Consider the following 57,671-nt stretch of genomic DNA (forward strand, 5'->3'; position numbering starts at 1 on the left):
TTTTCGATCAGCGCCATGCCAGGGATGAGGCGACCGCCGATGATGTCGGCGCGGAGTTCGAGGGTGATTTGGTCGGCTAGGGAGAGATGGCTAGTCATGGAGGGCCTTGGATTGTTGAACAATCGATTGGCTTGGGTACATCACAATTCATGCCAATGTGTACGTCCAAGACTATGTCTGATACCTACAATTTTTATTGAAAAGCCTATTTCAAAACTCGTTAAACATCGCTCAAATAACACAGAACCAAAATTGAACGTTAATCAGCTCCGATCATAAATGAAACGAATATAATATTAGAAAGCTTGAAAGGCGACCATCTTAATAGCCCCTCAAGCTTCCTAGGTGCGGAAAACATTTTGCCTACCACTCGCCCGGCGCACATCCAAGGGTGCTGCTTCGAGAAGAACCGAAAAATGATGACAGTAAAATGAAAGAGATGTCAAAACAGCCCCCTCAATTTATCTGCGAGCCCTTCAGATCAGTTAATTTCACGATTCGTTGTTGGCTCGCTATTATCTCGCACCGAATTTATACGCTCAAAAACAAACTCATTGCAACCAAGCTTGCCCCCAACAGTTTTTAATTTAATTAATTGATAACCAAGCCCACGATAAAATTCAAAAATTTGCTCTGGAGTGGCAACCTCAAAGGGATACCCACCAAGCCAGTCAAGCAAATCGTACCAAATACTCATTCCACGATTATATTTGCGTCGGAAAGCGGCCCGAAGCAACAACCTCGGGAGAGTCGGATATATACCATGGATAAAAATAAAAACAGGGCGCATAAAGCTATACTTGGCATAAACACGCTTGACAAAAGACCAATAACGACTATAAAAGCCTTGCTCATTATAAATCGCAATAAAAATCTTACCTTCACTGGAAACGCTCAATTCCGCATTTCGCAGAGCGGTCCACATATCCCCGGTATGATGTAGAACGCCCCACGAATAAACAATATCGAAACTTCCCAAGCTACTTAAAAAGACAGCGTCAAGAACAGAGCCAGTCTTAATCTCCCAGTGTTCGTCGCCCTTAAAAAATCTACTACGCAGTTCATTGGTACAAGCAACTGACTGGGGATCGTAATCAAATGAAACGACGCTTGCTCCAAGACGTCTTGCCGCTAATGAAAACAGGCCGCTACCGCTACCGATATCAAGAAATCTCTTACCGTCAAGAGTTTCGACTCCAAGCATGTTTTTCAGACTATCAACGGCCTGCTGAATGCGATCTTCATTTAATACGGTTAAAAAATTAGACCAGTTTGCCCCAAAGGCAAAGCGCTCCCCCTTTGCCATTTCATCACTATGTGTTTTCTCTGCAATAGACTCACTCATCGACATCATCCTTGGATTAATTAACTCTCAGCATGGCAAACTCATTAGCTTGCGAACACGGTGAGTAGCTTTATATATTTTGCCTGAACTCGTCAGGGCCGTTGCTAAGGCTGGGCACCCTGATGCTATCTCACCTTTTGTCACAGCCTTTCCCATCACTGGTTATCAGTGACCAGCATTATCCGAAGCAGTTCCCACCAGCCATAACGCAAAAGGCCAGTCATCTCGACTGGCCCACTTTACAGTCACATCTCAGTTCACTTCCAGCTTGTCACGATTTTTATCCAGAATCGCCTTACCTATCCCTTTGACCTCCAGCAACTCGTCCACGGAGGCGAAAGCGCCATTACTGGTACGATATGCAACAATCGCCTCAGCTTTGGCCTTCCCTATTCCTACCAGCTCGCGCTGCAGCGTAGTGGCATCCGCCCCATTTAGATCTATCTTTGCGCTTTGCTGTTCTACCCGCTGTTCAATCTGCCCTCCTCCCGTAGCTTCAGATGGGATCGCAGGCGCAGCGATGACAGCGATCGAGGCGCTGGTGAGAAAAGCAAAAACTAGAGAATATAAATAGCCAGTACGCATAAGTGACGCTCCATGACATCATCAAAAGAGAAACAGCTTTTCCGAAGCTGCTCCTCAAAAATAGACGATGATGGGATGGCGTCAAAAACACGTTCGTTACAGTTTGTGTAACAATTAAGGCTCCAAACGTCGTTGCTGATAGATCCAATCGACTATCTCCCCATCCGGGGTGTAGCCACGGACTGTGTCGCGAAGCAATTGGCGAACCCTCGCGTAGTCATCACGCTCAATGGCCGCAAGCAATTCAGCCAGCCCAGCCTTGAGCACATCCCAGGGTAGGTGATCTTCATTGGCGCTCATTATCATCGGATGCTGAGTAGCCACCACGCTGTCACCGATCAGCAGCTCCTCGTAAAGCTTTTCGCCTGGACGCAGGCCAGTGAACTCAATGGAAATATCACCTTGAGGATTTTTTTCCGACCGAACGCTTAACCCGGATAAATGAATCATTTTTTCCGCCAATTCAATGATCTTCACCGGCTCCCCCATATCCAGCACGAACACATCACCTCCCAGCCCCATGGAACCCGCTTGGATCACCAACTGAGCAGCTTCAGGGATGGTCATAAAGTAACGTGTAATTTTGGGATGCGTAACAGTTAGCGGCCCGCCAGACTTGATCTGGTTATGAAATAACGGAATGACCGAGCCAGACGAACCCAGCACGTTGCCAAACCGGACCATGGTAAATCTGGTTTTATTGACACGTGAAATATTCGCTTGATCGCCGAACAATACCGGCGCCAACTCCCTACTAAGCGCCTGCAATATCAATTCAGCAAGCCGTTTGGTACTGCCCATTACGTTGGTGGGTCGCACAGCCTTGTCGGTAGAAATCAGGACAAAGTTTGAAACACCAGCTTGCAAAGCAGCTTGTGCGGTATTAAGCGTTCCAACTACGTTATTCAGAACTCCTTCGGCGATATTGTGCTCAACCATGGGCACATGCTTATAGGCAGCGGCGTGATAAACCGTGTCGACATTCCAAGTCTTCATCACATCCAGCAACTTTTCTTGATTGCGCACCGACCCCAAAATTGGCAATAACCGAACAGATAATGACTCTCGGGCAATACGCTGTTCCAGTTCGGACAAGATACTGTATAGGTTGAATTCGCTATGCTCGAAAAGCAGCAATGTAGTCGGCGTGAGCGTCAAAATCTGCCTACAAAGTTCTGAGCCAATCGAACCGCCGGCGCCAGTAACCAGCACCGACCGCCCCGTGATGCAATGCTCAAGCAAATCGGCTTGTGCCGGCACGGGATCACGCCCTAGGAGGTCGGCGATGTCAACCTCCTGGATATCATCAACCTTAACCCGACCACTGGCAAGATCCATAAAACCAGGGACGCTACGCACATGAAGTGGAAAACTTTCAAGCAGTGTCAAGATCTCCCGACGACGACCGCGTGATAGGGACGGGACGGCTAGCAGAATCTCTTGCGCGCCCGTGGCATTGATCATTTTTTGTATATGTTTAGGTTGGTAGACTTGTAATCCTGCAATCACACGATCAGCAATACTGTTGTCATCGTCGATGAACGCGACCGGCCGCATTACTCTTCCCATACGCAATGCCGCCACGAGTTGGTTACCCGCTGCCCCGGCACCATAAACGGCAACCTTGGGTAGACCATCGTCACGATTGGTAAATGGTACATGTTGAGCCGCGGTGAACCAGTCACCCAGAAAGTACTGGCGCATGAACAGCCGAAGCCCACCAATCATGATCAGGCTCAACCACCAATAGTTGAAAATAATAGAGCGTGGGACTACAGTTTTGTGGTTGCTGTACCAATACACAACCAAAGCCAATAGCAAGGCCGATAGACTGACTGCTTTACAAATGGTAATTAGCGCATCGTTGCCGAAATAACGCATAACAGCACGATACATACCGAAGCGAATGAAAATTGGGATAGCTATCAGCGGAGCAGATGCAAAAAGCCAAAGGTGGGTTTCGACAGGACTGGCCAGCGCCTCCAAACCTAGTCGAACGACAAACGCCAGCCACAGGGCAATCCAGACCAGACTGACATCAGTCGCCACTTGAATCGCGCGTTTGTGGCGTCTTGGCAACCCCAATAACACTGTTCTAAATTTACCCATGGGACCCTTCCCGCATCTTGGCCAGCTCATGAAAACCAATCCATTGCTAATAGAACGTCTCTACATTATCGTCCGTTGGACATCCGAAAAACGAAAAACGCGCTGTACCATGATATCAGCACTTTTCAAGCTCGCCGGCGCGGAACCGGATGGCAAGCAGTACCAACGGTACATAAGCCACGATTAACGCCAATGCCCCATCAACGTTCCACAACACGACACTTGCAGCCAAAGGCAACAGCCAGAATACGTTGATTGCGGCGACTGCCAACGTCACCGGCATGTGTCGCCCATAATGACGTGAGGCGAACTGATAAGCATGGCTACGATGTGCCTCGTAGACTTTGTCACCACGTAGCAGGCGGCGTAGCAAGGTGACAGTTGCGTCAACGATAAAAACACCGAGCAGGATGAGCCAAACCCATAACAGATTGGATGAGACCCAAGCCGCTTGCAGAGAAAGCACTCCCAGGGTGATGCCAAGAAAGCCGCTTCCTGCGTCCCCCATGAAGATACGAGCAGGCGGAAAATTCCAATACAGGAAACCTGCCACTGCCATTGCGAGTAACAGCGGAGCCACGATCAAGGTTTCATATCCGCCAAGCCAATAGAGCATACAAGCCCCCAGGCAAGCGCAAATCGCTTCAATGCTTGCGATACCGTCGATACCGTCCATGAAATTGTAGAGATTGAGCATCCAGACCAAATACAGTCCGGCGCAGACGTAACCTGTCCAACCAAAATCCACCGTCATGCCCATAAGGTTAATAATGGGCAATCCCCCTCCCAGCCAGAACAGTGCCCAGACAGCGGCACCGAAATGCCCTAAAAGCCGCCAGCGTGCGGCAATATGCCCATGATCATCGAGAAAACCCAGCACAGCGACCCCGGCGCCCGCCCCGAGTATTGCCAAGACAGCGTTCACAGATAACTCATCGCCTCTCCAAAGAGGCATAGCCACCAAAAAGCACAATACAATTGCTACCCCTCCGCCCCGGGGGGTCGGAATTGAATGAGAACTCCGGGCGTTAGGAATATCAATCAGGCTACGGCTTAACGCGTAACGTATTAAAAGCGACGTCAAAAGCAGCGAGCCAAAAGCAACTAGCAGCGTATAAAAAAGCAGAACCATTATCAGAACTCCAACCGCAAGCATCTTCTGCTAAGTGATAACCAACAACTAAACAGAATTTATTTAAAATCCCTGGCGGCCTTCCGGAGCCCATCATCCAGGCTCTCAGTGGGAGACCAGTTCAATAGTTCGCGTGTCTTTCCAATATCTACTTGGAGCGAACCGCTCAGTCTAATGACCATATCTTTACGCCCCAGCAAGGCAGCCCCAAGGTTCAACAGGGCTGGAGATATCGGAATAAGTATGGCCTTTTTTCCCAAAGCTTTCCCCATTCGCACCAATAGCTCAGTAGTAGATACGTCCTCACCGTCACTGACCATGAATATTTGATTCGCTGCTTTGGGGTGGTATAGACAAACCAAGATCAAGTCTACCAGATTATTCAGCGAGACCAGGCTTCGTTTATTTCTAATATCACCTAGCGGCAAAGGGAAGCCACGATTCAACCAAATCATCATGCTACGGAAGTTAGCCTTCACTCCTGGCCCGTATACCAAAACCGGGCGAATGATAACAACTTCCATTCCAGACTCTTCGGCGATGCGCTTTAATCCTGTCTCTGCTTCCATTTTTGAAATGCCATATGGATCCGTTGGCGCCGGAGTATCGTCCGCCTGGTAAGGGCAGCCGGGAATAGTGGCTTCACCATTAACTTTTACGGAGCTTAAAAAAACGAATCGTTTCACTCCGGCTGCAGCTGCCTTGTGCGCCAAGTCAAGAGTAAAATCCACGTTAATTCTACGAAAATCTGCCAGCGGATCATTCGAGCTATCATTCATGATATGAACACGTGCGGCACAATGCACAACCGACTGAACATCATGCATGATCGAACTGGAAATCGTACCGGTTTTAGGCAAAATAGCAGCACGCACCCCCGCTGGAAAATTTATATTATTATCCCGAACCAGCGCTACCACTTGTTTCGCATGGGATAACAATAATTCAATCAGTGCGGAGCCGATAAATCCATTAGCTCCAGTGACGAGAATTTTTTCACTCATCATTAGACGCTCGCTCTAACTTTGAATAAATATCCAAATGTTGTTGTACTATTTTATTTATATCAAACACCCTTTCCGCCAATGCCCGACCTTGGATTCCCATCCGCTGTCGAATATCGTCGTTTTGGATCAAACATTCTAAACTATTGGCCAAAGCCAGAGCATTTCGTACCGGGACCAGTAAACCCGTGACATTAGGATCTATGGCGTCACGACAACCAGGAACATCGGTGGTTACAACCGCACGGCCACACGCAGCAGCCTCTATCAGAACCTTAGGTAGCCCTTCACGGTAGGAGGGCAACGTTACAATATTGGCACCGGCGAACAACTCCTCTATGTTCTTACGGTAGCCTAATAACTCAACGAACCCTTCGTCCCGCCAAGTCGCAATCTCTGCTGGGGTAATGGTCGCAGGATTACCTGGATCGACGTCACCGATAATCTGAAACCGAGCAGCTATACCTTTTTGTTGAAGAATTTTCGCAGCTTCCACAAATTCAAATACCCCCTTGTCTCGCAACAAGCGGGCAGCGAAACAAATAACGGGGGGCTGAGCGATACTCTCTGGTACATACGAATACAGATTCAAGTCGACCCCAGACCCAGGGATCATCTCGACCTTGCTTATGTCGACTATCCCAAGACCTGTTAGAACAGCACAATCCTCCGGGTTCTGGAAAATTACGCGCAGTTTTTTCTTGCCCAGAGCTAACTTGTAGAAAACACTCACTATTTTACGAAATACAGTTGCCTTGATTCCTTGGGAAAGAAATACAAATCCGAGACCTGAAATCGCGGCCACAACTCCTTTTACAGGAGCTAAGCGTGCAGCAATTCCTCCGTAAATGACTGGTTTGATTGTGACCAAATGCAGGATGTTCGGCTTCACTTTCCAAAGCAGGCGCCAGATAGCAAATAAAGAAAACAACTCCCGAAGCGGGTTACTTCCGCTACGGGAGAGTGGTAATGAGTGATGAATAAATCCTTTTTCTTTAATATGGCGTACAGCTTCACCATCCATGGTTGCAATGTGCGTCTCATATCCCATCTTTTTTGCAGCTTCAGCAACTGCTACTCTGTGCGAAATAAAAAAAGCAGGATCGTTCACAATCATTAGCAGTTTATCTGTCATTACTGTATGTCCAGCTCGATTTCAGGCGGTGTAACTTTGAAAAAAAAGCAGCCAAGGATAGCTGAAAACGCCACATTTCGAAAAAAATCACAAGCATCATTTCCTTGGGCATATCTTGCTATAAGCCGCGCCGAACCGAGATTTAGCATAGCTCATTGTAAAATGCTCATGGATCCGAAGCTGGGCTTTTTGGCCAAGGTCAGAACGATAAGCATCTCCTGCCGAAATTAAAAATTTCAATCCGTCAGCTAAAGCACGGGGATTTCGGGGTTGAACCACTATACCTGTCTCACCGATCAGGAACGCGGCATCTCCTACATCAGTCGTCACACAGGGTAAGCCCATCGTCATCGCTTCGCCCAGTACGTTAGGAAACCCCTCAGTTCGCGAATGTAGACAGAAAATGTCCATAGCTTTCAAGCATGCGGGTACATCCTTACGTTCACCTAGCAACACGAAACGATCAAGGTATCCGGTCGAATGAACCAGTTTCATCAATGCTTCATTTTCTGAAGACAGATCACGACCAACAAGTAAAAACTTGATATTTTTATAATCGCCAAATAACAGCGAAGCCGCTGAAATAAAATTCTCGTGATCTTTCGCCAAATTATACCGACCGACACTACCTATAACTAAATCCTCTGGAGAAAAACCAGCAGCTAAACGTATAGCCTGCCGATCCTCCAGAGACGCTCTCAGCACATCTGGATCAAATCCATTGGAAATAACCATCATCTTCGCACTGTTGTAGCCGATTCGCTCATGTTCAATTCTGGACGCATTAGCAGCACAGACAATTATTTTAGGAACGAAATTTGACAAAAGTGCACAACACCGTCTAATCCATCCGGTGACTTTGCTAACTCCGCTATTTATATTAGTGGTTCTAATACCCCAAATAACATTGCGAACACCGGCTAATCTAGCAGCGATACCCCCAATCAAATCCGCATGATACATCCACGTTTGTACGATATCGGGTTCATTTTTTCGAAAAATTCTATACAGACTAAAAAATACCCTAGGTAGATCACATGCGCCTCGCATATTCAGCGCAGTAACATCGCGCCCTTTTGCTCGAAGCTCCGCTCCCAATTTACCAAAATCAGTTAATGAAATGATGGAATGATCTTGACCTACGTCATTATTAAACGACTCCGAGAGTCGCAGAAGCATAAGTTCAGCACCGCCGACATTCAATCCAATAATGACATGAATAACTTTCATGAACTCTGAGCCTCAAGCCAAGCCTGAAACATCAATATACCCCATAACTTGGTGGCGTTATTAGATTTGCCCGCTAGATGATCACTCCATGCTTTTCTAACCATTGCACAATTAAAATACCCCTCCCTTTCAAGACGTTTTTCCTGCAACAGTGTTTCAGCCCAATCTCTGAGGGGCCCTCGCAACCAAGATCCGATAGGTACCGAAAATCCTTTTTTGGGACGCTCTATCATTTTTCGAGGTACATGCCGATATAAAACCTCGCGGAGTATCCACTTACCTCTTCCATCACGTATCTTCATATTCAATGGCAAACGCCATGCAAGCTCTACAACCTGATGATCGAGCATTGGCACTCTAGTTTCCAAGCTGTTTGCCATCGCTGCCCGATCCACCTTCACCAGAATGTCGTCAGTCATATAAGTCTTGGCGTCCATTGCCATCATCCAATTTTGATAATTATCTACTGAAGGCCAAGAATTTTTGGAGTTTAATGAGGTGGCGGGTTCAAGCGCGCCCAAAATTAATTGGTTTGGACCTTGCCAATGGCTAAGTAGCCGGCGGTAAAACTCCTCGCGATCCGGCGCCCCCATAACTTCTGAAAGTTTTTGCACCTTACCAGAAATAGGAAACCTTTCCATAACAGATGCTGCGGCGTTCCGTAAGGGCAGAGGGAGATGTTCAAATACGCTCCACATACGCGGAGCAAATCGATAAGGATTATATCCCCCAAACAACTCATCGCCGCCGTCACCACTGAGGGCGACAGTCACATGTTGTCTGGCGAGATGACTCACGAGGTAGGTCGGAATTTGCGAGCTATCAGCAAAAGGTTCCGAATATATCTCCGGCATACGAGGAATAACATCCAAGGCATCACTGGATTGGATGTATAGTTCCGTGTGTTCCGTCCCCAGGTGCCTAGCCACTTCTAATGCGTGCTCGGCCTCATTGTAGCCTGACTCGTGGAAACCGATGGTGAACGTTTTGACCGGGCGCTTACTTTGCTTTTGCATCAGGGCGACAATTGTGCTGCTATCTATACCGCCGCTTAGAAAAGCACCAAGCGGTACATCAGCGAGCATTTGCCTACCAATACTCTGAGTAAGCTCCGACTCCAGCGCATCGATGGCCTGCGCCTCCGTGCCAATAAAAGGATTCGATATCCCTGTTTCGACCGCAACATTTATCTCCCAAAAAGGAGTGGGCTCACTTGCTCTGCTTATCTGGCTGGTCGAAAACTGTAAGTAATGACCTGGCAACAACTTTGCTATGCCAGCGTAAATACTAAACGGAGCCGGAATATAGTTATAACGCATTAAAAGGGCCAACGCATTACGACTAACTTGCGCGTTGAAGGCCGGATGCACCTTGAGGCATTTCAACTCAGAGCCGAACAAAAGCACACCGTCCTGCCACCCCCAATAAAGAGGTTTTTCACCCATACGGTCACGGGCCAGCGTCAAAACACGAGTCTCACGATCCCATAACGCAATAGCAAACATCCCCACCATCGCGCGAAGCGTGCTCTCTATACCCCAAGCTGAAAAACAGGCTAAGAGTGTTTCGGTATCGGAATGCCCAACCCAGCCAAAGCGATGCCCCTCATTAATCAGACGGGCTCGAAGATCCAAATGATTGTAAATCTCACCGTTAAACGCAATGATATATCGACCGCAGGCTGACGCCATCGGCTGATGCCCTGCGGCCGAAACGTCGATGATCGCTAGTCTACGGTGAGAAAAACCGATTCCCGCATTTTCGTCAAACCACTCGCCGTTATCATCAGGTCCCCTGTGATAAATAGCGTCGCCCATTTTTCGCAAGAGCCTTGCAGAATCGTCAAGATCCGCCTGTAACGTAAGAAAACCCGAAAAACCACACATTAGGTTCTTATCCTTAAAATCATCATGCGATGCATAATAAATTGCTCAATCCTTACATTGCAATAGTACTGCGTTAATCATCGCAATCCGACCAATTAAATGATCGAAAACTCACATCTAGCCTATAAAATTTTCTGCTCCCCAGCCAAAACCAGGCTGGTAAAATCTGGGAATCCACTGCATCATAAAATAGAATAACAGTAGCACCAAATAAGAATACAATCGCCAGGAAGTCAATCGAAGTCCAGAAATCAAGACGAGAAGGACAGCACTCTCGAAAATCCTTGCTGATATAGGTAGAAAAAAATATATAGCCAAATAAAAAACGAGCATTCCCATCTGAAAACTATTATCAGTTAAAAATTTTCTGCCTTGAAAAACAAATAATAAGGCAACCACAAACCAATAAACAAAACCCAAACCACTGATCTTTAAGCTACCCTCTCCATAAACCTCTGCTTGCCTTGCCCCTAGACTGGAAGCCAACCAAATAGCAACCAAAGCAGCACATAAACCGACAAGCATAAAAGTTATTACACGCAGCCCTGACGAGAATTTCAATCGGGCCAAAACCACACTACAATAATAGATCACCAAAACAAAGAAAAAAGAAGCATGGAGAAAAGGAGTTAGAAGCATAAACGAGTTACGAACCCATCTATTTTTTGAAAACCATCCAATTAGGAAAACAGTTATAGCCAGACCCTGTCGAAGATGAACAATATAGTTCTTCATTACCTGCGGCAGGAGTAAAAATGCCAACAAAATCAAAAAAAATCTGCGATCGACCTTAAGTGCCAAATACGCAGTTATGAATGAAGAAAAAAACACGATAACCCTAACAACTGCTTCATCACCAAGCACTAACGAAAGCGCAATATTCACCAATAGCCATAAAGGCTCATTTGTAAAAATATAAATCCAACCTTCGTTCTTCCCACGCTCGAGAATTTCCGCCGAACTTGAAGCATACGTAAGATAGTTCCCTCTATCCACAAAAGCATCGACCGGCAGCGAAGCAAGGCCCAACGAAAATATTAACGCCAATACAAAGCAGGCCAACGAGTATCGAGATATAACCATTGAAGAATAAATATTATTTCTCCTAGTCCTTGCTACCCAACAACATTCTGCCAATCATTCAACTGTACTCACTACCTGACTCAGCGTCCGCCCCTTAAGCTTTAACAAAAGCGAGTAAAAGAAAAAACTTCCCGTATAGAAAAGACGATACAGTAAGCGTGATTTCATAATCAAACCTGGACTCATGACTGGGTCCGGGCAAACTTTCTCAAAGTTCTCGACACATGCCTCAACAGAGAACATTTTCGACTTTTCCTTGTGCGCTTTACTTAATACCTGTTTCTCAACCTCTGAATAACCATTAAAATCAACAAGTATATCTAAAACATCTTTCTTAGAATATAGCCCGTCTTCATTATAAGAGAATCCAGGCAACTCACTCAGAAAGCCATATGTTGAAGGCTCATGGGTGTTCTCAATTCCGACCAGCGACGGGACGCCCAATCCAGCAGCTTCAACCAAAGCGGTTCCTGACCCCACAAAAACGTCAAATTGCGATACCACGTCAGCGAAAGCTGAATATTCAAGGCTTCCCTTAAGAAATACAATCTCCGCCAGATCCAACGCTTTGATCTTATCCAACATTTTTTTTTCTAAAGGTCCATACCCGTAAATATGATAACTGGCTTTAATCCCCAACTTCCGAAGATCGCTAACCACATCTAGCATCCAGAGATTATAGCCTTTAAATTCCACGAGACGGCCAACGGAACAAATGGTCAGTTCGCTATTGAATACTTTCGGTTTGGCATTTGCTGATTGATGCACCACTCCGAGAGGAAATAAGCTAACATCACTGAAGTCCTTTCCAGTGACGGTAGAATACCGCTCAACCATTTTTTCGTTAAAAAAGATCAAGCCATGTGCTTTATGTAAATGTGAAAATATTTGGCGATTATTTTCTTCAAAGAAAGGCAATGCTTTTAAGCTACCTCCCCAAGAAAACTCCATGGAATGGTAAAGACCTATTGAAACAGGTAGATTTGTTCTAACAATGGCGCTTAAACGTATAAATACATGGGCGCAAAATCCATTCGAAACATGCGCACTACTTATTCCGTCAAATATTTCTTTAAGTATGTTTTTTTGAAGAGGATAGAGCAATGAGAAATGGTAAAGAACTGCACATTTCGGCAAACGGGGGGAAAGTACTTCGTTCAGGAAATACACATCCGCGCATTCCCTGGCTCGACTAACAAGCTCAGCGTCACTTTTACCTTCCGGTGAAAGAATTAAAAATTTTGTTATTAATCCTTTCTTTTTTCTGCATTGAGCCATTCGCACATAGAATGTTTCAATCCCACCGATTGCTAAAGAACCATGAACAAATAACATTTAAAAGCGACCTTTCGCAAAAACATAAAATTGCTTTATCTGCACGACATAGCTAAAAATACAAATCATCAAAGTTACAAACCAGGCTATATATACCTCCTTATTATATTCATTCCCGTAGAGAGCACCAAAAACACTTAGCAATACGACGATAATTGAACATCCGTAGAATTTTATATTTGAATAAGTGACCCACAGAAAATTTGACATTTCGGTCTTAAGCACCAAATACAAAAAGAACGAAATGGCGGTAGCCGCTGATGCACCGCCGGCTCCAAATTGAGGGATCAGAAAATAATTCAAGCTAAAATTGGTAGCCATGCAAATAACGGTAATAACAGGAAGGAATTTTGTCTTCTGGGAAATACTAATACCTATACCGGAGACTTCCGTTACCATCATGCAGAGCGGCGGAACTAAGCAGGCTGGCAATAGAAATTGGACCGCTGCATATTCAATGGGAAGAAAATAACCAGTTAAGAAAGCGAACAGCGCGACAAGACAAATCAGCAATAATGAAAACACTTGGACCGCGTCAGCTACCCCCCGTACTTTTACTTTAGCTGAGTCTTCTGAAACCCATTTATAAACCACAGGATGCCACATAGTAGTGAAAATTTGTTGAAATAAAATTGCAGCTCCCGCCAAGGTAGATGCTACCGCATAAACCCCCAACTGAGCCAAGGAGGAAAGCTCCTTGAGCATAATTCTATCTATAAAGTTAAGCCCCCAAAAAGCAAGTCCACTTACCATCAGCGGAAAACCAAAGTTGATAAGCTCCCGGAGTCTTCGAGTTTCAAAGAAATCGGCTTTGAATGAGGCCCGTTTATCATTCAGAAAAAAGATCATGATGATTACAACCAAAGCCCAACAAATACCTTGCATACCAGACAGAGTGATAAAACTTTTCTGTTCTGGAAAAAAAAACAGACCTGTCACAAGAATCAAAAATAGTAACTTTGGGAAGATCCTTGTCATACTATAAGCAAATGACATCTCCTTCATTCGGATAAAGACGGAAAAAAAACGCTCCAAATACAACATAACCGCCGAGAAGCAAAGTATGATATAAAGCTTTAAATCTTTAATACCAAATACACGGAAGGAAATTTCCTCAGCATAAAAAAAAGCGATAACTATTGAAAATAATAGTAGCAACAGGCCTGGCGCGACACACGCTCTTGCCAATGCTCCCGTATCACTCACTTCATTGAACTTCCTTACATATGACTGATCAAGCCCAAAAGAGAAAAAAACTGCTATTAAGGACAACGACAATTGAAACAGTGCGACTCGCCCGATATCTTCTGAAGAAAACATCCAAGCGAGTATAGGTAAGGTGATAAGACTAAGTATTGCCCCGAAACCGATACCCGAGGCATACGTAAAAACTGTCCGTAAGTTCAACGAAAAAAACTCTGAACAGCGTCAATGACCTGAGCAATGTCTTTTTCAGAAATTCCATACCAAATAGGTAACCGAATGAGCTGTTCACTTCCGATCGTCGTCTGGATGTCCACACCATGGAAACGACTGTAGCGCTCCCCACATGCCGCGGAATGAAGAGGGACGTAGTGAAAAACAGCGTGAACATTTGCATCAGATAAGTGTTTCAACAATTTGGTTCTAACTTCTAAATTCGCCACTCTTAAATAAAACATATGAGCATTATGCTTACACTCGACGGGTAAAGTAGGGAGCGTAATATAGCCATCACTCTCCAGAGACTGGAGACCTTCGCTATATTTATTCCACGCAGTTATTCTTGCCTTCTTTATAGTATCCGCAACCTCCAACTGCCCCCAAAGATAGGCGGCCTGAAGGTCCGATGGTAAATAACTACTTCCAATATCTACCCAACTATACTTATCCACCATACCGCGAAAGAATTGACTACGATTAGTTCCTTTTTCACGAATGATCTCAGCTCGATTAACAAACTGAGAATCGTTAATTATTAAAAGCCCCCCTTCACCTCCACTCGTATAGTTCTTCGTTTCATGAAAACTATACGCCCCTAAATGTCCGATACTGCCCAATGCACGCCCTTTATAGCTCGCCCCCTGACCTTGTGCAGCATCTTCGATTACAAAAATATTATGACGCGCAGCAATAGCCATAATTGTATCCATCTCGCAGGACACTCCAGCGTAATGGACAGGAACGATAGCTTTGGTTTTCTTTGTGATAGCTTGCTCAATAAGACTTTCATCAATATTCATTGTATCCGATCTGATATCAACGAAAACGATGGTCGCTCCCCTTAAAGCAAAGGCATTAGCGGTACTAACAAAGGTATAGCTTGGCATTATTACTTCGTCGCCCGGCTGAATATCCACCAATATGGCAGCCATTTCTAAAGCATGCGTACAGGAGGGAGTCAATAAAGCTTTTTTACAAGCTAATTCTTTTTCGAACCATCGATGGCATAGTTCGCTAAAGTAACCATCGCCTGATATCTTATTACTGCGCATTGCAGCCAACACATGCTTTTCTTCGTTGCCAGTATAAGGTGGTTTATTAAACGGAATCATAGCTTTACCATCAATTCAGTTAGCGGACATTTAGTTTCATTACTTAGATATGTCCCAGGAGCCTAGAAATAACTTAATAACCGAGCTACAGTGTTTTTTGCCGAGAAGCGTAGGCCAAAAACTCGCTCTCCAGCGCCAGCAGATCTCTTTTCCTATCCCGGATGCGCCTCGCGGGGATACCCATATATATACCCCACGAATCGGTATCTTTAGTAACCAATGTCATGGCACCTACGGAGCTTCCCTCCTGGATAGTTACTCCAGGAAAAATAGTAGAATTTGCGCCTACAATTACATGTTTCTTCAGCACCACTGCGGCAAACTTCTCTTTTTTGAATTGCTTAGGGACTAATGAGTTTGTAAGTGTTTCGCCGCTATAGTCATCTGATTGGGCAAATATTTTTACTCCATACGCTAGCGTACAAAAATCCTCGAGTACGATTCCGGGGACTCCTCCCGCTACTAGGCACATAGGAGTAATGTGATTGTATTTTCCAATTTTAACCTTTCCGGAAATTATGCAAAAATCGTCGATACGAGAGTGATCTCCTATTTCGATTTTTTCAGCATCATAGATGCACGCCTTATCGCTTATTTTTACCTCTTCGCCGAGTTTTTTGAGGCCTAACGCCTTTAATTCGGTAGAATTTAAATAAGCCATTCTATGTCTCCAGGAATCAGCTAAGAAAATCAACATACCAAGGCATCGCACGAGCAATACCAAGTTCTATGTCAAACTGCGGATCGTAACCCAATAAATTTTGTATTTTACTAATATCCGCTTGGGAGTGCCTTACATCCCCTTCACGAAAATCGCGATAAATAACTTCTTTCTCATAGGAGACATGGTTTTTAGATAGCTCTTTTTTCAATATCGCAAAAAGCATATTCAGATCAGTGCGACCGCTTACCGCAACATTATAAACTTGATTCAATGCATTTTTATCAGTAGTAGTTGCAGCTAAGAGGTTAGCTTGTATCGTATTTTCTATATAACAAAAATCACGACTGGTTTGGCCATCACCATTTATAAATACACTTTCATCCTTAATCATGGACGAGGTCCATTTGGGGATCACCGCAGCGTAGGCGCCCTCAGGATCTTGACGCTTCCCAAAGACATTAAAATAGCGCAGACCAATGGTATTGAATCCATAACAGCGAGCAAAAACTTCCGCATACAACTCATTTACATATTTGGTAACTGCATAGGGCGATAATGGCTTCCCGATAATCTCCTCAACCTTTGGCAAACCAGGATGGTCGCCATAAGTCGAGCTACTTGCAGCATAGGTAAAACTTTTTACCGAGGCATTTCTCGCCGCCACCAACATATTCAAGAAACCGTCTATATTGGTGGAATTAGTGGTTATAGGATCATTTAACGATCGCGGGACCGATCCGAGAGCAGCTTGATGCAATACATAATCTACAGAAATACAAGCCTGCTCACAGGTTTCTAAACTACGTATATCCCCCTCCACAAATTTGAAACGCCGCCATTGTTCCTCAGTAACTTCTTTCCTGACTTCCTCAAGATTATGCTTATGCCCGGTTGAAAAATTATCCAGGCCAATGACATACTGATCAAGCTTGAGAAGAGTTTCGAGCAAATTTGATCCAATAAAGCCCGCCACGCCACTAACCAACCATTTCTTAGGGGATAATGGGAGCATTTTAATAAGGGTTTCGTAGCGAGTCATAAAATCTCAAATCTCTTCGTTTCCAATGCAAGGCGATGTGACGCTTGTCGTTTTTCCTACAGTCGAATATCCGATTCGGCAGCGGTCAACAAATACTTCAAATCGTACAAAACATGTTTGGCACGCCCAAACTTTCGAATATTTTCAGCTCCAAGCTCGCGAAACTCGTTATGTGCGACGGCAAGAACTATTCCATCGTAAAAGTCTGCTTGTGGCTCAACTATTGGCGTAATGCCATATTCATGTTCAGCCTCCGCAACGCTAACCCATGGATCATAAACATCTACAGCAATATTATATTCGGCCAGCTCATTAATGATATCGACGATACGGGTATTACGAAGGTCGGGGCAATTCTCCTTGAATGTTAAACCCATGATTAAAACACGAGCCCCATCAACATGGATGCGTCGTTTTAGCATGGCTTTAACAAGTTGAGAAACAACATAGGCGCCCATGCTGTCATTTAGGCGACGTCCCGCAAGAATAATTTCAGGGTGATAACCAATCGCTTGAGCTTTATGGGTCAAATAATATGGATCAACACCTATGCAATGCCCACCTACCAACCCTGGTCGAAAAGGTAAGAAATTCCATTTCGTGCCCGCCGCGTGTAAAACGGCTTCTGTATCAATCTCCATTCTATTGAAGATAATGGCCAGCTCATTTATCAAAGCAATATTCAGGTCACGTTGAGTATTTTCAATAACCTTTGCCGCCTCGGCTACTTTTATGCTACTTGCTTTATGAGTTCCGGCGATGATAATTTGCTTGTATAAAGCATCGACGAGATTCGCAGCCTCTGGGGTGGAACCTGAAGTCACTTTTTTTATTGTAGTAACGCGGTGCTCTTTGTCCCCTGGGTTGATACGCTCAGGACTGTAACCTACAAAAAAATCAATATTGTAAGTCAAACCGGAAACTCGCTCCAATACTGGAACGCACTCTTCCTCGGTAGCGCCTGGATAAACGGTCGACTCATAAATAACGATGTCGTTCTTTTTTAGGACTTTACCAATGGTTTCGGACGCCTTAATCAGTGGAGTAAGATCTGGCTGATTGTATCTATCTATCGGCGTTGGCACCGTGACAATAAAGGTGTTACATTGATCAAGCTCTTCCAAAGAGCAGCTATAAGTAATATATTTCGCTTCTTTTAACTCTGCATCGCTGACTTCAAGCGTGCCATCGTGTCCCGATTTGAGAGCATCGATACGAGGCTGATTAATATCAAATCCAATTACCGTGCGGTGCTTAGCAAACTCAACAGCTAGGGGAAGCCCCACATAACCAAGACCAATAATGGCGAGCTTCAGGTTCTTTAACTCATGCATAGTTGCAAATCCAATTCAATAAATTAATAAACTTCACGTAGCTCAACAAATAAATATTTAAAAAATCGCCTAGCTAACAACTGCTAACTTTTTTATTCGGTGGCTAGCTGCTAAGAGGAAAGTCGCGAAAAAACTTGTTGCGTTGTCTATGCTTAGAGTAGGACTCAGCCAATAGCCCTCTAATTTGCCTATAAAAATTTCTTTGCATGACAGAAGGATACGCCGACTTGCAGGAAGCTGCGATTGTATATTTTGTCTCGTCGTTTTTTTTTGTATGGACCCGCATAGCGCCAGACGTCGCCCCTCCGCCCGAAGAGATTTAGCTTCAATTTTTGTGTTGCCTATTTTCATGATCCATACCTAAACATAGATTCTTTCTCGCTCCGCCCTTACGAGGGTCATTCTGACGCTTGAGCATAGGCAAGAGTCTCGTATTACTCAGCGCAGCGATGAAAACAACGTATTAGAAACACAGATTATACGACCATCAGAGAAAAATCCGTAGCCGCAACAGCAATTAAGAATGATTTTTATTTGCTACTTGTCTAGGATCAAAACGGCCCTATGCACGGGAAGAGAGATATCTCTTGCTGGGAGAGGGCCTTCAGGGTTTCAGGGAAATCAGGAACCTCATAACCAATCACTACAAAGGCGATGACGCCAACTCACCAGAAGAAGAATTCCCGATATCCTCCCTTCCTAACGGGGAGCCGTACCCCCTCGCCTTCACCCTGAAAAAATACAACCCTACGCCGTTCGGATAGCATCATTTAGATGCTTCTCGGAAGGCTGAAACTTCAATCACCTTCAAGACGTTAAAAATCGAGCTAGCTTTAGCCCTTATAGCCGCTTAAAACAACCCTAATTAACGCTAGAAAACCACTTAATAGTAGGCCGCTGATAAATCCGACAAATAAGATTAAAGCCTTCCGTGGCTTAACCGGACTCTCCGGAACCTCAACACTACCATCCTGCCGATAAACCGAAATGAGCTCAGGATCAATATTCAACTTACGATAAAAGTTGTACCGCATTTGCAACGTCCGCAAATCCGATATAAACGCATCATCCGAAGCCCTGGACTCTAACATTTGAATTTCAGCCGCCAACGCCTTACTACCACGCTGGTAATCCATTTTATTACCCGTATCAACGGTAATATCCACAGCCGCAGACGAATTAATAGTAGGCGTAGTCAGACCAATCGCTTGAGCAATCTTCAGCGCTTCGCGTAACTGCTGAATCCGATCCTCACGCACCCGCTGCGCAGTCTCCCGTAAGCTGGTAATCCGCTGCTCCAGATTACGAGCTCTCACGGAAGCCTCAGCCGTGACGTTCTTGATCAGCTCTGACTCGGCCGCCTGACTTGCCCGTGCTACGTAGGCCTTGGCCCATTCGGTTGCCTTTACCGGATCACCGCTTTGAACCGTGACCGAGAAACGATCAGGGGTATCCTTGCCTGGCCCCTTGACCACCAGCTCTCGCGAGAACCGGTCATACAGGCGATCGAGAGCGCCCTTTCGCTGGGACTCATCGAGCGAGGGGAGATAGATTTCGTTAAAGAAGGTCTGGCGAAGGGATTCGCCTTGTAAGTTACGAGCAAACACTTCGTAAACATGTTTGATGGAATACGTTTCCAGCTCGGTACTTTTCCCACGCCCATAGTTCAACTCAGCGATCCCATTCTGAGTCGGCGGCATAATAAAAAGCTTTGCTTCATAGACAGGTTTGCTGAGAAACGCGTAAGCAGCGGCACCAGCAGTGACCAAAAGAGTTATGGAGATGATCAACCATTTTTGCGCCCAGAGCCCACGTGCAAGGGCAATCAGGTCGATTTCATCGTCGTCACGCACTGCAATACGATTATCTTGCATGGATAGCCTCGCTTCCTTTTTTTAGCTTTACGCTTGCGGACACACTGGACGCATTAAAAGGTAAGACGGGCAAGTCCCCGGCAGACACGGCGGTGTTTTTATTTAAATTAAACAAATGCAGCATACCCAAAGTCAGAAATTTGCGGCAGCGATCCTTACTCCAAGACTACAGGGTTCACATTCCATTATTTCAGCCGCCGACCTCTCCCGGCGATCCACGCCAAAAGGGGGCCAATCATCATTCCACAGAGAAGCGCTAGCAAGACAAAAACCGAAACAGGAAGTTGCGGTGCCGACCATCCGAGGAACAACAATGCGACAGGCTGATTGTTTTCAAGCACGAACAGTACGATAGCCGAAGCCACGAGCACCGCAAGTACGACAAGCGCCAGGCGCCTAAAGTTCCGCATGGGGACCTCTTTTTCTGGGGGCCGTTTCAGACGTCGTCATCCTCATCCTCATTCACCCGGTCTCGCAGCTCCTTGCCCGGCTTGAAGTGAGGTACAAATTTTCCATCGAGGCTGACCGATTGGCCGGTTTTTGGGTTGCGACCCACCCGCGGGGCGCGGTAATGCAGGGAAAAGCTGCCGAACCCACGGATTTCGATACGATCTCCGGTGGCCAGGCATTGGGACATTTGTTCGAGCATGGTCTTGATGGCCAGCTCCACATCCTTGGACGAGAGCAGCCCTTGATGGGTGACAATCCGTTCGATCAACTCCGACTTCGTCATGTTTTTCCCTTCTTTTTCAAGCAGCTAGGAAAATCGCTTCAAAGGTTTTAGCATGCCCGGAGGAATTTGAACAGCCCAACTATTGACATATCTGCCACGCATGCTGGTCGCCCCTTTTCGGTGCGAGCGGACAGAATCCTTCAACTAGCGACACATGACCAACATCGTTCTCGTCACGTAACCTGCCGGATTGAAGCCGAAAGGATATTGATCCTGGTCCTTGGCGTCATCCGATCGGGTTATTACCTTGTAGCCTTGATCCTTGCACTCCCTGGCGGCGCGCTTGTAGCACTTCTCCCAGCGGGAGCCCAATCCCGAACAGTCGATCTCGATGCCGCTTACACCACGTACCGCGTGGGTCTTAGCGCTCGTCACGCACCCCGCCAACGTCAGCATAATGGCTACCAAAAAGAGCTTGTTCATTCAGATCCTTTCAATAAGAGACAGGCCCCTGCCTCGGATGTTTTTGATTATGTTTCATAACAGAGACAGCCTGATGAAGCGGTTGGTTTCGCCGTGCCCCGAATGATCATGACCACTCCTTGTTCGATCGAGATAAGCCCGAGAAATCGCAGGCACAAAAAAGGGCGACCGAAGTCGCCCTTTTTCTATGGTCTGACAGAACTCAGTTCTGCTTTTCCATCTGTGCACGCAGCAGGTCGCCCAGAGTGGTAGGACCAGCAGCAATGTCAGTAGCTGGCTTGTCGCGCAGGCTCTGGATTGCTTCTTTCTCTTCAGCATCGTCTTTCGACTTGATGGAGAGCTGGATTACGCGGCTCTTGCGGTCAACGCTGATGATCTTGGCTTCTACTTCTTCGCCTTCTTTCAGGACGTTGCGCGCGTCTTCAACGCGGTCACGGCTGATTTCGGAGGCTTTCAGAGTCGCTTCGATATCGTCGGCCAGGGTGATGATGGCGCCTTTGGCGTCAACTTCTTTCACGATGCCCTTAACGATTGCGCCTTTGTCGTTCTCTTGAACGTACTCGGAGAACGGATCGCTTTCCAGTTGCTTGATACCCAGGGAGATGCGCTCGCGCTCAGGGTCAACCGACAGGATAACGGTGTCCAGCTCGTCGCCCTTCTTGAAGCGGCGTACGGCTTCTTCGCCCACTTCGTTCCAGGAGATGTCGGACAGGTGAACCAGGCCGTCGATGCCGCCGTCCAGACCAATGAAGATACCGAAATCGGTGATCGACTTGATGGTGCCGGAGATTTTATCGCCCTTGTTGAACTGGCCAGAGAAGTCTTCCCATGGGTTGGACTTGCACTGCTTGATGCCGAGGGATATACGACGACGCTCTTCGTCGATGTCCAGAACCATGACTTCCACTTCGTCGCCGACTTGTACGACTTTCGAAGGGTGGATGTTCTTGTTGGTCCAGTCCATTTCGGAAACGTGTACCAGGCCTTCAACGCCTTCTTCCAGCTCAGCGAAGCAGCCGTAGTCGGTGAGGTTGGTAACACGAGCGGTGACGCGAGTGCCTTCTGGGTAACGGGCTTTGATAGCGACCCATGGATCTTCACCCAGTTGCTTGAGGCCCAGGGAAACACGATTGCGCTCGCGATCGTACTTCAGAACCTTGACATCGATCTCGTCGCCAACGTTGACGATTTCCGAAGGATGCTTGATACGCTTCCAGGCCATGTCGGTGATGTGCAGCAGGCCATCGACGCCACCCAGATCGACGAATGCGCCGTAATCGGTGAGGTTCTTGACGATACCCTTGACCTGCTGGCCTTCCTGCAGCGATTCCAGCAGAGCTTCACGCTCGGCGGAGTTCTCGGCTTCCAGGACACTGCGACGGGAAACGACAACGTTGTTGCGCTTCTGGTCCAGCTTGATGACCTTGAATTCCAGCTCTTTGCCTTCCAGGTGCGTGGTGTCGCGCACTGGACGGACGTCAACCAGGGAACCTGGCAGGAACGCACGGATGCCGTTAACGTCGACAGTGAAGCCGCCTTTAACCTTACCGTTGATAACGCCCTTGACCACTTCCTCAGCTGCGAAGGCCGCTTCCAGAACGATCCAGCATTCAGCACGCTTGGCTTTTTCACGGGACAGCTTGGTTTCACCGAAGCCATCTTCAACCGAATCCAACGCTACGTGAACTTCGTCACCAACGTTGATGTTCAGTTCGCCAGCGTCGTTGTAGAACTGCTCAAGCGGGATCAGCGCTTCAGACTTCAGACCAGCGTGAACGGTTACCCAGCGAGCCTGGTAATCGATATCAACGATAACGCCGGTGATGATGGAGCCTGCCTGAAGGTTCAGGGTTTTCAAGCTTTCTTCAAAGAGTTCCGCAAAGCTTTCGCTCATTTTAATTCCTGTTGATTAGGGCGAAGTAAACGCCCATCTCCACACCCCAGACGATGTGGGTTAGTTTCATATATAAGAAGCACCGCAGGACTATGACTGGTCCCCTGCGGAGCTTCCTGGTCACCCGGCGATATCGCGAAGCGCGATCTCGCTCATGATGCGTTGCAACACCTGGTCGATGGACAACTCCGTGGAATCCAGCTGTATCGCATCGGCCGCCGGCTTTAGCGGGGCCACTGCGCGCTGGGTATCACGCTCGTCGCGTGCACGTATCTCATCTAGCAGACTCGACAGACTAACATCCTCGCCTTTGCCCTTCAACTGCAAATATCGGCGACGAGCCCGCTCCTCCGCGCTGGCGGTGAGGAAAATCTTCAATGGCGCATCGGTGAACACCACCGTGCCCATGTCCCGGCCATCCGCCACCAGCCCCGGCGGCTCCTGGAATGCCCGTTGACGCTGGAGCAATGCCTCGCGCACCGCCGGCAGCGCGGCGACCTGGGAAGCCCCGGCGCCGACGCTTTCGGTGCGAATGACATCACTGACTTCGTCACCTTCGAGGATGATTCGCTGCAACTGGCCATCGGTAGCGGCGATGAATTGCACGTCCAGATGCGCGGCCAGGGCCTTGAGCAGCTCTTCGTTGGTCAGGTCGACGCCATGGTTGGCGGCTGCGAAGGCCAGCAAGCGATACAGGGCACCGGAATCGAGCAGATTCCAGCCCAGTTGCTTGGCCAGCATGCCGGCGATGGTGCCCTTGCCCGATCCGCTTGGGCCATCGATGGTGATGACCGGTGCCTTGATGTTCACGACTGTGCCTCTTGTGCTACTCGAATACCAACCTGCGCGCACAGCGCCAGGAAATTCGGGAACGACGTGGCGACGTTGGCGCAATCATGGATGCGGATCGGCGCGCTGGCGCGCAGGGACGCAACGCTGAACGCCATGGCGATACGGTGGTCGCCGTGCCCATGGACTTCGCCACCGCCAATCTGGCCGCCGTCGATGATGATACCGTCCGGCGTCGGTTCGCACTTGACGCCGAGCGCCAGCAGGCCGTCCGCCATCACCTGGATACGATCGGATTCCTTGACCCGCAGCTCTTCGGCGCCGGTCAGCACGGTGCGGCCTTCTGCGCATGCAGCCGCGACGAACAGCACCGGGAATTCGTCGATAGCCAGGGGAACCAGCGCTTCCGGAATTTCGATACCCTTGAGTTTAGCCGCTCGTACGCGCAAGTCTGCCACCGGCTCGCCGCCCACTTCACGCTGGTTTTCCAGGGTGATGTCGGCGCCCATCAGGCGCAGGATGTCGATGACGCCGGTACGGGTCGGGTTGATGCCGACGTGCTCGAGCACCAGGTCGGAGCCCTCGGCGATCGAGGCCGCCACCAGGAAGAATGCCGACGAGGAAATATCGCCCGGCACTTCGATGTGGGTCGCCGTCAGTTTGTTGCCGGATTCAACGGACGCCGTGGCGCCATCAACGGTGACCGGGTAGCCGAAGCCACGCAGCATGCGTTCGGTGTGGTCGCGGGTCGGGGCCGGCTCGGTGACGGTGGTCTTGCCTTCGGCGTAGAGCCCCGCCAGCAGCAGGCAGGATTTCACCTGGGCACTGGCCATTGGCATGGTGTAGGTCAGGCCCTTGAGCTTGTTGCCACCCCGAATGGTCATCGGCGGGCGACCTTCAGCCGCGGTCTCGATCACCGCGCCCATTTCCCGCAACGGGTTGGCGACACGGTTCATTGGACGCTTGGACAGCGAGGCATCACCGGTCAGGGTGCTGTCGAAGTCTTGTGCGGCCAACAGGCCGGACAGCAGGCGCATCGAGGTACCGGAGTTGCCCAGGTAGATCGGGCCCGGCGCAGGCTTGAGGCCGTGCAGACCGACACCATGAATCGTCACGCGGCCGTGGTGCGGGCCTTCGATGACCACGCCCATGTCGCGGAACGCTTGCAGCGTTGCCAGGGCATCTTCGCCCTCGAGGAAACCTTCCACCTCGGTCACGCCTTCGGCCAGGGAGCCGAGCATGATCGAGCGGTGGGAAATCGATTTATCGCCCGGTACACGAATCCGCCCACTGAGGGAGCCACCAGGTTGTGCCAGGAAAATCAGATCGTTGGAGTTCATAGCGTCCACATAGGCCCGACGGGCCAGGATTTTACTGAAATGCTCGCGGGCCACCCTGGCGCGTGTGAAAACGCCCAGCAATTGGTGCCCGTCCCCTGCATCGACCGCGTCGCGCAAGGCGTCGAGATCGCTGCGAAATGTATCGAGTGTGCGCAGGACAGCTTCGCGGTTGGCGAGGAAGATGTCGTGCCACATGACCGGGTCGCTACCCGCGATTCTCGTGAAATCGCGGAAACCGCCGGCAGCGTAACGGAAGATCTCAAGATTTTCATTGCGTTTGGCCAATGAATCCACCAGGCCGAACGCCAGCAGGTGCGGCAAATGGCTGGTGGCGGCCAATACTTCGTCGTGTCGCTCGACTTGCATGTGCTCGACATCGGCACCCAGTTCGCGCCACAGGCGATCCACCACCGCCAGCGCCGCCGGATCCGTCTGGTCCAACGGCGTCAAAATAACTTTATGGCGACGGAACAGCTCGGCGTTGGAAGCCTCCACCCCGCTCTGCTCGGAGCCGGCAATCGGATGACCGGGCACGAAGCGCGCCGGCATGCCGCCAAACGCCTCGGTCGCCGCCCGTACCACGTTGCCCTTGGCGCTGCCGACATCAGTGAGAATCGCTAGCCCAAGATCCATGCCAGCCAATCGGGCCAGCAGTTTCTCCATGGCCAGGATTGGCACCGCCAACTGGATAACGTCCGCCCCCTGGCAAGCGAGCAGCAAGTCGTCTTCACAGCGATCGACCACGCCCAGCTCTACAGCAAGCTTGCGCGATTGCGGATCAAGGTCGACCCCGACGACTTCACGGCACAGCCCGCTTTCGCGCAGGCCTTTGGCGAACGAGCCGCCAATCAACCCGAGGCCGACCACCACCAGGCGACCGATCATAGGTGCCGCAGGTTGCAGCGAGGTGACATCAACCACGAGCCAGGACCTTGCTCAACGCGTCGAGAAACCGGCTGTTTTCCGCCGGCAGGCCGACGGTGACGCGCAGATGATTGGGCATGCCGTAGTTCGCTACCGGACGGACGATCACGCCTTCGCGCAACAACCCCTGATAGACAGGCGCCGCGACGCGACCTACGTCTACACAAATGAAATTGCCCTTGGAAGGAATCCAGCCCAGGCCCAGCTCACGCAAGCCGGCTTCCAACTGTTGCATGCCGGTTTCGTTCAAGCGACGGCTTTCCGCCAGGTAGGCTTCGTCCTGCAACGCTGCGCAAGCGGCAGCCAGGGCGAAGCTGTTGACGTTGAACGGTTGGCGCACGCGGTTCAGCACATCGGCCACCACGGCGGTGGACAGGCCGTAGCCAACCCGCAGCGACGCCAGTCCGTAGGCTTTGGAGAAGGTGCGCGACACCAGCAGGTTCGGGTAGGCAGCTAGGAAATCCAGACCGTCAGGCAAATCGCTGCCTTCGGCGTATTCGATGTAGGCCTCGTCCAATACCACCAGCACGTGCTCGGGCACGTCTTGCAGGAAATCGTCCAGGGCCTGGGCGTCGAACCAGGTGCCGGTCGGGTTGTTCGGGTTGGCGATGAAGACCACGCGCGTGTTGGCATCGATGGCGGCCAACATGGCCGGCAGGTCATGCCCCCAATCCTTGGCCGGAACCACATGAGCATCGGCGCCGACGGCCTGGGTGGCAATCGGGTAGACCGCGAACGCGTGCTCGCTGAACACCGCGTTGAGGCCTGGCGCCAAATACGCACGGGCAACCAGTTCGAGAATGTCGTTGGAACCGTTACCCAGCGTCACTTGGTTCAGCTCGACGCCGCAGCGCTCGGCCAGCAGGCTCTTCAATGCGAAACCATTGCCATCCGGGTAACGGGTCAGCTCGGCCAGTTCGTCGCGGATTGCCGCGAGCGCCTTGGGGCTCGCGCCCAACGGGTTTTCGTTGCTCGCCAACTTGACGATGCTGGCCGGGTCCAGGTCCAGCTCGCGGGCCAGTTCGTCCACGGGCTTGCCCGGAACGTAAGGCGAGAGTTGTTGCACGCCTGGCTGAGCCAGTGCGAGGAAGTTGCCACTCATTAGCTATCCGCCCTTAAAGAACTGCCTTGGGGTAGGAACCCAGCACCTTGAGTGCCACTGCTTCCTGACTGATTTTCTCCAGCACACCTTTTACCAGCGGATCGCGGTGGTGGCCGACGAAATCGATGAAGAACACGTAGGTCCATTTACCGCTGCGCGACGGACGGGTCTCGATGCGTGTCAGATCGATACCGTTGTCGTGGAACGGCACCAACAGTTCATGAAGCGCGCCGGGCTTGTTGCTCATGGAGACGATGATCGAGGTCTTGTCGTCGCCGGTCGGCGGTACTTCCTGGCTGCCGATCATCAGGAACCGCGTGGAGTTGTCCGGACGGTCCTCGATTTTTTCGGCCAGGCGCGTCAAGCCATAGAGGCCCGCCGCCATGTCACCGGCGATGGCCGCCGAGTTCCACTCACCCTTGACCCGCTTGGCCGCTTCGGCGTTGCTCGATACCGCCACGCGCTCGACATTCGGGTAATGGGCGTCCAGCCACTTGCGGCACTGGGCCAGGGACTGGGCGTGGGAGTAGATCCGGCTGATGCTGTCGGTCTTGGTGTTCTCGCCCACCAGCAGGTGATGGTGGATGCGCAGCTCGACTTCGCCGCAGATCACCATGTCGTGCTCGAGGAAGCTGTCCAGCGTGTGGTTGACCGCGCCTTCGGTGGAGTTCTCCACCGGCACCACGCCGAAATTCACCGCGCCGGCGGCTACTTCGCGGAACACTTCGTCGATGGCCGCCATCGGTTTGCTGATCACGGCGTGGCCGAAGTGCTTCATGGCCGCAGCCTGGGTGAAAGTGCCTTCCGGCCCCAGGTAGGCGACTTTCAGCGGCTGCTCGAGGGCCAGGCAAGAAGACATGATTTCGCGGAACAAGCGCGCCATCTCTTCGTTGCCCAGCGGTCCCTTGTTGCGCTCCATGACACGCTTGAGCACCTGCGCTTCACGCTCGGGGCGATAGAACACCGGGACTTCGCCTTCGGCCAGGGAGGCCATTTTCACCCGGGCGACTTCCTGGGCGCAGCGCGCGCGCTCGCTGATCAGCTCCAGGACTTTTTCGTCCAGGGCATCGATGCGCAGGCGCAGCGCCTTGAGTTCTTGCTCAGACATCAGCCGTGTTCCTTCTCGAACTCTGCCATGTAGGCGACCAGCGCATTGACGGCGTTGATGTCCACGGCGTTGTAGATGGAGGCGCGCATGCCACCGACCGAACGGTGACCCTTGAGGTTCAGCAGGCCGCGCTCGTCGGCGCCGGCCAGGAACGGCTTGTCGAGACGGTCGTCGGCCAGGCGGAACGGGACGTTCATCCACGAGCGGTCGGACTTGTTGATCGGGTTGCTGTAGAGGCCGCTGGCGTCGATGAAGTCATACAGCGTGCGCTGCTTCACTTCGTTGAGCTTGCCGATGGCTTCGACACCGCCCTGCTCTTTCAGCCACTCGAACACCAGGCCCGACAGGTACCAGGCCAGGGTTGGCGGGGTGTTGTACATCGAGCCGTTATCGGCCGCGACCTTGTAGTTGAGCATGGTCGGACACAGGGAGCGGGCACGACCGAGCAGGTCTTCGCGAATGATCGCGACCAGGATACCGCTCGGGCCGATATTCTTCTGGGCGCCGGCGTAGATCATGCCGAAACGGGAAATGTCCACCGGGCGCGAAAGAATGTCCGAGGACATATCGGCCACCAGCGGCACGTCACCGGTTTCCGGGATCCAGTTGAACTCCAGGCCACCGATGGTTTCGTTCGGCGCGTAGTGAACGTAGGCAGCGTCGTTGGACAGGTTCCATTCGTTCTGGCCAGGAATGGCGAAATAGTCGTAGGGCTTGGCGGTAGCCGCCACGTTGACGTGACCGTAGCGCGACGCTTCTTCGATGGCTTTCTGCGACCAGATGCCGGTGTCGATGTAGTCGGCCTTGCCGTTTTCCGGCAGCAGGTTCAACGGGATCTGGGCGAACTGCTGGCTCGCACCGCCCTGCAGGAACAGGACTTTATAGTTGGACGGGATGTTCAGCAGATCACGCAGATCCTGCTCGGCCTTGGTGGCGATGGACACGAACTCATCGCTGCGATGGCTCATTTCCATGACCGACAGGCCCTTGCCGTGCCAGTCGAGAAGTTCACCCTGGGCGCGCTTCAGGACCGCCTCAGGAAGCGCCGCCGGGCCGGCACAGAAGTTATAGGCTCTCTTGCTCACATCCAATCTCGCTCTGATCTGGTGGTCACTTAAATCTTTTGATCTACACACAACTCCACTGTGGGAGCGAGCTTGCTCGCGATAGCGGCACAACAGTCAACATTGATGTTGAATGCCAGTCCGTCATCGCGAGCAAGCTCGCTCCCACAGGGGGGCCGTTCACTCAAGGTATGAAACCTCAGGGGAGCAGCATCACCCCAGAGGGGAATGTGCAGTGTCGCAAATTTTCAAACGGAACAAACAACAAGGGGGCGAATCTTCATCCGCCCCCTGTGTGTCCGCTTAGTCCTGCGGTTCTTCTTCGTCTGCGGCAGCGTCGAGTGGTTGATCGCCGACGGTGTCGTCGACATCGGCACCGAGGGTGCCATCGAACGCTACACCTTCTTCGCCTTCTTCGCCTTCCAGCTCCTCGCCTTCGACTTCCGACGGTTCCTGGACGCGCTCAAGCCCGACCAGTTTTTCGTCCTTGGCAAGCTTGATCAGCGTCACGCCCTGGGTGTTACGACCCAGGCTGGACACTTCGTCGACCCGCGTACGTACCAGCGTGCCCTGGTCGGAGATCAACATGATCTCCTCGCCATCAAGCACCTGGACAGCACCGACCAGGCGGCCGTTACGCTCGTTGCTGACCATGGCAATCACGCCCTGGCCGCCACGCTTGTACTCGGGGAACTCGCTGATGGCGGTACGCTTGCCGTAGCCACGCTCGGAAGCAGTGAGGATCTGGCTGCCTTCTTCCGGGATCAGCATGGAAATCAGCTTCTGGCCTTCCGGCAGGCGCATGCCGCGCACACCGCGAGCGGTACGGCCCATGGCGCGAACGTCGGATTCCTTGAAGCGCGTGACCTTGCCACCGTCGGAGAACAGCATGACTTCGCGCTCGCCGTCAGTGATGGCGGCGGAAATCAGCACGTCGCCTTCGTCCAGCTCCAGGGCGATCAGGCCCACGCTGCGCTGGCGGCTGAAGGATTCCAGCGGGGTCTTCTTCACGGTGCCGTTGGCGGTTGCCATGAAGATGTAGTGACCTTCGGTGTATTCCTCCACCGGCAGCATGGTGGTGATGTATTCACCATCATCCAGCGGCAACAGATTGACCAGCGGACGACCGCGGGCGGCACGGGATGCTTCGGGGATCTCGTAGGTCTTCAGCCAGTACACCTTGCCCTTGCTGGAGAACAGCAGCAGCGTGGTATGGCTGTTGGCGACCAGCAGGTGAGCGATGTAGTCCTCGTCCTTGACGCCCGTGGCCGACTTGCCTTTGCCACCGCGACGCTGGGCCTGGTAGGCGGCCAGCGGCTGGGTCTTGGCGTAGCCGCCGTGGGAAATGGTCACCACGCGCTCCTCTTCCGGGATCATATCGCCCAGGGTCAGGTCCAGGCGCGCATCGAGAATCTCGGTGCGGCGCACGTCGCCGTATTCGGCGCGGATCACTTCCAGCTCTTCGCGGATCACTTCCATCAGGCGCGTGGCGCTGTTGAGGATGCGGATCAGCTCGCCGATCTGGTTGAGGATTTCCTGGTACTCCGCCAGCAGCTTTTCGTGCTCCAGGCCGGTCAAGCGGTGCAGGCGCAGTTCCAGGATGGCTTGCGCCTGCTCCGGGGACAGGAAGTACTTGCCTTCGCGCAGGCCGTATTGCGGATCGAGGTTTTCCGGACGGCACGAATCGGCGCCGGCGCGTTCGACCATCGCCACCACCGCGCTGGATTCCCAAGGCGTGCTGACCAGCGCTTCCTTGGCTTCCGACGGGGTTGGCGAAGCCTTGATCAGGGCGATGACCGGGTCGATGTTCGACAGGGCAACGGCTTGGCCTTCAAGGATATGACCCCGCTCGCGGGCCTTGCGCAGCTCGAATACGGTACGACGGGTCACGACTTCGCGGCGGTGACGGACGAAGGCTTCCAGCAGGTCCTTGAGGTTCAGTATCCGCGGACGGCCGTCGATCAACGCGACGATGTTGATGCCGAACACGCTTTGCAACTGGGTCTGGGCGTAGAGGTTGTTGAGGATCACCTCAGGCACTTCGCCACGGCGCAGCTCGATCACGACGCGCATGCCGTCCTTGTCGGACTCGTCACGCAGCTCGGTGATGCCTTCGAGCTTCTTCTCTTTTACCAGCTCGGCGATCTTCTCGATCAGGCGGGCCTTGTTCAGCTGGTACGGCAGCTCGGTGATGACGATCTGCTGGCGGCCGCCCACCTTGTCGATGTCTTCGACGGTCGAGCGGGCGCGCATGTAGATGCGACCGCGACCGGTGCGATAGGCCTCGATGATGCCGGCGCGACCGTTGATGATCGCGGCGGTCGGGAAGTCCGGACCGGGGATGTACTGCATCAGCTCATCGACGGTCAGCTCGGGATTGTCGATGAGGGCCAGGCAACCGTCGATGACTTCACCGAGGTTGTGTGGCGGGATGTTGGTCGCCATGCCCACGGCGATACCGCTGGAGCCGTTGACGAGCAGGTTGGGAATACGGGTCGGCATGACCGCCGGGATCATTTCGGTGCCGTCGTAGTTCGGCACCCAGTCCACGGTTTCCTTGTGCAGGTCGGCCAGCAGTTCGTGGGCCAGCTTGGTCATGCGCACTTCGGTGTATCGCATGGCCGCGGCGTTGTCGCCGTCCACCGAACCGAAGTTGCCCTGGCCGTCTACCAGCAGGTAGCGCAGGGAGAACGGCTGCGCCATACGAACGATGGTGTCGTACACGGCAGTGTCGCCGTGGGGGTGATACTTACCGATCACGTCGCCGACGACACGGGCGGACTTCTTGTAAGGCTTGTTGAAGTCGTTGCCCAGCTCGCTCATCGCGAACAGCACGCGGCGGTGCACGGGCTTCAAGCCATCGCGCGCATCCGGCAGCGCCCGCCCGACGATTACGCTCATTGCGTAGTCGAGGTAGGACTGTTTCAGCTCGTCTTCGATATTGACCGGGAGGATTTCTTTGGCCAGTTCGCCCATGAGAAGCCTGATTCCTTTTTCTGGTGAAACCTCGTCACGTCCAGATGGGACGAACGAAGCTCGCCGCTGCAGAACAAATGCCATGCAGCGACTTACGACAAATCAACGAGTTATGCCATGGATCTGCGCAGTAAAGGCCACCTCGCGAGGCGGCCTTGGAAACCGCCGGATGTTATCACAAGAGCCGCCACGCACCTATCCCCCAGATGCGCATGGTGTGTAGTTAGTTGACCGATGACAGGCTGGAATGGGACGAGAGGGGCTCAGAGGCGCTGGGAATGGCAATTCGTGGCTGATTTCACTTATTTTCAGGCTTTGCCGGCCCCATCGCGAGCAAGCTCGCTCCCGCAGGGATCGTTGTGTGCCTGGATTTCAGGCACGCCGCGCATCCCATGTGGGAGCGAGCTTGCTCGCGATAGGACCAGCTCAGGCGCCGAGAGCCTTCAATGCAACCGCTTGCGACACATCAATTGCGCCATCTTCGCCGCATCCGGCCGCTCGACGATGCCCTTCTCCGTCACGATCGCATCGATCAGGTCCGCCGGAGTCACGTCGAACACTGGATTGAAGGCATCGGCATCCGCCCCGACCCGCTTGCCGCCGACTTCCAGCAGCTCACGCCCATCACGTTCTTCGATCGGAATGTCATCGCCACTGGCCAGGTTCATGTCGATGGTCGAGCTCGGCGCCACCACCATGAAGCGCACGCCGTGGTGCATGGCACAGACCGCCAGTTGATAAGTGCCGATCTTGTTCGCCACGTCGCCATTGGCGGTGATGCGGTCGGCGCCGACGATCACCCAGGTCACGCCCTTGGTCTTCATGATGTGGGCGGCAGCGGAGTCGGCGTTGAGTGTCACCGGAATGCCTTCGTTGGCGAGTTCCCACGCGGTCAGGCGAGAACCTTGCAGCCACGGACGGGTTTCATCGGCATAGACGCGCTCGACCATACCCTCGATGAACGCCCCGCGAATCACCCCAAGGGCGGTACCAAAGCCACCGGTGGCCAGGGCGCCGGTGTTGCAATGGGTCAGGATGGCCTGGGCGTTGCCCTGGTGCTTGCGGATCAGGTCAACACCGAGCTGGGCCATGGTCAGGTTGGCCTCGCGGTCGCTTTCGTGGATCGCGATGGCCTCAGCCTCAAGGGCCGCCAGCGGGTCGGCCTGTTCCTTGAGACGCGCCAAGCGGTCGCGCATGCGGTCCAGCGCCCAGAACAGATTGACCGCCGTCGGCCGGGAATCGGCCAGCAAGGCAAAATCCGCTTCCAGCGCATCTTGCCAGTCACCACCCTCGGCCAACCGCGCCCGCGCCGCCAGCACCACGCCATAGGCGGCACTGATGCCGATCGCCGGCGCACCGCGCACCACCATCGAACGGATGGCCTCGGCCACGCCGGCCGCGCTGGTGTAGCCGATCCAGTTTTCCTCGAACGGCAAAACACGCTGATCCAGCAGATAAAGAGCGCCATCGCGCCAATCGATGGCCTTCACCTTCTCCGCAGCCAACAGTCGATCGCGCATCCTTCACCCCGCACTCATGAACAAAAGCCGCCGATTATAGCGATCCCTCCGCGAAGACGCTCGGGTATACTTCGCCATCCTTTATAACCCATGGAACCGTTCCACGATGCCCAAGCCTGCCGTTGCGCTCGACTTATTATTGCTGCCGACCTGGTTGGTGCCTGTCGAACCCGCCGGTGTCGTGCTCAAGGATCATGGTTTGGGCATCCGTGATGGCTCCATCGTGTTCATCGGGCCACGGGCCGAAGCCATGAAGTGCGATGCCACGGAAATCCGCGAACTGCCTGGCATGCTCCTCAGCCCGGGCCTGGTGAACGCCCACGGCCACGCGGCGATGACGCTGTTCCGCGGCCTGGCGGATGATTTGCCGCTGATGACCTGGCTCGAACAGCACATCTGGCCCGCCGAGGGCAAATGGGTCGATGAAGACTTCGTCCGCGACGGCACCGACCTGGCGATCGCCGAGCAGATCCAGGGCGGCATCACCTGTTTCTCCGACATGTACTTCTACCCCAAGGTTGCCAGCGAGCGTGTCCATAACAGCGGCATCCGCGCGCAAATCGCCATCCCGATCCTCGACTTTCCGATACCCGGTGCTGCCAGCGCCGATGACGCCATTCGTCAGGGCATCGAGCTGTTTGGCGATCTCAAGCACCATCCACGGATCAAAGTCGCATTCGGCCCGCACGCGCCGTACACCGTCGGCGACGAGAACCTGGAGAAAATCCGGGTGATCGCCGAGGAGCTGGACGCGGCCATTCACATGCACGTTCACGAAACCGCCTTCGAAGTGCAGCAGGCTGTGGATAACACCGGCGAGCGACCAATGGCGCGGCTGGCCCGGGTTGGCCTGTTGGGACCGCGCTTTCAGGCGGTGCACATGACTCAGGTCAGCGACGAGGACCAGGCCCTGCTGGTAGAACACAACTGCAGCGTGATCCATTGCCCGGAATCGAACCTGAAACTGGCCAGCGGTTTCTGCCCGGTGGAACGCCTGTGGCAGGCCGGCGTCAACGTCGCGGTCGGCACGGACGGCGCGGCAAGCAACAATGACCTGGACCTGCTGGGCGAAACCCGCACTGCCGCCCTGCTGGCGAAAGCCGTCGCCGGCTCGGCCACCGCGCTGGATGCCCATCGGGCCCTGCGCATGGCCACGCTCAACGGCGCCCGCGCGCTGGGTATCGAGTCGATCGTCGGTTCACTGGAAGTCGGCAAGGCTGCCGACCTGGTGGCCTTCGACCTGTCCGGCCTGGCGCAACAACCGATCTATGACCCGGTTTCGCAGTTGATCTACGCCACCGGCCGCCATTGCGTGAAACACCTGTGGGTGGCCGGCAAGCCGTTGCTGGAGGACGGTCGCCTGACTCGCATGGACGAGGCGCAACTGACCGCCACGGCCCAGGCCTGGGGCCGCCGGGTGAGCGGCCAGAACGAATAGCACGCCCCTTGAGCCACGGCTCGGGGTCACTGATTTTTCAAGTTTTTCGAGGATCTGCACATGAGCAACGTCGACCACGCTGAAATCGCCAAGTTCGAAGCCCTGGCCCATCGCTGGTGGGACCGGGAGAGCGAATTCAAACCGCTGCACGACATCAACCCGCTGCGGGTCAACTGGATTGACGAGCGGGTCAGCCTGGCCGGCAAGAAAGTCCTCGACGTCGGCTGTGGCGGCGGCATCCTCAGCGAAGCCATGGCCCTGCGCGGCGCCACCGTCACGGGCATCGACATGGGCGAGGCGCCGCTGGCCGTTGCGCAACTGCATCAATTGGAATCCGGCGTCAGCGTGGAATACCGGCAGATCACCGCCGAAGCCCTGGCCGAGGAAATGCCCGGGCAGTTCGACGTGGTCACTTGTCTGGAGATGCTGGAACACGTGCCGGACCCGTCATCGGTGATTCGCGCCTGCTTCCAGATGGTCAAGCCCGGCGGCCAGGTGTTCTTCTCCACCATCAACCGCAACCCGAAGGCCTACCTGTTCGCGATCATCGGCGCCGAATACATCATGAAGCTGCTGCCACGCGGCACCCATGACTTCAAGAAATTCATCCGGCCTTCCGAACTGGGCGCCTGGAGCCGCATGGCCGGGCTGACCGTCAAGGACATCATCGGCCTGACCTACAACCCGCTGACCAAGCACTACAAGCTGGCCGCCGACGTTGACGTCAACTACATGATCCAGACCCTGCGCGAGGAATAAGTCGATGCGTCTCCAAGCGGTTCTCTTCGACATGGACGGCACGCTGCTCGACACCGCGCCAGACTTCATCGCCATCTGCCAGGCCATGCGCGCCGACCGTGGCCTGCCGCCGATGAACACCCAGCACATCCGCGACGAAATTTCCGGCGGTGCCCGGGCGATGGTCGCGGTGACGTTTTCGATGGACCCGGAATCCCCGGGGTTCGAGGAGCTGCGCCAGGAATTCCTCGACCGTTACCTCAAGGGGTGCGCGGTCCACAGCCATCTGTTCGATGGCATGGCCGAAGTGTTGGCCGACATCGAGGCGGCCAACCTGATCTGGGGCGTGGTCACCAACAAGCCGGTACGCTTTGCCGAGCCGATCATGCAGCAGTTGGGCCTGGCCGAGCGTTCGAAAGTGTTGATCTGTCCCGATCACGTAAAAAACAGCAAGCCGGACCCGGAACCGTTGATCCTGGCCTGCAAGATGCTCGACCTGGACCCGGCCAGCGTGCTGTTCGTGGGCGATGACCTGCGGGACATCGAGTCCGGCCGCAGCGCCGGCACCAAGACCTGCGCGGTGACCTACGGCTACATCCACCCGGACGACAACCCCAAGCACTGGGGCGCGGATGTGGTGATCGACCATCCTCTGGCCCTGCGTGAAGTGCTGGATAACGCGCTGTGCAGTTGCTGATCTGAGTACCGCTTTTGTGGCGAGGGAGCTTGCTGTGGCGAGGGGATTTATCCCCGTTGGGTCGCGAAGCGCCCCCAAAATATATCTGCCACCGCAGTACATCAAATCGAACCCAGCGGGGCGGTGCGACGTTTCGCTAAATCCCCTCGCCACAACTGCGCACCACTACGCATTGTTTTGTTTCGTGAGGTTTCTTTATGTTTGACTACTCCGCCCGCCCCGACCTGCTCGAAGGCCGCGTCATTCTGGTCACCGGTGCCGGCCGTGGTATCGGAGCGGCTGCCGCCAAGGCTTATGCCGCCCATGGCGCCACCGTGTTGTTGTTGGGCAAGACCGAGGCCAACCTGACCCAGGTCTACGACGAAATCGAAGCAGCCGGTCATCCACAGCCGGCAGTGATCCCCTTCAACCTCGAAACCGCCCTGCCCCATCAATACGATGAGCTGGCCGCCATGATCGAGACCGAGTTCGGCCACCTCGACGGCCTGCTGCACAACGCCTCGATCATCGGCCCACGCACGCCCCTGGAGCAGTTGTCCGGTGAGAATTTCATGCGCGTGATGCACGTGAACGTCAATGCCATGTTCATGCTCACCAGCACCCTGCTGCCATTGCTGAAGCTGTCCAAGGACGCGTCCGTGGTGTTCACCTCCAGCAGCGTCGGGCGCAAGGGCCGGGCGTATTGGGGCGCCTATGGCGTCTCCAAGTTCGCCACCGAAGGGCTGATGCAAACGCTCGCCGACGAAGTCGACACCGTTGCGCCAGTGCGCTCCAACAGCATCAACCCCGGCGCCACCCGCACCAGCATGCGGGCCCAGGCCTATCCGGGGGAAAATCCGCTCAACAACCCGACGCCTGAAGAAATCATGCCGGTCTACCTGTACCTGATGGGGCCGGACAGCCAAGGCATCAATGGCCAGGCTTTCAACGCGCAATAACTGCCCGCCTCCCGTCGCGGCGGTTTACCGTCGCGGCGCAGACGCCTTCGGTGCATTACCCAGCGAAGCGCCAAGACCTTGCCGCCAGCCGCCCCTCTTATCGCCCCTAACCCGACGGTAACATGCTGTTTTTTCGCGTATTTTTTAAAAGATGAACCGAATGGCACGACTTTCGCTCTAACCACTCAAGCACGCCATGTCCGGCAAGCAATGGACGTTGAGACGCAATCCGCCAGCGCAAGTAAAGCGGACTAAACTCAGATCAATGTCCCTCGGGACTGATGGACCAGTACGACGCGTAGCCCAGTGCCGCTTCACCCGCCGGCCAGGATCGACTCAGTTAGGGGCTCACGCCATATGAAAACGCCCACGCAGACCAATGCGATCGACTTTGACAGCGCCAAGCTGCAGCGCCTGGGCCTGGCCCAGCCGTCGCCGCTCGTGACGCGGCCCGTCAGCCTTTCACAAGTGCGCCAGCAATTGAGCCAGCAGTTGCAGACCAGCCTGGAGCCGCAACGGATCCTCGGCCTGTTCTTCCGCGAAGTGCAGCGGCTGGTGCCCCTGGATGCGCTGGCCTACCAGCACAAACCCAGCGACTTGCGCCTGGAATTCGGCCAGCGCGGACATCACAGCCTCAGTTACAACCTTAGCCATGAAGGCGAACACTTGGGTGAACTGGTGTTCCGCCGCAACCAGCGCTTCGCCAACTCGGAGCAGAGCGAACTCGAGTCGATACTCTCCACGCTGTTTTTCCCGCTGCGCAACGCCTTGCTCTATCGCGCCGCCACGCAAAGCGCCTTGCGCGATCCGCTGACCGGTACCGGCAACCGTATCGCCATGGACCAGACGCTGGAACGTGAGATCGACATGGCCAGGCGTCACATGCAGCCACTCTCGCTGTTGATGCTGGACATCGACCATTTCAAGCGTATCAACGATAGCCATGGGCATGGCGTCGGCGACGAAGTGCTGAAAGCCGTGGCCGACTCGATCAAGAGCCAACTGCGCAATGTGGACATGGTGTTCAGGTTTGGTGGCGAAGAATTCCTGATCCTGCTGGCCAATACCAGCCGGGACGCGGCGGCCATGGTCGGCGAACGGCTGCGTTACGCCGCCCAGGCACAGGATTACTTTGCTGCGGGCACTCGGATCGAACTGACCGTCAGCCTGGGATGCGCAACGCTGCTGCCGGGTGAGTCCGCTGAAAGCCTGTTGCGCAGGGCCGACAGCGCGTTATACGTGGCCAAGCGCGAAGGTCGGAACCGGCTGACGATGGCGGGCTGAAGCCCAAACGCTCTGAACACCGACCCATTGCCTTCGCAAGCAAGCCCGCTCCCACAAGGGAATGGCGGCGCACTTGAAACTTCTGGTCACCACAAAACCAATGTGGGAGCGAGCCTGCTCGCGAAGGGGCCGGATCAGTCAACGCAAGGTTGAAGGTCAGACCGCTTTCGCGAGCAAGCCCGCTCCCACAGGAGGGTCAAGCTATAGGGGATCAGCTACCCGCCAACGCCAGGCGTTCACGGCTGGGCGCAGTTTTCTCTACAACGCCCGAGTGTTCCAGTTGCATGCAGCGCTCCAGGAACAGGTACATGTAGTCGTAGCTTTTGCAGACGGCCTGGCGCAGTTCCATCTGCAACGACTTGCTCGGATTCATGCCCGCCAGGGTGCAGATGATCTCCAGCGCTTCCCAAGGGTGGGCATCGTCATACTGGGCGTGCATCTTCAGCCACTTCATGGCCCGCTTGCGGTCTTCCTCGGCGAAAGCCGCCGCGTAGACGCCACTGGAACAGACCACCGCCGACCACTCCCCGGTCGCGCCCTCGATGGCGTAGTTGGTCGCGGCAATCGCCACGATCAACGAGTCCGCCGAGCTGGTGTGCCAGCACCAATGACTCAACGCATGCAGCTCAGGTGGCACCTGCTGCGCCTGCAGATCTTCGAGTGTCACGCCATGAGCGGCGCTCCAGTTCACCCAATAATCGGCATGATTGAGTTCGACTCGAATGTTGCGCATCAGCCAGCGGCGCGCCATGTCCTCGCCGGGATGGCGAGCGAAGCGTGTCTTGGTGAGGTTTTGTGCCATGTACAAGGCGAACTGTTCGACGACGGGCCAACCACCGATAAGGTAGTGGCGCATGGTCTTGGCGCTGAGCTTGTTGTCGCGCATGCGTTGATACAGTTCGTGTTCTACAACCCGGCGCTTGCTCTCGCCGCAATCTGCAATGAGCTGCTGTGCCCATTGCGGATAGCTCTTGGCGTCCATGAGCGGGCCTGTTCGGTTGAATGTGTCGATCACTGTCGGGCTCCTTTTGATTGTGATTTTCTGCGGATCAACAAGAGTTTCAGCGGAACGTGCCGGGGGCCTTGAACAACAACGGCTGAGGCCTGGCCGGCCTACATTGCAACGTGTCACAGGTAAACATCTGTGGCCGCTCGATGACATACCCCTGAGCGTAGTCCACACCGATTTCCAGCAATGCCTGCTCGATCTGGGCCGTTTCAACAAACTCGGCAATCGTACGCTTACCCATGACATGGCCGATATGATTAATCACTTCGACCATTGCCCGGTTGATCGGGTCGTCCAGCATATCCTTTACGAAACTCCCGTCGATCTTCAAGAAGTCTACAGGTAAATGTTTCAGGTAAGCGAATGAAGACATTCCGGCACAAAAGTCATCCAGTGAGAAATAACAGCCCAAACCTTTGAGTTCATTGATAAAGCGAATCGCGCTACCGAGATTCGAAATGGCGCTGGTCTCGGTAATTTCAAAACAAATCATTTCCGGCGGAATCGAGTAGGCCGCGAACTGTTTACGCAAGAAGTCCAGGAACGCCTGATCTCCTATAGTCGTGCCTGACAGATTAATCGCACACATGGCCAACGGGCCTTGCCGGGATTCGTTCAGGCATTGGCGAATGATCCTGAAGACATTCTCCACCACCCAGCGGTCCAACGACGTCATCAAGCCATAGCGCTCCGCCGCCGGAATGAAGCTGTCAGGCAGGATCATCCGCCCGGCCTCGTCATGCAGGCGCAGCAATATCTCGATATGCCCACCGCCATGATCCCCCGGGCCCAATGCAGCGATCTCCTGGGCGTAGAGGCAGAAACGGTTTTCCTCCAGGGCCATGTGCAAGCGCTGCACCCAGGCCATCTCGCCGAAGCGCAGGGACAACTCCGAGTCGTCGGCATGGTAGACCTGGACCCGGTTGCGCCCCTTTTCCTTGGCCATGTAGCAGGCCATGTCGGCGGCGCGCAGGGATGCCTCCAAGGTGGTCGGGCTCTGGGCGATATGCACCAGGCCGATACTCACGGTGGTCACGAATGGCCGGCCTTTCCACACGAAATGCAGGTTCTGTACGGTCTGGCGCAGACCTTCGGCAATTTTCTCCGCGGCCTCCGGCGAGCAGTTTTCCAACAAGATGCCGAACTCATCGCCGCCCAAGCGGGCCAATGTGTCGTTTTCCCTTAACCCCGATTGCAGCAAGGCACAAATGTGCCGCAACAACTCGTCACCGGCCGCATGGCCACAGGTGTCGTTGACCAGCTTGAACTGATCGAGATCGAGAAACATCAGGGCGTGGCGCCCAACCTGGCGGGTCAGGTTATGCAGGGCTTGTTCAAGGCGGTATTCGAATTCGCGGCGGTTCGCCAGGCCGGTCAGCGCATCGTGAGTGGCTTGCCAGGACAGATTGGCAATGTACTGGCGTTCCTGGGTCATGTCGTGCAGCACCAGCACCGCACCACTGACCTTGCCGGCGTGGCGGATCGGCGCCCCCACCAGGGTGACCGACACCGTGCTGCCGTCCAGGCGCTGGATCAACTTGGAATGCTCGCTGCCGCCCCCCAATCGTCCGCTCAGGATATGCTCGATCAAGGTCAGCCCTTCCGTCTGGGCATTGTCATCGAGCAGATTGAACAGCGCCGCCAGGGGCAATCCCGTGGCGTGCTCGGCTTTCCAGTGGGTCATCGCTTCCGCGGCAGGGTTCATGTAGGCAATCGCGCCCTCGACGTCGGTGGTAATCACGCCGTCGCCAATCGATTGCAAGGTGATCTGGGCCCGCTCCTTCTCCAACTGAAGCGCATTGGCGAAGACCTGCCGCTGGGCCAGCAGTTTATGGGTGCGCAACAGCGCGAGGACAATCAACCCAAGGGCCGTGGCGAAATTGGTCACCAGCAACAGGCGCAGGATAAACCGCGACCCCTCGCCCAAGGCATCGCTGAAGGCCTTCGCGGCTGGGGTTACGGAATCGTTGATGGCGAAGATCTGTGCCTTCCAGCCGCGGATATCCGTTTCCGAGGCTTGGCCGGTGCTGATGTTGGCGTGCATCTGCCGGGCGACGCTGTCCAGTTCAATCAGGTAGCCATCACCCACCGTCCAGAGATCGATAGCTTCTTCCAGATAGCTGAAATGACGGAAATTGAGATACAGCCAGATCACGCTGGCTACGTCGTCGGGATGATTGCCACCCTTGAGAATCCCGGCCCGCGCGGCGTCGAGATCAGGCGGCTGGCGGTCCAGTGCTACCCGCAGTTCGTGACCGCCCTCGGGCACGGCGATGGCTTGCTGGTACTTGAGAAAAATCGCCTCGTCACGGCTGTCAGCGTAAAGATTGAGGTAATAAATGGCGTCTTTCTGGCCCTTGGACCAAAGGCTTTCCCCTGCTACATAACCGCGAACTGCCGACAATACGTAAAGACTGACGCCTCCCAGAAGGGCTTGAAACAGGACAACTGCTATAAAAGGCCAGACGATGCCCAACAGCCGAGGAGTTCCGAGAGTCCGCTTTTGCTTCATGAGGTCCCTTGCACAGGTAACTGCGATCAGCATTGACGCCAATCATCCTTGCAAGACTAGGAGGCGCAGCAGCTCCCCGCAAGAGGCTGTCCATTTATTTGACGCACTGAACCTCGGTACCTGGAGTCCGAAGAGGGTAAGCGTCGTCTTTTAGACGCCCCCTTATATTTTTCACACCGTATACATATATACCACGACGATTTTTTCTGAGGTGTTTTGATACGAACCTCCCCGCATGGCGAATGACAACGCCGCCTGAGAGCCGTATCTACTACCGAGAAAAAATGGACATGTCATTACTACAAACCCCCAACCCTCTAATTGACCCGTCACTGAGTCCAGTCCCGTCGCCTGATGAAAAACATCAAGGCCTACTGGGGGACTATGACTCTTTGCTCTCACTGCTCCGGAACACGCAACCCGAAGTACTTGCAAACACCTTGGTGAAACCCAAGCGTTGCTCTCCGATGTACTTGGAGGATGAAGCCGGACAGCGTTCGCTTCAGGCACTGGCGCAACATGAAGATTATCGGACACAGTGCACAAGGGTGGGCGCGCCATACTATCCCTTGACCGTCACCTTGATAGATGGAAAAGCCGTCTATGAAACACTTGCGAGAGACAGCCAGGTCACCGTCGCAATTCCACTGGGCAAAAATCCGGTGTGGGACTTATGGCTTCCCAATATTGAAAAAGCCGCTCGAAAACTGGGGGGCCAAATTCGCCAAAGCAGCGAGGTTACATTCGCAAGAATGGCCTGGTATTACGGCGTACCCCTCTGGGATCCGCTTGATGAAAAACAACGCGAAGACGTGATTCAGGCACTCGAAGAAAAGCGTGCCCGTCACGTGTTGGGACTGGGAGACGCAGTCCGTCTCGACGAACTGGGTCACGGCTCCGCCGTTGAGAACAGATCCGTCGACGATGTGATTATGGAGACGATGCGTGAACGCCTTCCCCACCTTCGTACATCATTACTGGCCCACCTGAGTCCGATAGACATAGCCAGCCTGACGATTCAGGACCTACGAGCAAAGCCATCGTTTTATCTCGAAAAAATCCTGCTGTCAGAAGAGTCCGAGGTGTTGACGGAAGCTCTGTTGCGAGCCTTGAACTGGTACGGCGGTCGTCACGGCGAAGACAGTGCTCCAAACGTGCGAATCAAATTGCTGGTCAAAGCCATTGATCTTTGGTTATTAGCGGGCAAAAACGAACCAGATGATGCTATCGCCGGTTATCAATGGCAGGTGCACTCCAATTGGGGCAAGAGCTACGAAGCGATTTCGCTGGCGTTCGAGTCGCACCTGGTTGCTTCGAAACACGCTTCATCGGTGAATGAATCCATCCTGCTGGCCTGTTTGTATCGCTCATCGTTTCCCCTGGACTTCCAGATCCCTGACATTCCCTCGGAACTGCCCTACCGGAGCTCGACCATCTGGGTCAACTTTGTTCATGGCGTACATCTCGCAAATGCGATTGATCCGATGCTGCTGCAACGACTAAGCGTCCAACAACTGATTAACCTACCCACCGAATATATGGCTGAGGGCAACGCCGAAGATCTTAATCTGGTCTCACTCACAAGACTCCAACCTGCTACGGATTGGGCGGTCACCAATGGCTTCCTTCCCGAACGCACCGATGGAGGCCACTCGCCGCAGGCTATCGAAGAAGCAATGCAAAAACTCGACGAGACTATCGCCCAGTTAAATAGCGCTATCGTCGATCTCGACAAACAGCCGCCCGACAGACTGAAGATGGCAACCCTTGAGCTGACAAAGCTATTTGGGCATACCCGTTTCTTAGACTGGACACTGCTGAGGGAGGCCTCCGCTTTCCCCACCGGGACTCCTACATTTAGAAGCGGCCCGCGAGTCCACTCCTCTTATTCGCTCGTTGATGTGTATGCATCTGGAGAGTTGAGCAAAGCAAAATGGTACATCAACCCGCCCTCTTCGGCATGGTTAACGCTATCTGAAGAGGGAATATTAAACACCAATCTTTTTGGTCGCAAATTTAAAGGAAAAAAACCACAAAATATAGAGCAAACATTCGACAACCAGTTCAAGGATTATATCAAGCTGATTAGCAGCGCCTACCAGCAGTTAATAATTAACTTACTCGCATCGCTTCCTCTGCTTGATCGACGGGCATTGGAATACGGCACCATCAGGCTATACAGCCTTAGACAACCCACTGGGGACATAGGTGGCGTGTTTCAATTACAAGACGAAACACTAGCCTCCCGAGCCCGCTGTGGTTTTATTTTGGAAGCGACTTACCGCGACAACGTAACACACTACGAACTTGTACCGCGAGCGGGTGTGATTCGCCCCCGATTGGATATCATGCCGTACCATTTCAATCCAGGTATTGCACCCCGAATTGAGATAAACCCTGCCCAGCAAATCCAAATCGGCATCCCATTAACGATCGAAGATAAAAATAAACAGCTCCCTTTTGATTGGAATGCTCACGTCAACGGAACCGTTCCCGAAAGAAATATGCAATGCCAAGCCATCATGGACCACATCGGCGGCACATTGGGCAGATTAATGAACAATGATCTTCCCAACATCATCCCTACCACCTTGGAGTCAACCTCCATTCAGTCGATCGCTAATCACATTGCCGACCGCTTGCTTTTTATTGATGAAACAGCGTTGCGCCGCGCCTGTTACGGCCAAACCAAATTTGATACCCAGCAGGCGAATTTTGATAAGGTAGTAAGCGTAATAAAATCATTCGTTCCGTTTTGGGAAAGCATAGAAAATCTGAGATCAGGTGATAGAAGAAAAGTAAATGAAGGTTTGTTTGGTTTATTCGTAGACCTCGCAGCCTTCGCACTTCCCCTTGGAAAGTTTGCGTCCGGCTCCATGAAGATAATCAGTGCGGGCGGCAAACTTACCTTCACGAAAAAACTGCCTTTACTTGCAAAAAAAATAGGCGTTCTCATCAACTCCACCTTGAATCCACTTGATGGTATTCCCTCGCTGCTCAAGGCTGGTGGCGTGAGCCTGTTCAGGCTCAGTAAAAAAGGGTTTATCCGTCTCAAGCGATTAACTGGCAGAGCCGGTCGATACGACTTTCCCCAAGGCGTGCCTCAAGCGACCGATCCGGGCCGATGGCGCCCGTTGTCAACGAAAGATCAAATAGCCACAGTCTATGGAATTGAAGATGTCCCAGTGCGCAATATCGCCTCCCAAGGCACATCCGACTTTCGCTTGGTCGACCCTTTGTCCACCAAACCCTACGGACCTGCCCTGACGGCTGAACGGTCCGGATTGTCGTTTGGTCCCTCCCGATACGACCTGTTGGGCAGAACCGAAACCGATAGCCTCTTCAAGATTCCTGACAATACCCACGTGAAAGAACTGCTGGAAGTCGACGGTAGCCGGACCTTCTATCTGGATGACGTTCCTTATCGGCTGGAAGACGGCGCCCTGCGCAGGGTCGATACCTTGGACGCCACTAAAAAATTCCAGAAACTGTCTTGCCGTCTTCGCCGTTCCCCAGATGAGCTTTGCAAAACCAGCTATGTCCTGAAAGGCGAGCCTGCCGAGCGCCCCGTCGGTACTTTCAATACGCAAAAAGGTTGGGCGCCCTGGTTTGGCGACGTCGTTGCTCAACCCTCTACACCGACGGCTAACCAGCGCGCACTGTTAAATTTCGAAGGAAAAATATATGAACTGAAGGATGGGCACTTGAACACCTACAAAGGAAATCCAACCCACATTGGCCTTGAAAGCAAAGTTCCCGTACCCAGAAACGTCGTGAGCACGACGATGGAATTCCAGACCGGGATATATGGCGGTATCAAGATCACCGGCACGGCAGAGCACATTGATGATGTACACCGCGTTGGAGCAATCATCGTCCCTTCAATAGACAATCAATTCCAGTACATTTTCACCCGTTTAAATACTGATAGTTATTACACAATCAAGATCCCCATCGACAGCGACATCCAGCAACCGCTTAAATTACGGCGGCTGGACAAGGCCGAGCTGAAGGGAGGGTACGCAGAGGAGTTGAAACGAATTTATGATGGCTCACTCAATGCAAATAACGCTGCACGGGTACACGGTATAGAAAAAGTTGAACAAGCGCTGAAGAACATGAACGAGGTCTCGATCCCTATCGGCGTCACCCAAGACCCGCCAAAAAATATGAAATGGATAAAAGTCGACACCTCCCCTGCCGAAGCACTTCTATTTGATAATCGCACGAGAATGATTGTAGTCGAACTACCCAACGGCGCCGCCTTATGGAAACCCTCCACATCCGTCCCATGGGACGTGTCGAACATGACCACTTCCGTTTTCGGCGCACTCTTCAAAAAAGAATCCCTCTCTATAAACGAAGCCATGACAGCGTTCCAAAATATGCTTCCGAGGTATAAAAAAAATATAGCATTCGCCCACCTTGTCCTTGCTTCAGGAAAAACTGAAGTCTATGTCAGCGTCTCCGGCGTCAAAGATTTCACTCGGCGTTTGCCCTTGTTCGATTCCAACCCTAGACAAGTAGAAGTCAATGGAACCAACTACTTTAACGTGGATGATATTGCGGGCCCCATTGTGCCCACCTCCCTTTCAATCGGCCAAGATAACAGGGTGCTATCGATACCACACTCGAGTAGTTCGGACATAGTGGGTCAAGTGACCTCCGCTGATAGCGAAAGCAAGCTGGTCGGTTTCATCCGTGAAAAATATCCTGATAACGCAGATATCCGTTCAATGACCATTGCCACGACGCTGCCTCCGTGCGATTCCTGTGCGATCGTCATGAAAGAATTCGGCCACTCGCGTGGAGCAGCTTCGTTGAACGTTACATGGGGTGAGCGCCGTCAACCTTGAGAGCTGAAGCCCGCGCTTCAACCGGCTCACATCCCAGGCAATCAGTGCCGCTGCAAATGCCCATAAAGCCTGGCATACAAACCACCATCGGCGATCAGCTGCTGGTGGTCACCATCCTCGGCAATTTGCCCGGCATCGAACACCAGCACCCGGTCCGCCTGTTTCACCGCGGATAACCTGTGGGCAATGATCAGCGTCGTCCGCCCACTCAAGAACCGCGCCAATGCCTGGTGAAGGTTGTATTCGGTGGCCGCGTCCAGGGCGGACGTGGCTTCGTCGAGGATCACCACCCGTGGATCGGCCAACACCATGCGAGCGATCGCCAGGCGTTGGCGCTGCCCGCCCGAAAGCCTGACGCCGGAACGTCCGACAACGCTCTCCAAACCTGCGGGAAGCGCTCGCACCGTGGCGTCGAGCTGGGCAATTTCCAGTGCCCGCCAGCAGGCCTCGTCGCTGCAGTCGCGGCCCATGGCGAGGTTGGCCCGCACCGTGTCGTTGAACAACGCGGGGTGCTGGAGCACCACCGCGACGTTTTCGCGGATGGTGTCGAGGCCGATTTCCTGCTGCGTCGCGCCACCAAACCGGATGCTGCCGGCCTGGGGTGTGTAGAGGCCCAACAGCAATTGCACCAATGTGCTTTTACCGCCACCGCTGGCACCCACGATAGCGACCTTCTCACCCGGCGAAATGGACAGGTTCAGTCGGTTGAGAACCCTCTCCTCACCGTAGCCGAACGAGAGCCCTTGAATATCGATGCCTACGGTGTCGCGCCCCGTGAACGGGTCGACGCCGCCGCTGTACTGCGGCTCATCGGCCCGGGCCAACAGTTCGTTGATACGGTTCAAGGCTCCGCCCGCCGCGTAAAAGGCATACTGCAGGTTCAGCAGTTGTTCGACCGGACCGATCATGAACCACAAGTAACTGAACACCGCCAACATCTGGCCGATGGACAGGTCGGAAAACAGCACGGTGAGCATGGCCGCGGCGCGAAAGATATCGATGCCGAACTGGAACAGAAGACCGCTGGCACGGTTCGAGGCGTCGGTTTTCCACTGCGAGTTCACCGCGTAATCGCGCACTTCCCTGGCGCGCATCCCCAGCCGCCCGAGGAAAAAACCCTGGCGATTGCCGGCGCGCACTTCCTGTATCGCATCCAGCGTCTCGGTCAGGGCCTGGGTGAAGCGCGAGGTGCTGTCGTTTTCCAGTTTCTTCAGGTGCTTCACCCGTTTGCCCAACTGCACCGTGGCGTAGATCACCAGCGGGTTGAACAACAGGATCAGCAATGCCAGCTTCCAGTGCATCCACATCAGGATGCTGGCAGTGCCCACCAGTGTCAGCATGGCGACCAGGAAGCGGCTAAGGGTTTCGCCAACAAACTTGTCGAGGGTGTCCAGGTCGGTGACCAGGTGCGTGGTCACGGTACCGCTGCCCAGGCTTTCGTATTCCTTCAATGAAATTCGCTTCAGGCGTTCGATCAGCCGGACACGGATACGATAGACGATGTCCTTGGCCAGGCTGGCGAACAGGCGCGCTTGCAACACGTTGAACACCAAGGCGCAGCAGCGCAGCGTCAGGGTGACCAACAGCATCAGTCCTATATAACCGGCCGCGCTCTGCCAAGCCGTTGGCAAGGCGAGGTTCATGATCTTCAACGCCGCATCGCCGTGGCCCAACAGCACCTCATCCACCAACAGCGGCAGCAGCAACGGGATGGGCACGCTGCACAAGGTGGCCAGCACGGCCACGCCGTTGGCGATCCACAAGGCTTTTTTATGTTTGAGGGCCAAGCGACGGATTTCTGCCCAGCTCAACCGGTCGATAGGCGACGGGGCCGACGCGTTGACGTTGGGCAGGTCATCAGGCACAGGTCGCCCGCTCCAGCCAGCGGCCGAGCAATGGCGCCAACTGCTCCAGGGGCTGATAGCCATTGGTCAGCAGGGCCAATTGCCCGTCACGTTCGGCCAGCAGCGTGGGGAAGCCGGCGATGCCAAGGTCTTGTACCCAGGTGAAATCCGCAGCGGTGGCAGCGTGTTGGTCGGCACGGTCGAATGCAGCCGCGAACTCGATCCGCGGCAACCCGGCCTGTTCGGCCAGCTCAACCAGGATGCTGGCGCGGGTCACGTCGCGACCTTCGACGTAAAAAGCCTGCTGGATCAGCTTCACCAGTTTCCAGGCCAGGTCCGGCGCCAGGCTGCGAGCCGTCACCAACGCCCGGCAAGCAGGCTCGGTGTCGTAGACAAAACCGTCGGGTAATGCCCCTTCAAAGTTGAACGGCTGGCCGGTGGCCTGGGTGACCGCCTGCCAATGTTCAAGAATGTAGCGCCGGGTCGTCGGCTCCAGGGCCGAGCCGCTGCCGGTGCGCAAGCCGCCCACCACCAGGTGCAACTCCACGCCTGCGGCCTGCGCCTGCTCGACCAATGCCTGCGCCACCGGAGCGAAGCCCCAGCACCAGGAACACATCGGGTCCATCACATACAGCAGGCGCGATGCCATGGCTTAAGCCTCGGAGGATGATTGCTTGTAGTTGTAGCCGATCGGGTGAGGCATGTTGCGAGCCTTGGCCAGCTCGATCTGCTTTTGCCGGTCGATGGCGCTGCGACGGGTCTTCTCGCTGAGCTTGTCCCAGCAATGCGGGCAGCTGATGCCCGGCACGTAGTGCTCCGAAGCGCGATCTTCAACGCTTACCGGCGTGCGGCACGCATGACATTGATCGTAGTCGCCTTCGCTGAGGTCGTGGCGCACAGTCACACGGTTATCGAATACAAAGCAGTCGCCGCGCCATTTGGTTTCTTCCTGGGGCACCTCTTCGAGGTATTTCAGGATGCCGCCCTTGAGGTGATAGACCTCTTCGAAACCTTCACCGAGCATGTAGCTCGAGGCCTTTTCACAGCGAATGCCGCCGGTGCAGAACATCGCGACCTTCTTGTGCCGGCTCGGGTCGAAGTTGGCTTTGATGTACTCGGGGAATTCACGAAAGCTGGCGGTCTTGGGATCGACGGCGCCCTCGAAAGTGCCGATGGACACTTCGTAGTCATTGCGGGTATCGATCAACAACACTTCCGGATCGCTGATCAGCGCGTTCCAGTCCTGCGGCTCGACATAGGTGCCAACCCGCTTGTTCGGGTCCACCCCTTCCACGCCGAGGGTGACGATCTCTTTCTTGAGCTTGACCTTGGTCCGGTAGAACGGCTGCTCGTCGCAGTACGACTCTTTGTGGTCGATGTCGTCCATGCGCGGATCGTTCTTGAGCCAGGCCATCAACCCGTCGATCCCCTCGCGGGTGCCGGAAACGGTGCCGTTGATGCCTTCTTCGGCGATCAACAGGGTGCCTTTGATGCCGTTGTCGAGCATCGCCTTGAGCAGGGGCTCGCGCAGCTCGACGTAATCTTCCAGGGTGACGAACTTATACAGTGCCGCCACGACAATGGGTGGTGTCATGGGTATTTCTCCAGGTGGCTACCCTCGCAAAGGGTGAACCGGATGCGAAAAAAAACGCGCCGGGTGAGCGGCGCGTTGCGGATTCTAGCAAAAACATATGGGTTGCAGGACTGCAATTGCAAGGCCGGTACATTGCCCTGTGGCGAGGGGATTTATCCCCGCTCGGCTGCGAAGCAGGCGCCAGGCTTCCCTCCGGATGGGCCCGCTTCGCAGGCCAACGGGGATAAATCCCCTCGCCACAACAAGCAACCTCACCACTGGCAATCAGTGCTTGCTACCACCCGCACAGGTCGGCGAAGCCGGGGCCGCGGCGGTCTGTGCCCACTCTTCAGGCGTGTAGGTGTGCAGCGCCAGCGCGTGGAATTCGCCCATCAGCTCGCCCAGCGTGCCGTAGACCTTCTGGTGACGCTTGACCCGATTGAGGCCTTCGAACTGCCGGCTGACCACCACCGCCTTGAAATGGGTTTGCAGCCCACGGCTGTGCATATGGCTCTCGTCCAGCACTTGCAGGTGCTCGGGCTGCAAGAGCCCGAGGGTCGATTCAATGCGTTGTTGCATGCTCATGCGGGGCTCCGCTCAGGGCTTTTTCTTGGCCGGCGCGGCGGCTTTTGGTTCGAGCTCGGCGGTCATGTCCGCCAGCAGCTTGTTGACCACCGGTACGGCGCTTTCAAGCTTGGCCTGGGTCAGTTGCGCCGACTGCTGGGTCAGCTGTGGCATTTTTTCCAGGACTTTCTTGCCCAGGGGAGACTGATAGAAGGACACCAGGTCCTTGAGCTCCGACTCGCTGAAGTTGCTGGTGTAGAGCTTGACCATGTCCGGCTTGAGCTTGTTCCAGCCGATGGCCTGGTCCAGCGCGGCGTTGGCCTTGGCCTGGTAAGTCTCGAGGGTGGCTTTTTTCGATTCCGGAGCCTTGGTCTGCTCGAAGCGCTGGGCAAACATCTGCTGCACTTGCATGTACACCGGGGTACCCAGCTTGTCGGCGTGCGCCAGGGTCAGGAACGCTTCGGCACTGGCGTTGTGGCTGGCGGTATCGGCGAGGACAGGGCCGCTGGCACACACCAGAGCAACTGCGGTACAGATGGCACGAAGACGGGTCATCGAGTTTCCTTATCTAACAGGCGAGGTAAAACCCCAAGGGCGACCATTCTGCGCCTAAAAAACGCCGGGGCTCAACCCCGACCCTTGACGGGTCCGATTGACGGACCGAACCGCACGCTCCTAGATTGAGGGAACCGCTAACGCCCACCAGGGCCTAAACTGCGCATTCAGCCTTACAGGAGTTTGACCCGATGAGCCGTATCGAAACCGACAGCCTTGGCCAGGTTGAAGTCCCGGATGAGGCCTATTGGGGCGCCCAGACACAGCGCTCCATGATCAACTTTGCCATCGGCAACGAACGCATGCCGCTGTCGGTGCTGCACGCCCTGGCACTGGTCAAGAAGGCCGCCGCGCGGGTCAATGACCGCAACGGTGACCTGCCCGCCGACATCGCCCGCCTGATCGAACAGGCCGCCGATGAAGTGCTGGCCGGCCAGCATGACGACCAATTCCCCCTGGTGGTCTGGCAGACCGGCAGCGGGACCCAGAGCAACATGAACGTCAACGAGGTGATTGCCGGGCGCGCCAATGAGCTGGCGGGCAATCCTCGCGGCGGCAAGAGCCCGGTGCATCCCAACGATCACGTCAACCGGTCCCAGAGCTCCAACGACTGTTTCCCAACCGCCATGCACATCGCCGCCGCCCAGGCCGTTTACCAGCAGTTGCTGCCGGCCATCAGTGAATTGTCCGGCGGCCTCGCGGAACTGGCGGCGCGCCACATGAAACTGGTCAAGACCGGACGCACCCACATGATGGACGCCACGCCGATCACCTTCGGCCAGGAGCTGTCTGCGTTCATTGCCCAGCTCGACTACGCCGAACGGGCGATTCGCGCAGCCTTGCCAGCGGTCTGCGAGCTGGCCCAGGGCGGCACGGCGGTGGGCACCGGGCTCAATTCGCCCCATGGTTTTGGCGAAGCGATTGCCGCTGAATTGGCGGCGCTGTCCGGCTTGCCCTTCGTCACCGCGCCGAACAAATTCGCTGCCCTGGCTGGGCATGAGCCGCTGACCACGTTGTCTGGCGCGTTGAAAACCCTGGCCGTGACGCTGATGAAAATCGCCAACGACCTGCGCCTGTTGGGTTCCGGGCCCCGCGCCGGTTTTGCCGAAGTGAAACTGCCGGCCAACGAACCGGGCAGTTCCATCATGCCCGGCAAGGTCAACCCGACCCAGTGCGAGGCCTTGTCGATGCTGGCTTGCCAGGTACTGGGCAACGACGTGGCCATCGGTTTTGCCGCCAGCCAGGGCCACTTGCAATTGAACGTGTTCAAGCCGGTGATCATCCACAACCTGCTGCAATCGATCCGCCTGCTGGCCGATGGCTGCAGCAACTTCCAGCAGCACTGCATCGCCGGCCTCGAACCGGACGCCGAGCAGATGGCGGCGCATCTGGAACGTGGGTTGATGCTGGTGACGGCGCTGAATCCGCACATCGGCTACGACAAATCGGCGGAAATCGCCAAGAAGGCCTACAGCGAAGGGCTGACCCTACGGGAGGCTGCGTTGCAGTTGGGGTACCTCACCGATGAGGAGTTCGAGGCCTGGGTCCGGCCGGAAAACATGCTGGAGGCTGGCGGGCAGGGCTGAGTTTCATCCAAGGCAGGCAAGCCGCCTTCGCGAGCAAGCCCGCTCCCACAGGATCTTTTGGTGGATGCGATATTGCGATCATCACTGATCCACTGTGGGAGCGGGCTTGCTCGCGAAGAACGATGATGCGGTCTAGCGGCTGACAGCCAAACGCTCCCGCCGGGCCCTGAGCCCGGCGATGAGCGATGGGCCCAATGCAACCAGCGCCGATCCCAGCACCACCAGCACCGCCCCGCCATACCCCAGCAGGTTGATCTGTTCGGCATGAACATAATCGGGCCACCACCAGGCCGCCATCGCCACGGCGGCGAAGGTCACCAGCGGCGTGATCGCCAGGGTCGCGCTGACCCGCGAAGCTTCCCAATGGGCCAGCGCCTCGGCAAACGCGCCATAGGCAATCAAGGTATTGAGGCAGCAAGCGAGCAACAACCAGCCTTGCAGGGGACTCAGTTGCAACGCCTCCAGCGGATGGACCCAAGGCGTCAGCAATAGCGCACAGAACAGGTAGATCACCATCATCACCTGCAACGAATTCCATACCGTCAACAGTTGCTTCTGGCCGAGGGCGTAGAACGTCCAGACGGTCGAGGCCAGCAGCACCAGCAAGACGCCCGCGGTGTAGTCGCTCAGGGAGGTCAGCAACTCGGTAAGGCGCTGATTGAAGAACAGCGCGAAACCGATCAGCAGCACCAGCAAGCCGATGCCCTGCCCCACGCTGAAACGCTCCTTGAACACAAACAGGCTGGCGACCAGCAACATGATCGGGCCCATCTGCACCACCAGTTGCGCGGTGCCGGGACTCAAGCGGTTCAAACCCATCAGGTACAGCACGTAGTTGCCCACCAGCCCCAACACCGCCATCGCCACCAGCCAACCACCCCGGGGCCCGAGCACCTTGCGGCTGGGCAAGCGCCGGGTGGCCGCCAGATAGACGAAGAGCAGGCTGCCGGACACTATCAGTCGAAACCAGGTCACCGTCACCGGGTCCATCACCTGCAGCACTTGCTTGAGCTTGATCGGCAGGATTCCCCACAACAGGGCAGTCAACAAGGCAAGGAACAGCCCGTAGACCCAGCGACCGGACGAAATGTGCATGCAACCCTCGAAGCCAAGACATGAACGCCCATTCTAGGCCCGGATCGATCGGTGCACACAGGCACAGTTGGGCATTCGCCGCTGATGGAATTGTACGGGTCGTAGCCGTCGATCGGCTGGACAGGCGCAAATCGACGACACCACATATGCTCAATTGAGACGACCACGCTGCCCCCCTATGGAGACCCGAAATGCCAGGAACGCGCGCCCAAGATACAGACGCCCCGAAGACAATATTCCGCAGTGACCGGATCTGTCGGGTAAACGGCGAGTTTTATTTCAATACGCGCGAAGGCACCCAGGAAGGTCCGTTCGAGACTCGCGAGGCTGCGGAGCAGGAGGTCGCGGCGTATATCCAACGCATGATGCTGCTGGCCAAACCGCCGGCAGAAAGGTTCGAAGCCCCCGTGGCGAGGGAGCTTGCTCCCGCTGGGCCGCACGGCGGCCCCCTTACGGTTCATCCCCAGTAAAAGCGGCGACTGCTTCGCAGCCGAGCGGGAGCAAGCTCCCTCGCCACGAAAGTCCAGGGGCGGCGCTTATCGAACCGCCTCGAACAACCCCGTCGCGCCCATCCCACCGCCGACGCACATGGTCACCACGCCATAGCGCAGGTTGCGCCGTTGCAGTTCCCGCACCAGATGCCCCACTTGCCGAGATCCGGTCATGCCGAACGGGTGGCCGATGGAGATCGAGCCGCCGTTGACGTTGTATTTCTCATTGTCGATTTCCAGTCGATTGCGGCTGTAGAGGCACTGGGAGGCAAACGCCTCGTTGAGTTCCCACAGATCGATGTCGCCCATCTGCAGGCCCTTGGCCTTGAGCAGCCTCGGCACCGAGAACACCGGGCCGATGCCCATCTCGTCCGGCTCGCAACCGGCCACGGTAAAGCCGCGGAAAAACGCCTTGGGCTTGAGCCCCAGGGCCAGCGCTTTTTCCAGGCTCATGACCAGTGTCATCGAAGCGCCGTCGGACAGTTGGGAAGAGTTGCCCGCCGTCACCGAGCCGTCTTCGGCGAACACCGGCTTCAAGCCGGCCAGGCTTTCGTAGGTGGTATCGGGACGGTTGCAGTCATCACGGTCGACCACGCCATCCAGGATCTGCACGGCACCGGTGTGCTTGTCCTCGACCCGATACTTGACCTTCATCGGCACGATTTCATCGTTGAACAGCCCTTCGGCCTGGGCCCGGGCCGTGCGCTGCTGGCTCTGCAAAGCGTAGCGGTCCTGTTCCTCGCGGCTGACCTGATAACGGCGCGCGACAATCTCGGCGGTCTGGCCCATGGGGAAATAGATTCCCGGCACCTGCTCCTTGAGGAGGGGGTTGATCAGGTTGTCGGTGTTGACACTCTTCATGGTCAGGCTGATGGATTCGACGCCGCCGGCGACGATGATCTCGCTGCAACCCGAGGCGATCTGGTTGGCGGCGATCGCGATGGCTTGCAAGCCCGAAGAACAGAAACGGTTGAGGGTCATCCCGGCCGTGCCGATGCCCAGTTGCGAGAGCACCGCCACGTTACGCCCGATGTTGAAGCCTTGGGCACCCTCGTTGGAACCGGCGCCGACGATGCAGTCCTCGACGCTGGCCGGGTCGATGTCGTTGCGCGCCAGCAACGCGTTGACGCAATGCGCCGCCATGTCGTCCGGACGGGTCATGTTGAACTTGCCGCGAAAGGACTTGGCCAATCCGGTCCGTACGCTGTCGACGATCACCACTTCACGCATGGCGGCACCTCATTGTTGTTATCGGTTAAGAGTGGAATCGAGGATAGATCCACCCCATAACCGAACGCGACAATCATTCACCCCGCGTATGCGTGCCCATCGGGCTAGTTCTTTTTCCGCGCTTGCCTGGCCGAACGCTCGAACGCGGCCTCCAGCGCCTCGTTCAGCGTTCGCAATACCTTGACCCGAGCCCAACGCTTGTCGTTGGCTTCCACCAAGGTCCAAGGCGAAATCTCGGTGCTGGTGCGATCGACCATGTCGCAAACCGCCGAGCGATAGGCGTCCCACTTGTCCCGATTGCGCCAGTCGTCCTCGGTGATCTTGAAGCGCTTGAAGGGGATTTCCTCGCGCTCCTGGAAGCGCTCCAATTGGGTTTGCTTGTCGATCGCCAACCAGAACTTCACGACCACCACGCCGGCGTCGGCCAACTGTTCCTCGAAATCGTTGATTTCACCGTAGGCACGCAGCCAATCGGCACGGCTGCAAAAGCCCTCGACCCGCTCCACCAACACCCGCCCGTACCAGGAGCGGTCGAACATGGTGAATTTGCCCCGCGCCGGAATGTGCCGCCAGAACCGCCACATGTAGGGGTGGGCACGTTCTTCCTCGGTGGGCGCGGCAATCGGCACGATGCTGTACTGGCGCGGATCGAGCGCCGCCGCGACCCGGCGAATCGCCCCGCCCTTGCCCGCCGCATCGTTGCCTTCGAACACCGCCACCAAGGCATGCCGGCGCATGCGCTTGTCGCGCAACAAGCCGGCGAAGCGGGCCTGCTCGGTGATCAGCTGTTCCTCATAATCGGCCTTGTCCAGGCGCAGCGTCATATCCAGGCTGTCGATCAATGTCACTTGATCATCCAACGCTGGCAACGGTGCCACGTTGACTTTTTCTGCCTTGACCTTCGGCCGATCCAAGGCCTGGCGCAGCCCTTCGAGCAGGATCCGCCCGACCGCGAGGCTGCGGTAACAGGCATCGACGCCTTCAATCACGTGCCAGGGCGCGTAGTCGCGGCTGGTGCGGCGCAGAACGCGCTCGCCGTACTTGACGAACTTGTCGTAGGTCTGTGACTGCTGCCAATCCAGCGGACTGATGCGCCAGC

The 57,671-nt window shown here is 54.6% G+C and carries 45 protein-coding genes and 1 pseudogene (2 of these 46 cut by a window edge); 8 read left to right on the plus strand and 38 right to left on the minus strand.

Translation table 11 applies throughout. The features are described from left to right. The 28 genes from Q7C33_RS11700 to mtnA all read right to left on the minus strand — a co-directional run. Nucleotides 1–98, minus strand: the 5' end (the start) of a protein-coding gene (locus Q7C33_RS11700; protein ID WP_323155211.1) for a GntR family transcriptional regulator. 556 nt of this gene lie to the left of the window's left edge; the window shows 98 of its 654 coding nt (coding positions 1–98); its start codon is at nucleotides 96–98; its stop codon lies beyond the left edge, outside the window. Between the two features lie 383 nt (nucleotides 99–481). After that, nucleotides 482–1,345, minus strand: a complete 864-nt coding sequence (locus Q7C33_RS11705; protein WP_407683418.1) for a class I SAM-dependent methyltransferase — start codon at nucleotides 1,343–1,345, stop codon at nucleotides 482–484. 252 nt (nucleotides 1,346–1,597) lie between these two features. Continuing rightward, nucleotides 1,598–1,930: a ComEA family DNA-binding protein gene (locus tag Q7C33_RS11710; RefSeq protein WP_407683419.1), complete on the minus strand. Its 333-nt coding sequence runs from the start codon at nucleotides 1,928–1,930 to the stop codon at nucleotides 1,598–1,600. Nucleotides 1,931–2,044: 114 nt separating this feature from the next. Then, nucleotides 2,045–4,039: a polysaccharide biosynthesis protein gene (locus Q7C33_RS11715; RefSeq protein ID WP_407683420.1), complete on the minus strand. Its 1,995-nt coding sequence runs from the start codon at nucleotides 4,037–4,039 to the stop codon at nucleotides 2,045–2,047. Nucleotides 4,040–4,154: 115 nt separating this feature from the next. Next, nucleotides 4,155–5,171 carry an MraY family glycosyltransferase gene (locus tag Q7C33_RS11720; RefSeq protein WP_407683421.1) on the minus strand — a complete coding sequence of 339 codons (1,017 nt, stop codon included), beginning with the start codon at nucleotides 5,169–5,171 and terminating at the stop codon, nucleotides 4,155–4,157. Between the two features lie 59 nt (nucleotides 5,172–5,230). Beyond that, a complete protein-coding gene (locus Q7C33_RS11725; protein ID WP_407683422.1) occupies nucleotides 5,231–6,175 on the minus strand; it encodes a UDP-glucose 4-epimerase family protein in 945 nt (314 codons plus the stop codon). Continuing rightward, nucleotides 6,168–7,310: a glycosyltransferase family 4 protein gene (locus Q7C33_RS11730; protein WP_407683423.1), complete on the minus strand. Its 1,143-nt coding sequence runs from the start codon at nucleotides 7,308–7,310 to the stop codon at nucleotides 6,168–6,170. The genes Q7C33_RS11725 and Q7C33_RS11730 overlap by 8 nt, the downstream gene beginning before the upstream one ends. Before the next feature lie 96 nt (nucleotides 7,311–7,406). Further along, entirely contained in the window at nucleotides 7,407–8,540 is a 1,134-nt protein-coding gene (locus Q7C33_RS11735; RefSeq protein WP_407683424.1) for a glycosyltransferase family 4 protein, read from the minus strand. Beyond that, nucleotides 8,537–10,426, minus strand: coding sequence for an asparagine synthase (glutamine-hydrolyzing) (gene asnB / locus Q7C33_RS11740; protein WP_407683425.1), 1,890 nt, complete (start codon nucleotides 10,424–10,426; stop codon nucleotides 8,537–8,539). Before asnB ends, Q7C33_RS11735 begins: the two co-directional genes overlap by 4 nt. A gap of 117 nt (nucleotides 10,427–10,543) precedes the next feature. Next, nucleotides 10,544–11,488, minus strand: coding sequence for a hypothetical protein (locus Q7C33_RS11745; protein ID WP_407683426.1), 945 nt, complete (start codon nucleotides 11,486–11,488; stop codon nucleotides 10,544–10,546). Between the two features lie 75 nt (nucleotides 11,489–11,563). Then, nucleotides 11,564–12,844, minus strand: a complete 1,281-nt coding sequence (locus tag Q7C33_RS11750) for a glycosyltransferase (protein WP_407683427.1) — start codon at nucleotides 12,842–12,844, stop codon at nucleotides 11,564–11,566. After that, a complete protein-coding gene (locus Q7C33_RS11755) occupies nucleotides 12,845–14,251 on the minus strand; it encodes a lipopolysaccharide biosynthesis protein (protein WP_407683428.1) in 1,407 nt (468 codons plus the stop codon). Next, a complete protein-coding gene (gene rffA / locus Q7C33_RS11760; RefSeq protein ID WP_407683429.1) occupies nucleotides 14,248–15,378 on the minus strand; it encodes a dTDP-4-amino-4,6-dideoxygalactose transaminase in 1,131 nt (376 codons plus the stop codon). The genes Q7C33_RS11755 and rffA overlap by 4 nt, the downstream gene beginning before the upstream one ends. An 85-nt stretch (nucleotides 15,379–15,463) precedes the next feature. Further along, nucleotides 15,464–16,039, minus strand: coding sequence for an acyltransferase (locus Q7C33_RS11765; protein WP_407683430.1), 576 nt, complete (start codon nucleotides 16,037–16,039; stop codon nucleotides 15,464–15,466). Nucleotides 16,040–16,055: 16 nt separating this feature from the next. Further along, entirely contained in the window at nucleotides 16,056–17,081 is a 1,026-nt protein-coding gene (locus Q7C33_RS11770) for an NAD-dependent epimerase/dehydratase family protein (RefSeq protein ID WP_407683431.1), read from the minus strand. A 56-nt stretch (nucleotides 17,082–17,137) separates the two neighbouring features. Then, complete coding sequence (gene tviB / locus Q7C33_RS11775) at nucleotides 17,138–18,415, minus strand: Vi polysaccharide biosynthesis UDP-N-acetylglucosamine C-6 dehydrogenase TviB (RefSeq protein WP_407683432.1); 1,278 nt, start codon at nucleotides 18,413–18,415, stop codon at nucleotides 17,138–17,140. An 833-nt stretch (nucleotides 18,416–19,248) separates the two neighbouring features. Then, complete coding sequence (locus tag Q7C33_RS11780) at nucleotides 19,249–20,289, minus strand: LPS O-antigen chain length determinant protein WzzB (RefSeq protein ID WP_407683433.1); 1,041 nt, start codon at nucleotides 20,287–20,289, stop codon at nucleotides 19,249–19,251. Nucleotides 20,290–20,474: 185 nt separating this feature from the next. After that, nucleotides 20,475–20,699, minus strand: coding sequence for a lipopolysaccharide assembly protein LapA domain-containing protein (locus Q7C33_RS11785; protein ID WP_030141010.1), 225 nt, complete (start codon nucleotides 20,697–20,699; stop codon nucleotides 20,475–20,477). Nucleotides 20,700–20,725: 26 nt separating this feature from the next. Continuing rightward, entirely contained in the window at nucleotides 20,726–21,022 is a 297-nt protein-coding gene (ihfB, locus tag Q7C33_RS11790; RefSeq protein WP_030141011.1) for an integration host factor subunit beta, read from the minus strand. Between the two features lie 144 nt (nucleotides 21,023–21,166). Further along, nucleotides 21,167–21,445, minus strand: a complete 279-nt coding sequence (locus Q7C33_RS11795) for a hypothetical protein (protein ID WP_407683434.1) — start codon at nucleotides 21,443–21,445, stop codon at nucleotides 21,167–21,169. 202 nt (nucleotides 21,446–21,647) lie between these two features. Continuing rightward, the gene (rpsA, locus tag Q7C33_RS11800; RefSeq protein WP_030141013.1) at nucleotides 21,648–23,339 is read right to left on the minus strand and encodes a 30S ribosomal protein S1; all 1,692 of its coding nucleotides are present in this window, start codon (nucleotides 23,337–23,339) and stop codon (nucleotides 21,648–21,650) included. A 120-nt stretch (nucleotides 23,340–23,459) separates the two neighbouring features. Further along, nucleotides 23,460–24,149 carry a (d)CMP kinase gene (gene cmk / locus Q7C33_RS11805; protein ID WP_030141014.1) on the minus strand — a complete coding sequence of 230 codons (690 nt, stop codon included), beginning with the start codon at nucleotides 24,147–24,149 and terminating at the stop codon, nucleotides 23,460–23,462. After that, nucleotides 24,146–26,353 carry a bifunctional prephenate dehydrogenase/3-phosphoshikimate 1-carboxyvinyltransferase gene (locus Q7C33_RS11810; protein ID WP_407683468.1) on the minus strand — a complete coding sequence of 736 codons (2,208 nt, stop codon included), beginning with the start codon at nucleotides 26,351–26,353 and terminating at the stop codon, nucleotides 24,146–24,148. The genes cmk and Q7C33_RS11810 overlap by 4 nt, the downstream gene beginning before the upstream one ends. A gap of 28 nt (nucleotides 26,354–26,381) precedes the next feature. Next, nucleotides 26,382–27,494 (minus strand): histidinol-phosphate transaminase, encoded by a 1,113-nt coding sequence (gene hisC, locus Q7C33_RS11815; protein ID WP_407683435.1) that lies wholly within the window; start codon nucleotides 27,492–27,494, stop codon nucleotides 26,382–26,384. Between the two features lie 13 nt (nucleotides 27,495–27,507). Beyond that, nucleotides 27,508–28,602, minus strand: a complete 1,095-nt coding sequence (pheA, locus tag Q7C33_RS11820; RefSeq protein ID WP_003199233.1) for a prephenate dehydratase — start codon at nucleotides 28,600–28,602, stop codon at nucleotides 27,508–27,510. Further along, a complete protein-coding gene (serC, locus tag Q7C33_RS11825) occupies nucleotides 28,602–29,687 on the minus strand; it encodes a 3-phosphoserine/phosphohydroxythreonine transaminase (protein WP_030141017.1) in 1,086 nt (361 codons plus the stop codon). The genes pheA and serC overlap by 1 nt, the downstream gene beginning before the upstream one ends. A 282-nt stretch (nucleotides 29,688–29,969) precedes the next feature. Beyond that, nucleotides 29,970–32,642 carry a DNA gyrase subunit A gene (gene gyrA, locus Q7C33_RS11830; RefSeq protein ID WP_030141018.1) on the minus strand — a complete coding sequence of 891 codons (2,673 nt, stop codon included), beginning with the start codon at nucleotides 32,640–32,642 and terminating at the stop codon, nucleotides 29,970–29,972. Between the two features lie 443 nt (nucleotides 32,643–33,085). Continuing rightward, nucleotides 33,086–34,162: an S-methyl-5-thioribose-1-phosphate isomerase gene (mtnA, locus tag Q7C33_RS11835; RefSeq protein WP_030141019.1), complete on the minus strand. Its 1,077-nt coding sequence runs from the start codon at nucleotides 34,160–34,162 to the stop codon at nucleotides 33,086–33,088. 106 nt (nucleotides 34,163–34,268) lie between these two features. On the opposite strand from mtnA, the gene Q7C33_RS11840 reads away from it, so the two are divergent. The 5 genes from Q7C33_RS11840 (at nucleotide 34,269) to Q7C33_RS11860 (ending at nucleotide 39,257) form a co-directional block, all read left to right on the plus strand. After that, a complete protein-coding gene (locus Q7C33_RS11840) occupies nucleotides 34,269–35,600 on the plus strand; it encodes a TRZ/ATZ family hydrolase (protein WP_407683436.1) in 1,332 nt (443 codons plus the stop codon). Nucleotides 35,601–35,660: 60 nt separating this feature from the next. Then, a complete protein-coding gene (gene ubiG / locus Q7C33_RS11845) occupies nucleotides 35,661–36,359 on the plus strand; it encodes a bifunctional 2-polyprenyl-6-hydroxyphenol methylase/3-demethylubiquinol 3-O-methyltransferase UbiG (protein ID WP_030141021.1) in 699 nt (232 codons plus the stop codon). Between the two features lie 4 nt (nucleotides 36,360–36,363). Then, nucleotides 36,364–37,035 (plus strand): N-acetylmuramic acid 6-phosphate phosphatase MupP, encoded by a 672-nt coding sequence (mupP, locus tag Q7C33_RS11850; protein ID WP_030141022.1) that lies wholly within the window; start codon nucleotides 36,364–36,366, stop codon nucleotides 37,033–37,035. 197 nt (nucleotides 37,036–37,232) lie between these two features. Then, a complete protein-coding gene (locus Q7C33_RS11855) occupies nucleotides 37,233–37,973 on the plus strand; it encodes a YciK family oxidoreductase (RefSeq protein ID WP_198797552.1) in 741 nt (246 codons plus the stop codon). A gap of 357 nt (nucleotides 37,974–38,330) precedes the next feature. Beyond that, nucleotides 38,331–39,257 carry a GGDEF domain-containing protein gene (locus Q7C33_RS11860; protein WP_030141024.1) on the plus strand — a complete coding sequence of 309 codons (927 nt, stop codon included), beginning with the start codon at nucleotides 38,331–38,333 and terminating at the stop codon, nucleotides 39,255–39,257. A gap of 211 nt (nucleotides 39,258–39,468) precedes the next feature. On the opposite strand, the gene Q7C33_RS11865 is transcribed toward Q7C33_RS11860, so the two are convergent. Together Q7C33_RS11865 and Q7C33_RS11870 are read right to left on the minus strand one after the other, a co-directional pair. Continuing rightward, complete coding sequence (locus Q7C33_RS11865; RefSeq protein WP_206768601.1) at nucleotides 39,469–40,239, minus strand: TenA family transcriptional regulator; 771 nt, start codon at nucleotides 40,237–40,239, stop codon at nucleotides 39,469–39,471. Between the two features lie 79 nt (nucleotides 40,240–40,318). Beyond that, nucleotides 40,319–42,778 carry an EAL domain-containing protein gene (locus Q7C33_RS11870; protein WP_407683437.1) on the minus strand — a complete coding sequence of 820 codons (2,460 nt, stop codon included), beginning with the start codon at nucleotides 42,776–42,778 and terminating at the stop codon, nucleotides 40,319–40,321. A 290-nt stretch (nucleotides 42,779–43,068) separates the two neighbouring features. Between Q7C33_RS11870 and Q7C33_RS11875 the strand changes: the two genes are divergently transcribed. Next, the gene (locus Q7C33_RS11875) at nucleotides 43,069–47,634 is read left to right on the plus strand and encodes a hypothetical protein (protein ID WP_407683438.1); all 4,566 of its coding nucleotides are present in this window, start codon (nucleotides 43,069–43,071) and stop codon (nucleotides 47,632–47,634) included. A 41-nt stretch (nucleotides 47,635–47,675) separates the two neighbouring features. Here Q7C33_RS11875 and Q7C33_RS11880 read toward each other — a convergent pair whose 3' ends face one another. The 5 genes from Q7C33_RS11880 to Q7C33_RS11900 all read right to left on the minus strand — a co-directional run bounded on the left by Q7C33_RS11880 (nucleotide 47,676) and on the right by Q7C33_RS11900 (nucleotide 52,170). After that, on the minus strand, nucleotides 47,676–49,562 hold the full coding sequence (locus Q7C33_RS11880) for an ABC transporter ATP-binding protein (protein ID WP_407683439.1): 1,887 nt from the start codon (nucleotides 49,560–49,562) through the stop codon (nucleotides 47,676–47,678). Next, nucleotides 49,492–50,094 carry a DsbA family protein gene (locus tag Q7C33_RS11885; RefSeq protein WP_187293339.1) on the minus strand — a complete coding sequence of 201 codons (603 nt, stop codon included), beginning with the start codon at nucleotides 50,092–50,094 and terminating at the stop codon, nucleotides 49,492–49,494. Before Q7C33_RS11885 ends, Q7C33_RS11880 begins: the two co-directional genes overlap by 71 nt. A gap of 36 nt (nucleotides 50,095–50,130) precedes the next feature. Next, complete coding sequence (gene trhO / locus Q7C33_RS11890; RefSeq protein WP_030141031.1) at nucleotides 50,131–51,072, minus strand: oxygen-dependent tRNA uridine(34) hydroxylase TrhO; 942 nt, start codon at nucleotides 51,070–51,072, stop codon at nucleotides 50,131–50,133. 264 nt (nucleotides 51,073–51,336) lie between these two features. Continuing rightward, nucleotides 51,337–51,636 (minus strand): BolA family protein, encoded by a 300-nt coding sequence (locus Q7C33_RS11895; RefSeq protein ID WP_030141032.1) that lies wholly within the window; start codon nucleotides 51,634–51,636, stop codon nucleotides 51,337–51,339. Between the two features lie 12 nt (nucleotides 51,637–51,648). Beyond that, nucleotides 51,649–52,170 (minus strand): DUF2059 domain-containing protein, encoded by a 522-nt coding sequence (locus Q7C33_RS11900; protein WP_030141033.1) that lies wholly within the window; start codon nucleotides 52,168–52,170, stop codon nucleotides 51,649–51,651. 191 nt (nucleotides 52,171–52,361) lie between these two features. Here Q7C33_RS11900 and Q7C33_RS11905 point away from each other — a divergent pair, with 191 nt between their 5' ends. Further along, entirely contained in the window at nucleotides 52,362–53,756 is a 1,395-nt protein-coding gene (locus Q7C33_RS11905) for a class II fumarate hydratase (protein WP_030141034.1), read from the plus strand. Between the two features lie 132 nt (nucleotides 53,757–53,888). Here Q7C33_RS11905 and Q7C33_RS11910 read toward each other — a convergent pair whose 3' ends face one another. Further along, a complete protein-coding gene (locus tag Q7C33_RS11910; RefSeq protein WP_407683440.1) occupies nucleotides 53,889–54,851 on the minus strand; it encodes a DMT family transporter in 963 nt (320 codons plus the stop codon). 191 nt (nucleotides 54,852–55,042) lie between these two features. Between Q7C33_RS11910 and Q7C33_RS11915 the strand changes: the two are divergent. Then, a pseudogene (locus Q7C33_RS11915) lies at nucleotides 55,043–55,231 on the plus strand (DUF6316 family protein); the annotation flags it as partial. 156 nt (nucleotides 55,232–55,387) lie between these two features. On the opposite strand, the gene Q7C33_RS11920 reads toward Q7C33_RS11915, so the two are convergent. Both Q7C33_RS11920 and pap read right to left on the minus strand, forming a co-directional pair. After that, on the minus strand, nucleotides 55,388–56,572 hold the full coding sequence (locus Q7C33_RS11920) for a thiolase family protein (protein WP_030141037.1): 1,185 nt from the start codon (nucleotides 56,570–56,572) through the stop codon (nucleotides 55,388–55,390). A 104-nt stretch (nucleotides 56,573–56,676) separates the two neighbouring features. Beyond that, a protein-coding gene (gene pap, locus Q7C33_RS11925; RefSeq protein WP_198797546.1) for a polyphosphate:AMP phosphotransferase crosses the window boundary here: on the minus strand, nucleotides 56,677–57,671 show its 3' portion. 517 nt of this gene lie beyond the right edge of the window; only the last 995 of its 1,512 coding nucleotides appear in the window; the start codon falls outside the window, past its right edge; it ends in the stop codon at nucleotides 56,677–56,679.

It is taken from the genome of Pseudomonas sp. BP11-1-1 (assembly GCF_052112105.1).
GTDB classification, from domain to species: Bacteria; Pseudomonadota; Gammaproteobacteria; order Pseudomonadales; family Pseudomonadaceae; genus Aquipseudomonas; species Aquipseudomonas alvandae.

Bases quoted from the DNA above. Each gene is read 5' to 3' on its own strand.
- Q7C33_RS11865 (WP_206768601.1), bottom strand. From the start codon at position 40,239: ATGGACGCCAAGAGCTATCCGCAATGGGCACAGCAGCTCATTGCAGAT.
- Q7C33_RS11780 (WP_407683433.1), bottom strand. From the start codon at position 20,289: ATGCAAGATAATCGTATTGCAGTGCGTGACGACGATGAAATCGACCTG.
- Q7C33_RS11725 (WP_407683422.1), bottom strand. From the start codon at position 6,175: ATGAGTGAAAAAATTCTCGTCACTGGAGCTAATGGATTTATCGGCTCC.
- Q7C33_RS11785 (WP_030141010.1), bottom strand. From the start codon at position 20,699: ATGCGGAACTTTAGGCGCCTGGCGCTTGTCGTACTTGCGGTGCTCGTG.
- Q7C33_RS11720 (WP_407683421.1), bottom strand. From the start codon at position 5,171: ATGGTTCTGCTTTTTTATACGCTGCTAGTTGCTTTTGGCTCGCTGCTT.
- Q7C33_RS11880 (WP_407683439.1), bottom strand. From the start codon at position 49,562: ATGGCTATCAGCCCCTGGAGCAGTTGGCGCCATTGCTCGGCCGCTGGC.
- Q7C33_RS11905 (WP_030141034.1), top strand. From the start codon at position 52,362: ATGAGCCGTATCGAAACCGACAGCCTTGGCCAGGTTGAAGTCCCGGAT.
- Q7C33_RS11735 (WP_407683424.1), bottom strand. From the start codon at position 8,540: ATGAAAGTTATTCATGTCATTATTGGATTGAATGTCGGCGGTGCTGAA.
- hisC (WP_407683435.1), bottom strand. From the start codon at position 27,494: ATGAGTGGCAACTTCCTCGCACTGGCTCAGCCAGGCGTGCAACAACTC.
- Q7C33_RS11875 (WP_407683438.1), top strand. From the start codon at position 43,069: ATGTCATTACTACAAACCCCCAACCCTCTAATTGACCCGTCACTGAGT.
- Q7C33_RS11840 (WP_407683436.1), top strand. From the start codon at position 34,269: ATGCCCAAGCCTGCCGTTGCGCTCGACTTATTATTGCTGCCGACCTGG.
- Q7C33_RS11860 (WP_030141024.1), top strand. From the start codon at position 38,331: ATGAAAACGCCCACGCAGACCAATGCGATCGACTTTGACAGCGCCAAG.
- Q7C33_RS11795 (WP_407683434.1), bottom strand. From the start codon at position 21,445: ATGAACAAGCTCTTTTTGGTAGCCATTATGCTGACGTTGGCGGGGTGC.
- Q7C33_RS11900 (WP_030141033.1), bottom strand. From the start codon at position 52,170: ATGACCCGTCTTCGTGCCATCTGTACCGCAGTTGCTCTGGTGTGTGCC.
- Q7C33_RS11885 (WP_187293339.1), bottom strand. From the start codon at position 50,094: ATGTGTTCCTGGTGCTGGGGCTTCGCTCCGGTGGCGCAGGCATTGGTC.
- Q7C33_RS11765 (WP_407683430.1), bottom strand. From the start codon at position 16,039: ATGGCTTATTTAAATTCTACCGAATTAAAGGCGTTAGGCCTCAAAAAA.
- trhO (WP_030141031.1), bottom strand. From the start codon at position 51,072: ATGACACCACCCATTGTCGTGGCGGCACTGTATAAGTTCGTCACCCTG.
- rpsA (WP_030141013.1), bottom strand. From the start codon at position 23,339: ATGAGCGAAAGCTTTGCGGAACTCTTTGAAGAAAGCTTGAAAACCCTG.
- Q7C33_RS11715 (WP_407683420.1), bottom strand. From the start codon at position 4,039: ATGGGTAAATTTAGAACAGTGTTATTGGGGTTGCCAAGACGCCACAAA.
- pheA (WP_003199233.1), bottom strand. From the start codon at position 28,602: ATGTCTGAGCAAGAACTCAAGGCGCTGCGCCTGCGCATCGATGCCCTG.
- Q7C33_RS11705 (WP_407683418.1), bottom strand. From the start codon at position 1,345: ATGAGTGAGTCTATTGCAGAGAAAACACATAGTGATGAAATGGCAAAG.
- Q7C33_RS11750 (WP_407683427.1), bottom strand. From the start codon at position 12,844: ATGTTATTTGTTCATGGTTCTTTAGCAATCGGTGGGATTGAAACATTC.
- Q7C33_RS11730 (WP_407683423.1), bottom strand. From the start codon at position 7,310: ATGACAGATAAACTGCTAATGATTGTGAACGATCCTGCTTTTTTTATT.
- mupP (WP_030141022.1), top strand. From the start codon at position 36,364: ATGCGTCTCCAAGCGGTTCTCTTCGACATGGACGGCACGCTGCTCGAC.
- ubiG (WP_030141021.1), top strand. From the start codon at position 35,661: ATGAGCAACGTCGACCACGCTGAAATCGCCAAGTTCGAAGCCCTGGCC.
- Q7C33_RS11855 (WP_198797552.1), top strand. From the start codon at position 37,233: ATGTTTGACTACTCCGCCCGCCCCGACCTGCTCGAAGGCCGCGTCATT.
- tviB (WP_407683432.1), bottom strand. From the start codon at position 18,415: ATGCATGAGTTAAAGAACCTGAAGCTCGCCATTATTGGTCTTGGTTAT.
- ihfB (WP_030141011.1), bottom strand. From the start codon at position 21,022: ATGACGAAGTCGGAGTTGATCGAACGGATTGTCACCCATCAAGGGCTG.
- asnB (WP_407683425.1), bottom strand. From the start codon at position 10,426: ATGTGTGGTTTTTCGGGTTTTCTTACGTTACAGGCGGATCTTGACGAT.
- Q7C33_RS11895 (WP_030141032.1), bottom strand. From the start codon at position 51,636: ATGAGCATGCAACAACGCATTGAATCGACCCTCGGGCTCTTGCAGCCC.
- Q7C33_RS11770 (WP_407683431.1), bottom strand. From the start codon at position 17,081: ATGACTCGCTACGAAACCCTTATTAAAATGCTCCCATTATCCCCTAAG.
- gyrA (WP_030141018.1), bottom strand. From the start codon at position 32,642: ATGGGCGAACTGGCCAAAGAAATCCTCCCGGTCAATATCGAAGACGAG.
- Q7C33_RS11920 (WP_030141037.1), bottom strand. From the start codon at position 56,572: ATGCGTGAAGTGGTGATCGTCGACAGCGTACGGACCGGATTGGCCAAG.
- Q7C33_RS11910 (WP_407683440.1), bottom strand. From the start codon at position 54,851: ATGCACATTTCGTCCGGTCGCTGGGTCTACGGGCTGTTCCTTGCCTTG.
- mtnA (WP_030141019.1), bottom strand. From the start codon at position 34,162: ATGCGCGATCGACTGTTGGCTGCGGAGAAGGTGAAGGCCATCGATTGG.
- Q7C33_RS11870 (WP_407683437.1), bottom strand. From the start codon at position 42,778: ATGAAGCAAAAGCGGACTCTCGGAACTCCTCGGCTGTTGGGCATCGTC.
- rffA (WP_407683429.1), bottom strand. From the start codon at position 15,378: ATGATTCCGTTTAATAAACCACCTTATACTGGCAACGAAGAAAAGCAT.
- Q7C33_RS11810 (WP_407683468.1), bottom strand. From the start codon at position 26,353: ATGATCGGTCGCCTGGTGGTGGTCGGCCTCGGGTTGATTGGCGGCTCG.
- Q7C33_RS11710 (WP_407683419.1), bottom strand. From the start codon at position 1,930: ATGCGTACTGGCTATTTATATTCTCTAGTTTTTGCTTTTCTCACCAGC.